This window comes from Solitalea agri (assembly GCF_023914155.1).
In the GTDB taxonomy this organism is placed as follows: Bacteria; Bacteroidota; Bacteroidia; order Sphingobacteriales; family Sphingobacteriaceae; genus Solitalea; species Solitalea agri.
The window spans coordinates 1-57,671 of the sequence record NZ_JAMWYS010000034.1 but is presented as its reverse complement, the minus strand read 5'-3'; the positions used below and the strand labels follow the sequence as shown (position 1 = coordinate 57,671).

Annotated in this window: 42 protein-coding genes (1 of these 42 running past the window's edge); 21 read left to right on the top strand and 21 right to left on the bottom strand. The window is 38.3% G+C overall.

The features are described from left to right. On the top strand, positions 1-191 hold the end of the coding sequence (locus NF867_RS10315) for a TPM domain-containing protein (protein ID WP_252587771.1). The gene continues 601 nt to the left of window position 1, outside the view; the window shows 191 of its 792 coding nt (coding positions 602-792); the start codon falls outside the window, past its left edge; its stop codon occupies positions 189-191. A 351-nt stretch (positions 192-542) separates the two neighbouring features. Here NF867_RS10315 and dnaA read toward each other — a convergent pair whose 3' ends face one another. The 3 genes from dnaA to NF867_RS10300 form a co-directional block, all read right to left on the bottom strand. Continuing rightward, positions 543-1,970 carry a chromosomal replication initiator protein DnaA gene (gene dnaA, locus NF867_RS10310; protein ID WP_252587770.1) on the bottom strand — a complete coding sequence of 476 codons (1,428 nt, stop codon included), beginning with the start codon at positions 1,968-1,970 and terminating at the stop codon, positions 543-545. A 277-nt stretch (positions 1,971-2,247) separates the two neighbouring features. After that, the gene (locus tag NF867_RS10305) at positions 2,248-3,789 is read right to left on the bottom strand and encodes an acyl-CoA mutase large subunit family protein (protein WP_252587769.1); all 1,542 of its coding nucleotides are present in this window, start codon (positions 3,787-3,789) and stop codon (positions 2,248-2,250) included. Between the two features lie 86 nt (positions 3,790-3,875). After that, positions 3,876-4,418: a DUF7935 family protein gene (locus NF867_RS10300; RefSeq protein ID WP_252587767.1), complete on the bottom strand. Its 543-nt coding sequence runs from the start codon at positions 4,416-4,418 to the stop codon at positions 3,876-3,878. A gap of 66 nt (positions 4,419-4,484) precedes the next feature. Here NF867_RS10300 and NF867_RS10295 point away from each other — a divergent pair, with 66 nt between their 5' ends. From NF867_RS10295 to NF867_RS10270, 6 genes are all read left to right on the top strand, one after another. Next, positions 4,485-4,847, top strand: coding sequence for a HesB/IscA family protein (locus NF867_RS10295; RefSeq protein ID WP_252587766.1), 363 nt, complete (start codon positions 4,485-4,487; stop codon positions 4,845-4,847). A 195-nt stretch (positions 4,848-5,042) separates the two neighbouring features. Beyond that, positions 5,043-6,275, top strand: coding sequence for an ABC transporter permease (locus tag NF867_RS10290; protein ID WP_252587765.1), 1,233 nt, complete (start codon positions 5,043-5,045; stop codon positions 6,273-6,275). Between the two features lie 102 nt (positions 6,276-6,377). Then, a complete protein-coding gene (locus tag NF867_RS10285; RefSeq protein WP_252587763.1) occupies positions 6,378-7,793 on the top strand; it encodes a TolC family protein in 1,416 nt (471 codons plus the stop codon). After that, on the top strand, positions 7,790-8,782 hold the full coding sequence (locus NF867_RS10280; protein ID WP_252587762.1) for an HlyD family secretion protein: 993 nt from the start codon (positions 7,790-7,792) through the stop codon (positions 8,780-8,782). The genes NF867_RS10285 and NF867_RS10280 overlap by 4 nt, the downstream gene beginning before the upstream one ends. Next, positions 8,779-9,960, top strand: coding sequence for an ABC transporter permease (locus NF867_RS10275; RefSeq protein ID WP_252587760.1), 1,182 nt, complete (start codon positions 8,779-8,781; stop codon positions 9,958-9,960). Before NF867_RS10280 ends, NF867_RS10275 begins: the two co-directional genes overlap by 4 nt. Next, positions 9,938-11,107 (top strand): ABC transporter permease, encoded by a 1,170-nt coding sequence (locus NF867_RS10270; RefSeq protein ID WP_252587758.1) that lies wholly within the window; start codon positions 9,938-9,940, stop codon positions 11,105-11,107. The genes NF867_RS10275 and NF867_RS10270 overlap by 23 nt, the downstream gene beginning before the upstream one ends. A gap of 42 nt (positions 11,108-11,149) precedes the next feature. Here the strand turns inward: NF867_RS10270 and rfbB are convergent, their stop codons facing one another. From rfbB to NF867_RS10255, 3 genes are read right to left on the bottom strand one after another with little or no spacing between them, the layout of a single operon-like run. Next, positions 11,150-12,211: a dTDP-glucose 4,6-dehydratase gene (gene rfbB / locus NF867_RS10265; RefSeq protein ID WP_252587756.1), complete on the bottom strand. Its 1,062-nt coding sequence runs from the start codon at positions 12,209-12,211 to the stop codon at positions 11,150-11,152. A 29-nt stretch (positions 12,212-12,240) separates the two neighbouring features. Further along, positions 12,241-13,272, bottom strand: coding sequence for a UDP-glucose 4-epimerase GalE (galE, locus tag NF867_RS10260; protein WP_252587754.1), 1,032 nt, complete (start codon positions 13,270-13,272; stop codon positions 12,241-12,243). Between the two features lie 15 nt (positions 13,273-13,287). Further along, entirely contained in the window at positions 13,288-14,613 is a 1,326-nt protein-coding gene (locus NF867_RS10255; protein ID WP_252587752.1) for a UDP-glucose dehydrogenase family protein, read from the bottom strand. Between the two features lie 253 nt (positions 14,614-14,866). Between NF867_RS10255 and NF867_RS10250 the strand changes: the two genes are divergently transcribed. Beyond that, positions 14,867-18,895: an ATP-binding protein gene (locus NF867_RS10250; protein WP_252587750.1), complete on the top strand. Its 4,029-nt coding sequence runs from the start codon at positions 14,867-14,869 to the stop codon at positions 18,893-18,895. 37 nt (positions 18,896-18,932) lie between these two features. Here NF867_RS10250 and hemH read toward each other — a convergent pair whose 3' ends face one another. From hemH to NF867_RS10230, 4 genes are all read right to left on the bottom strand, one after another. Further along, a complete protein-coding gene (hemH, locus tag NF867_RS10245) occupies positions 18,933-19,949 on the bottom strand; it encodes a ferrochelatase (RefSeq protein ID WP_252587749.1) in 1,017 nt (338 codons plus the stop codon). 63 nt (positions 19,950-20,012) lie between these two features. Next, positions 20,013-22,388, bottom strand: coding sequence for a TonB-dependent receptor (locus NF867_RS10240; protein WP_252587746.1), 2,376 nt, complete (start codon positions 22,386-22,388; stop codon positions 20,013-20,015). An 83-nt stretch (positions 22,389-22,471) separates the two neighbouring features. After that, complete coding sequence (locus NF867_RS10235; RefSeq protein WP_252587745.1) at positions 22,472-23,317, bottom strand: 4-hydroxy-3-methylbut-2-enyl diphosphate reductase; 846 nt, start codon at positions 23,315-23,317, stop codon at positions 22,472-22,474. A 46-nt stretch (positions 23,318-23,363) separates the two neighbouring features. Beyond that, on the bottom strand, positions 23,364-24,389 hold the full coding sequence (locus NF867_RS10230; RefSeq protein ID WP_252587744.1) for a glycosyltransferase family 2 protein: 1,026 nt from the start codon (positions 24,387-24,389) through the stop codon (positions 23,364-23,366). 194 nt (positions 24,390-24,583) lie between these two features. Here NF867_RS10230 and NF867_RS10225 point away from each other — a divergent pair, with 194 nt between their 5' ends. Continuing rightward, positions 24,584-25,090 (top strand): DinB family protein, encoded by a 507-nt coding sequence (locus NF867_RS10225; protein WP_252587743.1) that lies wholly within the window; start codon positions 24,584-24,586, stop codon positions 25,088-25,090. A gap of 61 nt (positions 25,091-25,151) precedes the next feature. On the opposite strand, the gene NF867_RS10220 is transcribed toward NF867_RS10225, so the two are convergent. The 3 genes from NF867_RS10220 to NF867_RS10210 form a co-directional block, all read right to left on the bottom strand. After that, positions 25,152-25,685, bottom strand: a complete 534-nt coding sequence (locus NF867_RS10220) for an AAA family ATPase (protein ID WP_252587742.1) — start codon at positions 25,683-25,685, stop codon at positions 25,152-25,154. 6 nt (positions 25,686-25,691) lie between these two features. Further along, positions 25,692-26,318 carry a nicotinamide riboside transporter PnuC gene (pnuC, locus tag NF867_RS10215; protein WP_252587741.1) on the bottom strand — a complete coding sequence of 209 codons (627 nt, stop codon included), beginning with the start codon at positions 26,316-26,318 and terminating at the stop codon, positions 25,692-25,694. Positions 26,319-26,525: 207 nt separating this feature from the next. Then, positions 26,526-27,542, bottom strand: coding sequence for an aspartate-semialdehyde dehydrogenase (locus NF867_RS10210; RefSeq protein ID WP_252587740.1), 1,017 nt, complete (start codon positions 27,540-27,542; stop codon positions 26,526-26,528). Between the two features lie 68 nt (positions 27,543-27,610). On the opposite strand from NF867_RS10210, the gene NF867_RS10205 reads away from it, so the two are divergent. The 5 genes from NF867_RS10205 to NF867_RS10185 all read left to right on the top strand — a co-directional run bounded on the left by NF867_RS10205 (position 27,611) and on the right by NF867_RS10185 (position 33,066). After that, positions 27,611-29,920, top strand: coding sequence for a lamin tail domain-containing protein (locus tag NF867_RS10205; protein WP_252587739.1), 2,310 nt, complete (start codon positions 27,611-27,613; stop codon positions 29,918-29,920). Between the two features lie 444 nt (positions 29,921-30,364). Beyond that, on the top strand, positions 30,365-31,330 hold the full coding sequence (locus NF867_RS10200) for an NAD-dependent epimerase/dehydratase family protein (protein WP_252587738.1): 966 nt from the start codon (positions 30,365-30,367) through the stop codon (positions 31,328-31,330). A gap of 174 nt (positions 31,331-31,504) precedes the next feature. Next, entirely contained in the window at positions 31,505-31,810 is a 306-nt protein-coding gene (locus NF867_RS10195; RefSeq protein ID WP_252587737.1) for a hypothetical protein, read from the top strand. Positions 31,811-31,822: 12 nt separating this feature from the next. Then, on the top strand, positions 31,823-32,269 hold the full coding sequence (locus NF867_RS10190) for an ABA4-like family protein (RefSeq protein ID WP_252587736.1): 447 nt from the start codon (positions 31,823-31,825) through the stop codon (positions 32,267-32,269). Next, the gene (locus NF867_RS10185) at positions 32,266-33,066 is read left to right on the top strand and encodes a hypothetical protein (RefSeq protein WP_252587735.1); all 801 of its coding nucleotides are present in this window, start codon (positions 32,266-32,268) and stop codon (positions 33,064-33,066) included. Before NF867_RS10190 ends, NF867_RS10185 begins: the two co-directional genes overlap by 4 nt. Here the strand turns inward: NF867_RS10185 and NF867_RS10180 are convergent. From NF867_RS10180 to NF867_RS10170, 3 genes are read right to left on the bottom strand one after another with little or no spacing between them, the layout of a single operon-like run. After that, positions 33,053-34,015 carry a YihY/virulence factor BrkB family protein gene (locus tag NF867_RS10180; protein WP_252587734.1) on the bottom strand — a complete coding sequence of 321 codons (963 nt, stop codon included), beginning with the start codon at positions 34,013-34,015 and terminating at the stop codon, positions 33,053-33,055. The genes NF867_RS10185 and NF867_RS10180 overlap by 14 nt on opposite strands. Positions 34,016-34,059: 44 nt before the next feature. Further along, a complete protein-coding gene (locus tag NF867_RS10175; RefSeq protein WP_252587733.1) occupies positions 34,060-34,431 on the bottom strand; it encodes a DMT family protein in 372 nt (123 codons plus the stop codon). Between the two features lie 9 nt (positions 34,432-34,440). Beyond that, positions 34,441-36,903, bottom strand: a complete 2,463-nt coding sequence (locus tag NF867_RS10170) for a DUF5686 and carboxypeptidase regulatory-like domain-containing protein (protein WP_252587732.1) — start codon at positions 36,901-36,903, stop codon at positions 34,441-34,443. 213 nt (positions 36,904-37,116) lie between these two features. On the opposite strand from NF867_RS10170, the gene kbl reads away from it, so the two are divergent. Further along, positions 37,117-38,307, top strand: coding sequence for a glycine C-acetyltransferase (kbl, locus tag NF867_RS10165; protein ID WP_252587731.1), 1,191 nt, complete (start codon positions 37,117-37,119; stop codon positions 38,305-38,307). A gap of 117 nt (positions 38,308-38,424) precedes the next feature. Beyond that, the gene (locus NF867_RS10160) at positions 38,425-39,189 is read left to right on the top strand and encodes an MBL fold metallo-hydrolase (protein ID WP_252587730.1); all 765 of its coding nucleotides are present in this window, start codon (positions 38,425-38,427) and stop codon (positions 39,187-39,189) included. Positions 39,190-39,280: 91 nt separating this feature from the next. Here the strand turns inward: NF867_RS10160 and NF867_RS10155 are convergent, their stop codons facing one another. The 3 genes from NF867_RS10155 to NF867_RS10145 all read right to left on the bottom strand — a co-directional run bounded on the left by NF867_RS10155 (position 39,281) and on the right by NF867_RS10145 (position 41,536). Then, entirely contained in the window at positions 39,281-39,955 is a 675-nt protein-coding gene (locus tag NF867_RS10155; protein WP_252587729.1) for a DUF4412 domain-containing protein, read from the bottom strand. A 137-nt stretch (positions 39,956-40,092) separates the two neighbouring features. Next, a complete protein-coding gene (locus NF867_RS10150; RefSeq protein WP_252587728.1) occupies positions 40,093-40,689 on the bottom strand; it encodes a YceI family protein in 597 nt (198 codons plus the stop codon). 232 nt (positions 40,690-40,921) lie between these two features. Beyond that, positions 40,922-41,536 (bottom strand): YceI family protein, encoded by a 615-nt coding sequence (locus NF867_RS10145; protein WP_252587727.1) that lies wholly within the window; start codon positions 41,534-41,536, stop codon positions 40,922-40,924. 237 nt (positions 41,537-41,773) lie between these two features. Here NF867_RS10145 and NF867_RS10140 point away from each other — a divergent pair, with 237 nt between their 5' ends. From NF867_RS10140 to NF867_RS10125, 4 genes are all read left to right on the top strand, one after another. After that, entirely contained in the window at positions 41,774-42,154 is a 381-nt protein-coding gene (locus NF867_RS10140; RefSeq protein ID WP_252587726.1) for a VOC family protein, read from the top strand. 131 nt (positions 42,155-42,285) lie between these two features. Continuing rightward, on the top strand, positions 42,286-44,178 hold the full coding sequence (locus tag NF867_RS10135) for a sensor histidine kinase (RefSeq protein ID WP_252587725.1): 1,893 nt from the start codon (positions 42,286-42,288) through the stop codon (positions 44,176-44,178). After that, positions 44,175-44,822 carry a response regulator transcription factor gene (locus NF867_RS10130; RefSeq protein WP_252587724.1) on the top strand — a complete coding sequence of 216 codons (648 nt, stop codon included), beginning with the start codon at positions 44,175-44,177 and terminating at the stop codon, positions 44,820-44,822. The genes NF867_RS10135 and NF867_RS10130 overlap by 4 nt, the downstream gene beginning before the upstream one ends. A gap of 285 nt (positions 44,823-45,107) precedes the next feature. After that, positions 45,108-46,073, top strand: coding sequence for a SixA phosphatase family protein (locus NF867_RS10125; RefSeq protein ID WP_252587723.1), 966 nt, complete (start codon positions 45,108-45,110; stop codon positions 46,071-46,073). Positions 46,074-46,156: 83 nt separating this feature from the next. Here NF867_RS10125 and gcvP read toward each other — a convergent pair whose 3' ends face one another. Then, entirely contained in the window at positions 46,157-49,048 is a 2,892-nt protein-coding gene (gcvP, locus tag NF867_RS10120; RefSeq protein ID WP_252587722.1) for an aminomethyl-transferring glycine dehydrogenase, read from the bottom strand. Between the two features lie 255 nt (positions 49,049-49,303). On the opposite strand from gcvP, the gene NF867_RS10115 reads away from it, so the two are divergent. Next, positions 49,304-52,750 carry a T9SS type B sorting domain-containing protein gene (locus NF867_RS10115; RefSeq protein ID WP_252587721.1) on the top strand — a complete coding sequence of 1,149 codons (3,447 nt, stop codon included), beginning with the start codon at positions 49,304-49,306 and terminating at the stop codon, positions 52,748-52,750. Between the two features lie 46 nt (positions 52,751-52,796). Here the strand turns inward: NF867_RS10115 and NF867_RS10110 are convergent. Continuing rightward, positions 52,797-57,671 (bottom strand): tandem-95 repeat protein (locus tag NF867_RS10110; protein ID WP_252587720.1); only part of this gene is annotated, 4,875 nt, incomplete at its 5' end.

Genomic DNA, 57,671 nt, shown 5'->3' with positions numbered 1-57,671 from the left:
GTTATCAGCATATAGCCAACAGGGGCTCGGGATCAAGCTTGCCATTTTGGATGTTAATGAATATGATGGGCAATAGCGGTGGAAGAAATAGCGGAGGTGGCGATTGGGGAGATTTTAGTGGCGGTGGCGGTGACTTTGGCGGCTTCGGTGGTGGTGATTTTGGCGGCGGTGGCGCCGGCGACAGTTGGTAAATCCTTAATAAATTAAAATATAATTGATTCATTTTCAATTATTTATTAACTTTAACCTTCCTGATGAGAATCAGGATACTAACGGTACCACAGAAGTTAATATTCTGGAAGTTTCTGCCAAACCAGGGTACAGGTAAGGTAATTTATCATTAGGAGTACTTAATATTTACTCTTGGTGTATTGAGTCTGTTAGATCAGATTTAATTATAAAGTGATCGTTAAAAAATTAGTGATCAGTTTGAATTAAAGGGATTTAACAGACTTTTTAATTGAATGGACTTATAAAATCAAAGCCTTCCCGATGAATCAGGAAGGCTTTATTTATAAAACTCATTAAGTATATGCTTAGTATTAGCTCATTTTGAGCTTTTTCTGAATGTCTTGCACCCAGTTTTTAAATTTCTTGTCGGTTTCGATAAGGTCTTCAACCGTTTGACAGGCATAAATAACCGTTGAGTGGTCACGTCCTCCATAAAACTGCCCTATAGATTTTAGAGAAGCTTTGGTATGGCTCTTTGCCAAATACATCGAAATTTGACGAGCCTGTACAATTTCGCGTTTACGTGTTTTCGATTTAACCATGTCTAATGGAATCTCAAAATACTCGCAAACCAGTTTCTGAATATACTCCATCGAAATCTCTTTGGTTGAATGCTTAATAAAGTTTTTAAGCATTTGTTTAGCCAAAGGCAGGTCAATTTCCTTACGATTAAGGGTTGAATGCGCTAATAACGAAATTAAAGCGCCTTCCAGCTCACGAATATTATTATCAATATTATGAGCCACATATTCAATTACATCCTGCGGAAGTTGAATGCCGTCCGCTTTCATCTTCATTTGAAGGATAGAAACACGGGTTTCGATATCTGGTACCTGTAAATCAGCTGATAGTCCCCATTTAAAACGCGACAACAAACGCTCTTCTAAACCAACTAAATCTTTCGGAGCTTTATCGCAAGTCATAATGATTTGCTTACCGCTGGTATGTAAGTGATTAAAGATGGTAAAGAAAATATCCTGCATCTTCTCTTTTCCAGAGAAAAACTGGACATCATCGACAACAAGCACATCAATTAACTGGTAAAAATTGACGAAATCGTTGATGGTGTTATTTTTCAATGAGTCAACAAATTGTTGCCCAAATTTTTCAGCCTGAACATATAAAACAAGCTTATCAGGATACATGGTTTTTACCGACGATCCGATAGCCTGAGCAAGGTGAGTTTTCCCTAAACCAGCTCCTCCATAAATAAACAGTGGATTAAATGAAGTACCTCCTGGTTTTTGAGCTACAGCAAAGCCCGCCGATCGCGCCAATCGATTGCATTCTCCTTCTACAAAATTATCAAATGAGTATTTGGCGTTTAACTGCGGATCGATATTCAGCTTTTTCAATCCTGGAATAACGAAAGGATTTTTAATCGATTCATTAATATTAACAGGCATTGGTACCGGCTGATTTTTCAACTCTCCATTATTATTGGTTGGATAATTAACTGTATACGGATTTTTAGAACCCGAAGACTTATCCATTACAATATTGTACTCTAAACGACCATCAGATCCCAACTGATGTTTAATGGTTTTACGAAGCAACGAAACGTAGTGCTCCTCTAACCATTCATAGAAGAAAACGCTAGGCACTTGTATAGTGAGAACGTTGGTATCCAACTTCAAAGCTTTGATTGGCTCGAACCAAGTTTTGAAACTTTGAGATGGCACATTGTCTTTTATGATTTTGAGACAGTTCTCCCATACAGAATGACAAGTTCTATCCATATTCATTAGGTAAAACAGTATAAATTATTGATTTTGAATGAGTGGGAAATGAGAGCAAAGTTTCCCGTTCGTTTTTCAAGTATAGAACAAAAAATGTGGATAAAAAAGTTTTTTTGAAAATAGCAAAAAACCGCGTTTTTGATATCAAAAACGCGGTTTTTTGCTCTCTATTAAGCAATATTCACATAAATGAATGTTGATATTTTTTATTTGTTAATTAATATTTGAAGTTAATGTAAAGTTAAATTTAATGCCCTAAAGTTAACAAAACAGTTGCTTAAAACTCTCCAAAAACGCCTCTTAGCACATCGGCTATTTCGCCTAAAGTACTGTAATTTTCAACCGATTGCAAAATAAAAGGCATCAAATTAGATCCATCTTTTGCAGCTTGTTCCAAAGCTTTTAGCGACTGCTCAACAGCTTCGTTGTTACGTTCGGCTTTTAACTGCTTAAGCTTCTCCATCTGCACCATTCTGATCGAATCATCCACTCTGAACACCTTGCCCATCGGAGGTTCTTCAACCTCAAACTTGTTAACCCCGACAATAATTCGATCTCCAGCCTCAACATCTTTTTGGTACTGGTAAGCCGAGTCGGCTATCTGCTGCTGAATATAACCTTCCTCAATAGCCGTTACAGCTCCGCCCATAGCATCAATTGCTTCCAGATATTTCCATGCAGCAGTTTCAACTTCATTAGTAAGCGTTTCAACAAAGTAGGAACCTGCTAAGGGATCCACTGTTTCAGGCACACCACTTTCAAAAGCAATCAGCTGCTGTGTTCTGAGTGCAATACGAGCCGCTTCTTCCGTAGGCAAAGACAAAGCTTCGTCAAATCCGTTGGTGTGTAAAGACTGGGTTCCTCCCACCACCGCCGCCATTGCTTGAATGGCAACACGTACAATATTGTTTTGTGGTTGCTGCGCTGTTAAGGTTGAACCTCCGGTTTGTGTGTGAAAACGCAATTGCTGTGCTCTTGGGTCTGTCGCCCCGAGATCTTTAGTAATTGCAGCCCACATACGGCGGGCAGCTCTGAACTTTGCTATTTCTTCAAAAAAGTTATTATGACAGTTAAAAAAGAAGGATAAGCGCTTAGCGAAAACATTGATATCTAATCCGGTGTCAAGCGCGGCTTTTAAATAAGCCTTCCCATTTGCCAGTGTAAAGGCAAGCTCCTGAACAGCTGTAGAGCCAGCTTCACGAATATGATATCCGGATATGGAAATGGTATTCCATTTAGGTAACTCTTTGCTACAATATTCAAAAATATCAGTAATAATGCGCATTGAGGGTTTAGGAGGATAGATATAAGTTCCCCTTGCTGCATATTCTTTTAATATATCATTTTGAATAGTACCAGATATTTGCTTTAAATCAGCGCCCTGCTTTTTTGCCAGTGCAATGTACATGGCAAGCAAAATAGAGGCGGTAGCATTAATGGTCATTGAGGTAGTTATCTTTTGCAGCTCAATACCATCGAACAGAATTTCAATATCTTTTAATGAATCAATTGCTACTCCAACCTTTCCAACTTCACCTTCTGCTAACTCATGATCCGAATCATAACCTATTTGGGTAGGTAAATCAAATGCCACTGAAAGACCCATCGTTCCATTCTGCAAAAGGTAGTGATAACGCTTATTGGATTCTTCAGCTGTCGAAAAGCCCGCATACTGCCGCATTGTCCATAATTTCCCTCTGTACATATCAGGTTGAATACCCCGAGTAAATGGAAATTCACCTGGCTTTTCAGTAACAGGTTTAGCCTCGGTGTAAAGTTCTTTGATTTCGATACCCGAAGTAGTTATAAATTTCTTCATACAAATTGATTGAATTTAAAGAGACAGCTTGAAAAATGAATAAATTTCCCCGTTAAGCTCATTTTCCAACTATGCATCCTGTTATTTTAATATAATTTACTCACATCAGCCCTTAGCAATGAGTTGGTTTGAGCATAAGGATCAACATTAGCTTGACTAACGTGTTCCAATACCGCGCGACTCAAATCAAACCCAGATGCATTAACCGGCAGAGCAGTAGCAATGGTATTGATCAATAGTATTGTTTCGTCTTTAGTTTTCTTTACTGCCTGCCAAGCAGTTTCACTCATATACACTTGTTGCGAAAGATTATGCTCAAATTCATTTCTGATCTCATTCAAACAAACGGCCTGCATATCAGCTGCAGTTAAGCCATGAGGAGATATTCTTATAAATAAACTGGCTGGTGTAATTCGTTCTACAAATAGTGTTAATCGTTCGTAAGCAGCCAATCGTAAAGGCAAGGTTTGGCTTTGTGCACTTTTACGCATTTCAAGTACATGATCGCCAATATCTTTACTCTTTTTACCGAAGTACTCTTTAATAGTAAAAATTGAAAGAATTAATAATCCCACTATTGGCACGCCAATAGATAATAGTTGGTTGGTTGTAATCTCTAGTAACATCATCTTAAAATTCGAAAAACAAAAATGACAATTACAATGTATATTTGTAGAAAAAATTAGAGTATTTATATGGAAACTACAGTTCAGTCAACTACAAATACTTTTGCACCTGTTACTTTTACTGAAGGCGCAATTAAGGAATTGAGAAAGTTAATAGAGCAAAAGGAACTTACCGATGAGTTTGGCTTGCGTGTAGGTGTTGAAGGCGGAGGTTGTGCCGGCATGAATTACGTGCTTGGCTTTGACAAGAAAAAAGAAGGTGATGAAATCTTCTTTGTTGATGGGATTCAAATCTATTTAAATAAAGCCCATAATCTTTACCTTGTGGGCATGCAGGTAGATTGGCAAGATGGTTTAAACGCCAGAGGCTTTACCTTTAACAATCCGAACGCTACCAGCACTTGCGGCTGCGGAAGTTCATTCTCGGCGTAAGATATTTTAAAAAGGAGCTCTTATCGAGCTCTTTTTTAATTTCAACCATTTCTACCCACAGTTCCCTGTCTTTTTCTGATTCTCCTGTAAAATTCTCGCGAGAAGCTTCTCCTTATCTTTTACTTGTTTATTTTCGATAGTTTAACATCAACTATATAATTCGCATTTATCATTTCTAATTTAGAAATTTACAAGATGGACCAACGCGAAAATCTGAAAGTAGGCATACAGTCAATTAAGGCTAACAAGCTTCGTACAACATTAACCGCATTAATTATTTCAATAGGCATCATGGCCCTTGTGGGTATCCTAACCGCTATTGATGGTGTAAAAAGCTTTGCCAATAATACCTTTGCCAGCATGGGCTCAAATTCGTTCACCATTCGTAACCGCGGCATGGGCATACGTATTGGTGGAGGCGGTGCTGCTCCTAAACGCTTCCCTGCTATTAAATATGAAGAAGCCCAGGAGTTCAAACAAAACTATAATCACGGTGGCTTAGTGTCGGTTTCATCGGTAAGTTCGTGGAATGCAATTATTAAATATGGAGGAAAGAAAACCAATCCTAATATTAATGTAACAGGCGGTGATGAGAATTACTTATTAACCTCTGGTTATAAACTTGGTGATGGTCGGAACTTCTCAAATGCCGAAATCCAGAACGGATGGAATGTGGTTATCATCGGTGCCGAGATTAAAAAGAACCTGTTTGAAAACGCTGATCCGATTAATAAAATCATCAGTATTGGTAATGATAAATATAAAGTAGTAGGTGTTTTAGCTGAAAAAGGGACTGCCGCAGTGGGTCCTGGAGATCGCTTTTGCCTGATACCTGTTTTACGTGCAAAAATCACCTCTGGTAGCCAGAATAAAAGCTATACCATAACAGTAAGTGTACAAACTCCGCAACAAATGGAGGCTGCTATTGGTGAATCTACAGCTAAAATGCGTAACATTCGACGGTTAAACATTGCCCAGGAAAACAATTTTGAGATCACCAAAAGTGACGCACTGGCAAACACATTCTTAGATATTGTTAGCTACCTCACCATCGCAGCAATTATCATTGGCAGTGTGACCTTGGTTGGTGCATCGGTTGGACTAATGAACATTATGTTGGTTTCAGTAACGGAGCGGACCCGTGAAATTGGCATTCGTAAATCATTAGGAGCAACACCAAAAGTAATTCGCTCTCAGTTTTTATATGAGGCCATTGTTATTTGCTTGATTGGAGGAGCCGGAGGTATTCTGCTGGGAATTCTTGCCGGAAACGGCTTATCCTTATTAATTGGTGGCGGCTTTATAATTCCATGGTTATGGATCTTTGCAGGTATTTCACTCTGTGTGGCGGTAGGCCTTATTTCGGGGATTTACCCTGCAGTTAAGGCATCCCGATTAGACCCTGTTGAAGCATTGCGCTACGAATAAGCATCGAAAGAAACTCTTGCACAAAAATTGTATCTTAATGAGAACAATTCATTAAGAATGGTCTTTCGTCGCGCTCTCCACATTTTACTTGTTTCTATCTGTATGGGCAATAGTACTATTGCCCAACAAAAGAAATTACTTCTTGATGATTACTACCTGCTTGCCCGAAAACACAACATAGTAGTAAAACAGGTTAACAAATCTATTGAGGCCAGAAAATTGAACCTGGAGGCTGAAAAACAAAGCTATTTACCGGGAATTGATCTTTTAGCCGGCTATCAATATTTATCCAAGCCACTAGAAATCAACCTTCAAACGGTTAGAGACGGAGTTGTGGAAGGTTCTTCTCAACAGAATGTAAATACAGCCAATGAAATTTACAAGGAGCTAACCGGCAACAACCTGCCACAAAGTGCTCAAGACAGAATTTACTCCACTTCCAAAACCCTTATCAATGGCATTTACCCTAATTACAATCCTCCATTAAGCCGACAAGATTACTTTACTGCCGCATTGGGTATCCGTCAGCCTATTTATTTAGGTGGAAAATTGTCGACAGCCAGAGACATTGCCCAAAACGAATATGATGCGGGAAATATTAATCTTGAAATTGCTCAGGGAGGAGTTGACTTTGCTCTTTCCGTGAATTATTTACGTATGATGTATCTTAATTCAGTTTTAAAAAAGGAAGACCGAATTATTGCTGTATTTAAGCAAAATCGCGACAGAGCGGATGAACTAGTAAAAAATGAACTTATTCCGCCGTATTTGCGCAACTGGACCAATGTAAGTTTAACCCAGGCTCAAACTAGAAAAAACAATATCAATCTTGAACGAAAAAATGTAGAACTGGAAATCAATAAACTTATTGGAGCTCCCTTAGATTCGGCTTTAAATATTCAGGATACTTTACGGTTTGTTAAGGCTGATTTGACTGATCAATCTGCTGTCAATTCGTTTTGGATGCAAAACCCCGCCTTTAAAGCCATTGAGAATAAAACCAGTTTAGCGCAGAGCACAGTAAAAGCTAGTCGTTCACTTCAGTTACCCAACATTTTTGCCATCGGCAATGTAAACCTTTACCAAAAAGACTTGCCAGTTACCACACCACCTTGGTTAATTGGCATTGAAATGCAGTGGACCTTATTTAGTGGCTTTAGAAATACCAAAAAAGTAAACGCTACCAAAAAATTGGTAGAAGAAGCCCAACTGGCAGAAGAAAATACCAAAAGCTTTCTGCAAACCCAACTCCAGGTTTCAAGAAATAAACTAGAAGCATTAACAAATGATATTTCAGCACTAGATACTGCAAGAGCACAGGCGGCAATTACTACGTCAATGGTCAGAGAGCGTTTAAACAATGATTTCGCAACAGTTAAGGATGTTAACGATGCCATTTTGATGGAAGAAGAAATTGAAAAAGCGTACTACGTCACAGTTTTGGGTTATTACCTGGCATTGGCTGATTACTTTAATTTGTTAGGAACTCCTCAACGCATAACCGCTTATATACAATGAAGAACTCGTTTATTAAAAACTATTGGTCGTTATTGGTGCCGGTAATAGTACTTATTGTTGCTTTGGTTTTCTTTTTCAGAGGAAACAAACAGAATGACGATACCGAAATAGGGATGGTTGATGCTAAATATGTAGATATAGCAGCAGAATTTCCGGGCAGACTTGATAGTTTGTTGGTTGATGAAGGAGACACAGTAAAGAAAGGGCAGCTTCTTGGCATTTTAAGAACTACTGAAATAAATGCAATCAGAGAGCAAGCCAAAGCAGGGATCGATGCAGCCAAATCGCAGTTGCAACTTTTGAAAAATGGCAATAGACCGGAGGTAATCTCATCTACTAATAAACTTTACCAAATTGCTCAAGAGCAATACAACCTGATAAAGAAAACCTATGAAAGAATGGACAATCTTTATCAGAAGGAAGTTATTTCGGGGCAGGAAAAGGATATAATCTTCTTTAAGTTACAGGCCGCAAAAAAAGAAATGGAGATTGCCAAACTCAACCTGGAGCTACTGGAGAAAGGGGCAAACCCTGAATTAATTAATACTTCAACAGCGATATTAAGACAGGCCGAGCAGGCTTATGAACTTACCAATGCACTTTCTGACAATACGCGTATTTATGCACCGGCAGATGGAATTATCGCTACCAAAGTAATAAATGAAGGAGAAATTGTATCGATTGGCTACCCGATGATGACGCTCCAAAAATTAGACAGCTACTTCATTCGATTTAATATAAGACAGAATAAAATAAACCAGCTTAAAGCAGGCGAAGCTGTGAAATTAAAAATACCGGGAAGCGATCCAGAAATAGTAAGTGGAACTGTAGGTTCCATTTCACCTACTTTAACATTTGCCAACTGGGTGCCAACCAAAGAAAGAGGACAATTTGAGCTTCGAACCTTCACAGTTGAAATTAAACTATCAAACCCTGCATCGGTTAAAGGAATTCACCCAGGAATGACTGCTTCACTCCAGCTTCCATGATAAATACTATTTGGAAAATTGTAATAAGAGAGTGGAAGCGCGTATTTAGGCTTCCAGTACATTATTGGGTATTGATATTAATGCCTCCATTGCTGTTTTGCTTTTACAGTTATATTTACATAAACCCCAAGCTCGAAAATTTACCAATTGCAGTTTGGGATGAAGATCAATCTCCGGTTTCACGAGAGCTAACATTTTTGCTCGAACAAACAGCCACCATTCATATTACCCATCAGGTCAATAGCTTACCCGAATTACAATCACTGATCAAACGTGGAGCTGTTCTGGCTGCGGTTCATTTCCCGGCTAATATGTACCATAGTCTTCAAACCCGGCATCCAGCCACTATAACCTTGTACACTAATGGTGCAGCTTTAGTACCTGCCAAATTAATCTATAAAGATGCAGCCCAAGTAATTATTATGGGAGGAGCGGGTGTCACTCTTCAAAAGTTTGTAAAATCAGGAATGAACAGCCCAAAAGCGATGGCCCTAGTGCAACCAATTAAACTAACAGCTTATACTTTGTACAATGCCGATTATAACTATCAAAATTACCTCGCTCCAGGTTTAATAACGGTAGGATTACAGATGCTCATTATTATGGTAAGTGTTTTATTGCTCAATTACGAATTGAAAACCAACACAATGGTTGAGCTTCTTGAGATTTCAAACAACAATGCTTTTGCAGTCATTATCGGAAAAACCCTTGCGCATATTGGAATAGCCTGGTTGAACTTTATTCTGATAGTGGCTGTTGTACTTCCCTTGTTTGAAATTTCAGTCCCTGGCACCACCTTAAAGTTCTTTCTTTTGTACAACCTGCTTTCGCTTGCTTGCATTGGAATAGGCATGTTAGTATCCTCTATTTTTAACGACACGATGCTAGCCACCGATATCGCCTTGTTTTATACTTCTCCTGCCTTCGTTTTCAGCGGATTTACTTTTCCACGTTGGGCAATGCCCTGGTATGATCAGTATTATTCTCAAATAATGCCTTACACCCATTTCCTTGATGGTTTTTTCAAGATATATTACATGAACCTTCCGTTACATTACGCCTTTGCCGAGATCTTCTCATTGCTTCTATTTATTGGTCTTACTTTTCCATTATCTATCATTTTCTTTCGGTTAAAAATCAAAAAGATCATTGCTAATGAAAACCAGTCAATGGCATAAATTTATTCAGCTCATATTGCGAGAAGCCTCTATGATCATAAAAGACCATAGCTTGTTGTTAACGTTGCTTGTTGCACCCATTTTGTATGCATTCTTTTATGGAAGTATTTATATTAATAAAGAAGAAGAAGAAGTTCAACTGGCTATTGTCGATATGGATCACAGTGACCTGTCCAGACAACTGTCTGACCAGGTCAATAATCTACAGATTATTGACCTGGTTTCTGCTGCAAACTTGCAAGATGCGCAGGAAATGATGTACAAAGGAAAAGTTCAGGGATTTTTGTACCTCCAAAGTGGACTTGAAAAAAAGGTTCTGAGCTTACAACCTGCCAACATTGTTTTGGCAGCAAATGCTGCTCGCTTTCTTCCTTCGAGTGACCTCCTAAGCGGAGTTACCCAAGTTGCCTTAACAGTAGGAGGTGGTGTTCGCTTAAAATATTATGAAATGCAGGGACTAAACGAAGCAAGCGCAATGAAAGAAGTAATGCCGCTAAATTTTGATTACCGACCTTTATTTAATGAGCGGGTAAGTTATGGAGCCTTTTTATTGCCTGGAATTCTGGCCCTCATCCTACAACAAACATTACTTTTGGGCTTAACTGGAAGTATTGCAGCAGAAAGAGATAAGAGCAGCGTTAAAACCTGGGTGGAAACCGCAGGCAGAAATCCTTCTGTCGCTTTGTATGGAAAAGGAGCATTTTATTGGATACTATTTTTTTGCTATGCTCTTTTCTTTTTAACCGTGAACTTTAATGCACTAAAACTCCCCATTCGTGGTTCATTCTTCGAAATCTTATTAGTTACAGCATTGTTTCTGTTAACATTAATTCCAATGGGAATTTTGATCGGATCATGGTTTAAGAATCAACTGTTGTGCGTACAGATAATGGCTTTCAGTACATACCCAATTTTCTTAATCACCGGTTACTCATGGCCCTATGAATCTCTGCCTTTACCTTTACAGTGGTTATCAGCGCTGCTACCCACAACCCCTTTCTTATCAATTTATACAGCCTTAGTGCAGGAAGGAGGAACAATTTATCAGCGATTTGGAGATGTTGTTCACTTGATGATTCTTTGGTTGTTTTACACAGGTTTAAGTTTATGGCGAATAAGAGAATTAAGTAAACAGACTTTAATCTGAAATAAAAAAACCACAGAATGTTACTCTGTGGTTTTTTATATTTTAATGAGCGTACTGCTTATTGTAGTAATCCTGATAAGCGCCTGAAGTTACCCGTTCCAGCCATTCTTCATTAGTCAAATACCAATCAACTGTCTTCTCAAGGCCTTCCTCAAATTGCAGTGAAGGTTTCCAGCCTAATTCATTCTGAAGTTTTGTCGAATCGATAGCGTAACGTAAATCATGGCCGGCACGATCTTTAACAAAAGTGATCAACTGTTCAGAAGTCCCATCGGCACGACCCAACTTTTTATCCATGATTTTGCAAAGCAAACGAATTACATCAATGTTCTTCCATTCGTTGTGGCCACCAATGTTATAGGTACTATTATTTGCAGCCGAATGGAAAACAACATCAATTGCACGCGCATGATCTTCAACAAATAACCAATCGCGAACATTTTCACCTTTACCATAAATTGGCAAAGGTTTATTATTCTTGATGTTATTGATACAAAGCGGAATTAACTTTTCCGGGAAATGATAAGGTCCATAATTGTTGGAGCAATTTGAGATAACAACCGGAAGTCCATATGTATCGCCATACGCACGAACAAAATGATCTGAACTGGCTTTTGAGGCTGAATAAGGACTATGCGGGTCATATGCTGTAGTCTCTGTAAACATTCCGGTTTCACCTAACGAACCGTAAACCTCATCAGTTGAAACGTGATAAAAGCGTTTATCAGTCATCGATTTCCCTAATGAAGGCCCCCATATTTTTTTTGCGGCATTTAACAGGTTTACCGTTCCAATAATGTTGGTCATCACAAAATCCAAAGGACTTTCTATAGAACGATCAACATGTGACTCGGCCGCTAAATGAATTACTGCATCAAACTGTTCAGTTTCGAATAATTCATTAATAAATGATGCGTCAATTATATCACCTTTTACAAAATGATAGTTTTCTTTTTGTTCAATATCCGCCAAATTCAATAAGTTACCAGCATAGGTAAGTTTATCCAAGTTATAAATATTGATATCAGGATATTTATTTACAAACAGACGGACAACATGCGAGCCTATAAACCCAGCTCCACCTGTTATTAAAATCTTCTTCATGGTTTTTATTATGTCTATAATAAACTTACTTAAGCGTTTACAATTCCTTCGTGTAACTTAACTTCCCAGGCCCAAGCGGAACTAAGCATTTCATCAAGGCCTAACTCTGCTTTCCATCCCAATTTATTATTGGCCAACTTAGTTTCAGCGTAAAGAGATTCAACATCCCCTACTCTACGCTCACCAATTTTATACTTCAACGTTTGTCCTGTAACCTTTTCAAAAGCATTTACAATTTCCAATACAGTTGTTCCTTTGCCGGTACCCAAATTAAACACTTCATAACTCTCTTCTGCCTTACCTTGTAATAAACGCTCACAGGCTTTCACATGAGCCTTTGCAAGATCTACCACATGAATATAATCGCGTATACAAGTGCCGTCAGGAGTTGAATAATCAGCTCCGAAAATGGTTAATTGTTCACGCTTACCAATTCCGGTTTGTGTTACAAATGGCATTAAATTATTCGGAATACCTACTGGTAACTCCCCAATCAAAGCACTTTTATGCGCCCCTACAGGATTGAAATAACGCAAGGCAATAGATTTAATGGCTGTTGCTGCTGATACTTTTTCAAGCATCTCTTCTCCCATCTGCTTGGTACTTCCATAAGCCGATAATGCCTTTTGGAAAGGAGTAGATTCGGTGGCCGGCAAAACATCAGGCTGCCCGTAAACAGTTGCTGAAGAAGAAAAAACGACGTTATTTACGTTCACTTCACTCATAACCTCAAGCAAATTAATCAGTGATAGATTGTTATTTCTGAAATATTTTAATGGTTCTTTAACCGACTCACCAACTGCCTTAAATGCAGCAAAGTGAATCACTGCATCAATATTACCTTCAGCCTTAAACAACTCTACTACTTTTTCCCGTTCACAAAGATCTATTTGATAAAATTTTGGCTTTACTCCAGTAATTTGTTCAATTCGATCGAGAATGAACAATTCCGAATTGCTCAAATTATCAACAATTACAGTTTCATAACCTGCATTGATTAACTCAACTACAGTATGTGATCCAATATATCCGGTACCACCGGTAACAAGTACTTTGTTCATAGAAATTTACTTTGATTAATTAGAAGTTTTAGGTTGAACAAGCTGTCGGCCAATACTGTTATAATAAAAGCCTAATTCTTGCATACGCTCTAAGTTATATAGATTTCGTCCGTCAAATATTACTTTATCATTAAGCTTTTCTGCAATCTGATCGAAATCAGGGTTACGGAAGTTTTTCCATTCAGTAACAATCACCAATGCATCGGCTTTCTCTAAGCACTCATATTGATTTTTAGCGTACCCAATCTTATCCCCTAATTGTTTTTTAGTATTTTCCATGGCAACCGGATCATACGTTACTATTTCAACACCTTCCTTCAGTAACTCTTCAATAAGGTATAAAGCTGGGGCTTCACGCAAATCATCTGTTTCGGGTTTAAAGGCAAGTCCCCAAAAGGCTAATTTCTTACCTTTTAGATTGGCTCCAAAATAATTAATGATTTTATCCAGAAACTTTTCACGTTGTGCATAGTTAGTTTTCATTACTGCATCAACAATGCGAAAATCACCCCCAATTTCAATTGCAGTTTTGGCCAAGGCCTGAACATCTTTCGGAAAACAGCTTCCTCCATAACCAACACCTGCGTATAAAAACTGCTTACCTATGCGATCGTCCATTCCTATTCCTCTACGAATCTCCTCAACATTTGCGCCCAATATCTCACATAAGCCTGCCATCTCATTCATGAATGAAATTTTAGTTGCCAGAAACGCATTAGCAGCATATTTGGTCAACTCGGCACTACGTTCGTCCATAAAAATCAAACGTTCGCCCTGACGCATATATGGAGCATACAATTCAGAGAATATTTTTTTCACTTTTTCAGAACGGGTTCCAACAATTACCCGGCTTGGTTTCATAAAGTCGTTTACAGCAACGCCTTCGCGTAAAAACTCAGGGTTTGAAACCACATCAAAGTTATGCTTGGTATAATTAGCAACCGTTTCACGAACCTTATCAGCTGTACCAACCGGAACTGTGCTTTTATTAACTATAATCTTATAGCTGGTCATTAACTTCCCGATTGCTTCTGCGGTATTCAATACGTATGAAAGATCAGCAGATCCGTCTTCACTTGGAGGAGTGGGCAGTGCCAGAATAATAATCAATGATTCATTAACCGCCTCCTCAAGATTGGTAGTAAACGATAAAGTGCCATTATGTATATTTCGCTTAAATAAGCTTTCCAGATCAGGCTCATAAAATGGAACAATGCTTTCCTGCATTTTGCCAACCTTATTTGCGTCAATATCAACACAAATTACATTGTTGCCAGTTTCAGCTAAACATGTTCCTGTTACTAAACCTACGTAGCCTGTTCCTATTACTGCTATCTTCATCTAAATTAGGTTTTTGCTTTGCTTTAAATCGGCTGCGAATATACTTAAATATCTTTGCAAGCCCTGTCTACATAACTGTTAAGCTATTTTTTGTTGCTATTTTATTAATCCTGGTTTATAGTTAAGGTCCCAAAACTAAACCAATTGTAACTGGCATTATTTTCAACACCTTATGGCTTTGAATACTTTTATTTTTATATATCTTAGCCATCTTACTATACTTTCTGCTAATTAATTATTGTAAGTGCTGCGGATGGAATCAAACTCAACCAACTCAAAAATACAGTTTATTAACTTTGCACGGTTTGCTGCTATAACTTCAATTATTGTCTCGACATTGGCGATTATAGGCTGGTATGCAAAAATTACAATTCTAAGTTCTGTAATTGCTGATTATGCTCCAATGAAGCCTACAACGGCAATCTCTTTAGCCACATTAGGTGTTATTTTACTCATATTGGCAACAGAACAACCTTATTCCATTTCAAAGAAAACCGTTGTAAGCGGTGGTCTGTTGGTGATCGCCTCTATTGTAATTTACAACGTAATACAATATTATAAGAGCACGCTTTATATCGAAGATTACTTACTTAGCAGTGCCACTCTACAAGGTTCGGAGGTAATACTAATATCACCTGCAGGCTTGACCTGTTTAATGTTATTCGTATGTGCAGTTCCAATGATGCTGGCTCGCAAGTTTACAGGAGCGGTACAAACATTACTTTCAATGGTAATTATTATTGGAAGCACTCGGTTGCTTGGATTTGTGTTCCAATTTAACAGCTTTTTAAAACTCCTTTATTTCGCGCCAATGGCGTTAAACACCTCCATAATGTATACATTTTTAGGCTTTGGTTTTTTATTCGTTCATCCCAATCATGGATTTGTAAGAATATTATCATCCGAGCTTCAGGGAGGCAAAATAGCACGCAGACTCGTTCCTAATGCAGTACTTATTCCAATTTTCTTATTACTACTACGCTTTGCAAGTAACTTTTACAACTTTTTACCCTATGGCATCAGCATCATTATCATCACCATTTCGGTAATCATTTTATCAGTAGCTGCCATTATTATGGCCGCCAACCGGCTAAACCAAATCGACCTGATTAGAAATCAGCAAGAAGCTGGCATGAAAAAAAGCGAAGATTTTTTGCGCATCTCGCAAAGCATTGCTCATTTAGGAAGCTGGGAATATGATCTTGAGCAAAACAAAATTCTTTGGTCAGAAGAAACTTATAAAATATTTGAACTTTCTCCTGACGCCAACATCGACAGCTATTTTCCAATCAAAAGAAATACCGGTAATAGTAATGAACAATTGATCAATGCCTCTATAGAGTCGATAAACACTGGCTTACCCTTTGACATTGAGCTTGAATATTTAACCGCTAAAAACCATAAGATCATCATAAGAATTTCAGGGCAGCCAGAATATAAGAAGGGTAAAGTTTATAAGCTCTCTGGAATTATTCAGGATATAACCGAAAAGAAACGCTTAGAATCAAAACTAAAGCAAAAAGAGGCCGATTTAACTACTTTGCTTGAAAATACTGATGCATTAGTTTGGTCTGTGGACCGTGACTACCGCTTTATCACCTCCAATCACAAATACCTGAAGCATTTTGAAAAAACCCATCAATTTACTCCTTTAAAAGGCTACAATCTTTTAACTCACTTGTCAAACAGCATTTACTATCACAAATGGAAAGACCTTTATGACAAGGCGCTAAACGGAGTATATTTTTCGGAAGAGTTAGCCATGGAATTCAATGGCCAAAAGCAATTCTTTCAATATGCATTTACCCCAATCATTTCTAACAATGAGGTGGAAGGGGTGACAATTTACGGCATTGAAACCACTCAACAAAAAATAAACGAACAGCGAATTGATGAGATGGCTCAACTTCAAAAGGCCATTCTTGACAATACAGGTTATGCTGTAATAGTTACAGACGAGCATCACAATACTAAAATTTTCAATAAATCTGCTGAACGAATTTTAGGCTATCGCGCGGAAGAAATGCTCGACGACCAAACCTGCAACCGGATAACATTACCGCTGGAGCGCATTGAACTTGCGGAGCGTTTTTCAAGAGAACTGGGAATTGAGGTTCCATTATCTGAAGCCTTCACAATAAAGGCCAAACTCAATATGCCTTGTGAGTTTGAATGTCATTTTATTCACAAAAACGGCCATCAATTACCTGTTACACTCAATATCAGTGCTATTCACGATAATTTCGGCGAATTAATTGGCTACATATGCTTTGCTAATGATATAACCGAGCAACGGAAAATAGCGCAAACCATCAAACAAAACGAATCGAATTTGATGGCCTTGATTGAAAATATTGATGAGCCTATCTGGTCGATTAACACAACTCATAAACTGATAACAGCCAATAACGCATTCAGGAAACGATTGAAAGAGATTTATGGCGTTGACATGAATCAGGAAAAAGCATATCGATCCGACTTTAGTGTACAGGATTATGAACTTTGGGGCACTTTGTATCAGCGAGCCTTTACTGGAGAACGATTCACTCAACAGAACGAATTTAATGTTGAAGGGAAGAAAGTGTATTACGAAACTTCTTTCAACCCCATTTACAGTGAAAACCATGAAGTAATTGGTGCTGCAATGTTCGGAAAGAATATTACACACATCAAAAAGTTTGAACAGGAACTTATTGAAGCTAAAGTAAAAGCTGAGAATGCCGCCGCTATAAAGTCCCAGTTTCTTTCAACTATGAGCCACGAAATAAGGACACCTTTAAATGCCGTAATCGGAATGACTCATTTGCTATTGGACGAGAACACTCAGGATGCTCAACTTGAAAAACTCGAAACCCTTCGATTCTCCTCTGAAAACCTTTTGACCTTAATTAACGATATACTCGATTACAACAAAATAGAATCGACCGTTATTGACTTTGAAAACATTCCATATAACCTTGAGGACCTTTTAGACCACATTTACAACTCGTTCTTATACCAATCGGATTTAAAAGGTATCAGACTTGAAATGGAAATTGTTGATGCTTTCCACAAGTTAGTAATTGGCGACCCAGCACGTTTATCACAAATTTTAAGCAATCTTATTGGCAATGCCATTAAGTTTACAGAAAGTGGTGCTGTAACAATTAAAGTAAAACAGTTGCAATGTGATGGAGATTTCGCCGACCTTTATTTCGAAATTTCGGACACAGGCATAGGCATTCCTCCTGATAAGCTCGATATTATTTTTGAGCACTTTACTCAAGCCAGCTCCGAAACTACCCGGAAATTTGGAGGTACCGGTTTAGGCCTTGCAATTACCAAACGCTTATTGGAGTTGATGAACAGTTCCATTCAGGTAAAAAGCGAAAAAGATAAGGGTTCGACATTCAACTTTACCCTACGCCAAAAGAAATACAAGGGAAAATCGATTTCAACTATTGGCAACTCTGATTCGGTGGGAAAGCCTTCATTGCAAGACGTTAAAATTCTGGTAGTAGAGGACAACTCCACTAATAGGATAGTGATCGAGAAGTTTTTATTAAAATGGAATGCAGAAGTTTACTTTGCCAACAACGGACGACAGGCAATAGAAATGGTACAATTGCATGATTTTGACATTGTGCTAATGGATTTGCTAATGCCAGAAATGGATGGATATCAGGCTACTCAAAACATACGCTCATTTGAAGGTGAGAAATATAGCACACTGCCAATAATTGCGCTTTCAGCCGCAGCTCTTGTTGAAGTGCGCGACAGAGTTTACAATGTTGGTATGAATGCTTATCTTACCAAACCATTTGACCCGCATGATTTATATTTAACAATTGTAAAATGTTTAAATAAAAATCAGACGTTTTCAGACATTCAAATTCAGCAAGAAACAATGAATAAAGAGGTGGTTGATTTTTCAAAGATCTTAGAAATAACAGAAGACAATCCTGATTTTCTACGCGAGTTTCTTGAAATTGCAATTGATTCGGTAAATGAGCTTACCGGTAATTACGAGACCTTTTTACGTAGAAATGATTTGAATGGCATTCGGGAAACGAATCACAAGCATACCCCGCTGATGGAAATGATGAATATGGGGCCATTTAAAAAGGGATTTGAAGATGCCAAAACGATGCTGATTAGCGAAATACGTGATTCACAGCAAATGGAATCATTCATCAAAAAAATGAAAGAATACGGTGTATTGGTGATAAATGAAATGAAAAAGCGCTTGGTTGAGCTAAACAAACAAATAAACGCCAATACCGAAGATACAGCAGATGTGTAAGCTCAATAATTGGGCTTACACCTTATTCCTCTCAGATTTAGTTTCGGGCGATATCTTCCAAGGCATCTATCCATCGATGATGGTCATTCAGTCCTTCTACCAGCTGAACTTTCTCACCTCCTAAATGCTTAAATTCTTCATCATATTCCACTCCTATTTCATAAGTAGTTTCTAAACAATCGGCAACAAATGCCGGGCAAAACACCAATAACCGTTTTTTCCCTTCCCTAGCTAAATGAGCTATCACATCGCTGGTATAGGGCTCTACCCAAGGATCTTTCCCAAGTCGGGATTGAAAACAGATAGAATATTTATCTTGAGGAATGTTTAATTTTTGTGCAATTGAGCGAGCTGTTAAATGCGATTGCGCACTATAACAATATTGATTGTTTACGTTTATTTTGGCGCAACAGTTTTCGACCTGCTGACAGTGACAAGCGCTTGGATCTGCTTTTACCAATTGACGTTTCGGCAATCCATGAAAACTGAATAGCACATGATCATAAGCTGAGATATCGTATTTACTGCCTAATTGGGCAAACGCATCGATCATTACCGGATGATCAGGAAAACTGTTTACAAATTCAATTTGAGGTATTATTTGCCAGTTTTTAACCAAGGCCATTACCATATCATGTACCGATCCTGTGGTAGCTGAGGCATATTGCGGAAACAGGGGAATAACTTTAATATCAAAAATTTTAGCTTTTCGAAAACGCTCTAATACTTTCTCAATGCCAGGACTTTGATAACGCATGGCGTATTCAACCATATAATCATCACCCAACCGTTCGGCTAAAAGCTCTTTCTGCCTAATAGTATAATGCATTAATGGAGAACCATTCTCTGTCCAGATTTTCTGATAAGTAGCTGCCGATTTAGGAGATCGCATTGGTAAGATAATACCTTTCACTAAAAAGAATCTTCCAATTGGATTCAGATCAATTACCCTTGGATCCGATAAAAACTCATCCAAATATTTACGCACATCAGCCGTAGAAGGGCTATCAGGAGTTCCCAAATTTATCAGCAGTATTCCTTTTTTACTTTTCATCAACTATTCAAAAAAAAATGGCCCTTGAAATTACGGGGCCAAAAGTACTTAATATTTCAGGTTCTAGAGTTCTAAAATAACACCTAATGTAGGAACAATGTTTCCGGATTCATTATTCACCGATTTCATTTGCCACCTGGTTGGGTCAGTAGGATCAGTAACCGGTGCCCCATTAACATCTTTAACAACATCTAGATATGGCACACCATTATAAACATTATTGGTAATATTCTGAATATCAACATAGAAGTTTAGGTTCCATTTTTTAAACGGATACTTCTTGTCCAATCTTAGATCAAACTGGTAGAAATTACCTAGACGAAGCGTGTTTAATTGATCGTAGTCAAATGTTCCCTGAGGGTAAATCAACCAATTTGTTTTCTCAGCCGAAAAGGGAACATCATACGGAGTATAAGGGGCTCCTCCTGAAAACCTGAGTTTTGCTCCTAGTTCCCAATTACGCTTAAAGACTTTTCCTGCTGTAAGAGATAATATATATCGGCTATCCCATGCTGAAGGAACATAATTATCATGTTTATCTTTAAATTCACTTCGTACAAGGGTTATCGCTACAATTCCATAAAAACCTTTATTTAAACGTTGCTGGGCTAAAAATTCCAAACCATATGAGCGTCCACCCTTCAGTCCAATTACTTGCTCATTACCCACCACACCAAAATCACCTCCCAAATTAGCCAGATTTACTGTATCACCCTGAAACGCTATAACAGGATAGTTGTAATACTGCTTATAAAACCCTTCTATGGTAAACCTGAGGTTGGCATTTGTATTATACTCAAGACCTAAAACTGTGTGATAGCTAGAAATGTATTTTACACTCTTGTTAGACAAATTTCCATCTGGATTTCGATATCCCAATACCGTATAGGCTGGTAATTGATAATATAAACCGGTATTAAAATTAATGCTTAAGGATGATGTCAGGTTATAAGCAGCCGAAAAACGTGGGGAAAGTTGCTTAAATGGATTGCTTGTTAATGCTGAAAAGTCGCTTCCATCGCCCCTCACGCCGACTGAAAGAGTCAGATTCTCATTAAAAAAGCCCCTACTAACTTGCCCATAGAAACCATATTTTAAAATATTAAGCTTAGATGTGTAATTAACGGTTTCACTATATGGAGTGAGATTGTAAGTATCAGTGGTGTAACGGGCTGTTTCAAAATTAGCTCCATAAGAAATTTTCCACTCTTCATACTTGTCCGCGTTCTCTACCCTCAGCTTATTTTCAGCTTCTGTTGAGCCATAATCAATCTTTTTAGGCAGGTCTTCATTATTATCAAAATACTTAACGGTCGTATTATTCAAATAATTTCGGCTTAAGGCAACTGTGGTAAATCCTTTCGCTCTGAAATGTTTATAAGCTACTCCTAAAGTATAATTATCCTGCTTGTTAGTCGCAAGATTAGCCAATATGTACTGTTTGGCTTCAGTATCATTTGCCTGCGTATTTAGTTTAAAACGATCAATAGCTCCTAAGCCCAAAAACGAGATTTCATTTTTGGAATCGATCTTTGTTTTAATTTTAAACTGAAGATCATTATAGGTTGGCAAAAATGGCAGATCGAGAGCTTTGAACAGAAATTGCAAATACGAGCGACGAATGGAAGCGAAATAAGTTGTTTTCTTTGAAATTGGGCCTTCTGCTGAAACAGCAAGGTCGGTGGCACCAATTGTAAATGATGCGGCTTGCCTGTCAGAACGCCCATCTTTTTGTTTAAACTGGAATACTGAGCTTAAGGCATTGCCCCTGTTAGCAGGAAAAGCCCCAGAGTAAAAATCAACCTGATTAATAAAATCAACATTAATCATTCCTACTGGCCCACCTGATGAGCCTTGAGTAGTAAAATGATTGAGATTTGGAATTTCAATATCATCAAGGTAAAATCGATTTTCATTTGGCGCTCCTCCTCTGATAATAATATCGTTTCTAAAGCTCACCGGTTGACCCACACCAGGCAAAGATTGCACAACTTTAGAAATATCGCGGTTACCACCAGGATTTCTTTTAATCTCAGCAACACCAATAGTTCGTAATGAAAGTGGTGTTTCATCCGGTTTGTATGAGCTGGCTCTGACTTCTACTTCTCCCAAGCTTTTAGCATCAGCTTCCAATACGATGTTTACTAAAGCCGCGCGAGAGTTTGTCACTTGCACTTCCGATACGGATTTAGGTTTATATCCTAAGAAATAAACAGAAAGATTATATAACCCTGGAGGAAGGTTTGAAATTGAATAATGTCCAGCACTATCCGTAACCGCTGTTTGATTTATTCGTTGAATAGTAATGGTTACCCCTGCTAAAGGCTCGTTAGTGTATACATCATTAACAATACCTTTAATAGTCCCATTTTGAGCAAAGGCTTTAATTGAAAATACAAGAAATAATAAAAAGATAAAATAGTGTTTAAGTTGAATCATAAGTGCTGCAAAACTTCAAACAACAAAACACATTACAAAATAATTTGTTTGAAGTTTTGAAAAAAACAATCGACTAAATATAACTAAAGCGCTTCGAGTGCCCTCTTAACATCTTCCATTAGCCACATTGGGGTAGAAGTGGCCCCAGCTATACCAATCGAATCACCCGATTGAAATAAAGCAGTATCAATTTCATTAACAGAGGAAATAAAAAAGGTATTAGGATTAGTTTTGCGACAAACCTCAAACAAGACTTTACCGTTTGAAGATTTTTTACCAGAAACGAATATTATCTTGTCATACTTTGAAGCAAAAGCAGGCAAATCCTTATCGCGGTTAGAAACCTGACGGCAAATTGTATCATTCGCTTTTACATCATAGCCTCTTGCAAGCAATTCATTTTTAATTTTATAAAAATTCTCGGTACTCTTTGTGGTTTGGCTATATAATGAGAATTTCTTTGGGAGTTCAACATTGTCTAATTCAGATATATCCTGGAACACCAATGCTTTCCCATCTGTTTGCCCATGTAAACCAATTACCTCCGCATGGCCGTGCTTACCATAAATCAAAATCGATTCATCGGCATCGTGGGTGTTTTTAATACGGTTTTGAAGTTTCAATACTACCGGGCAAGAAGCGTCAATCAGCTGTATATTATTTTCAACGGCCAGTCGATATGTTTCGGGAGCTTCGCCATGAGCCCGGATCAGCACTTTTTCGTTATAAAGATCTTTCATATCATCATGATTAATGATACGTAGTCCCTTATTTTTTAAACGAGTAACCTCCTCATCATTATGCACAATGTCACCCAGGCAATACAAATACCCTTGGTCATCAAGTATTTCTTCGGCCATATCAATGGCATAAACAACTCCAAAGCAAAAACCCGATTCTCTATCTATATCAACCTTTAAATTGAGCATATTTAATATTCTGTTGCTGCAAAGTTAAAAACTATTCACAATTCCATTAACGTAAAATATTCCGCCCTTTCCATATCAAGGTTTTAGTTAGATATTTATGGATAGATAAAATGCTTATAATAACCAAAGTGATAATTTGAAGCGGATGCAGAATAAAATTAAGCAGCACATTTTGGTTACTAAGCAATGAAACCATGTAACGCATGCCAACTATCAAAAAAATAACAACGCCCAACAGCTCATACTTAGGAATCAGCAGTAAAATGCTATATCCAAAGAACACCAGGAACAAAAAGATAAGCAGGCTTATCACGCTATAATTAAATCCGGCCAACAACTTATTACTCAAGCCCGAAATACCTTGAGGATACGATGTATAAGCGCGGGCATCCGCAAAACCATTCGCCAATAAAGCCTCTCCTCTATAACCCGACTGCTTAAGAAGTTTCATGATCTCAACCTCGCTTACCGGAACACGCCTAACCTGTTCATGCCATAAACTCTTTCGGTAATTTTTTGCATCGAAAAACATAAACTGCCCACTTGCAGCAGAAAAAACCGCCCATTTGCTTAACGATATCAGTCGTAGAGGCAAAAGGGTTAGTAAAACATAATTCATGAGCGGAACCACTAGTCGCTCGCCCAGTGTATGCATTTTTTGATTGACAAAAAGAGAAATAAGGGATAGTTTAAACACCTTGATGCGATGCAGCGCATTATCGATTAAACGATCGTGCAAAATAACGTCGGCATCGATAAACAGCAAAAACTCACCTTTTGCTTCGAGCCCCAAACGGTGGCAAGCATAGTTTTTTCCTAACCATCCCTTAGGCGGCTCTTCACCTTTAAACACTTTAAATCGGCTGTCGTTTTTTGCAAAGGTTTCGGCTAAGGCAGCTGTATTATCGGTTGAGTTATCATCATAAATTAGCACCTCATAGTTTTTATAATCCTGATTCTTTATAGATGAAAGTACATTCAGGATATTATCGCCTTCATTACGAGCTGGAATTAGGATGGAAACAAATTCATTGTAATTACGTGCGTACTTAGACAAAACAGGCTTCGACATAAAGTTAAAAAGCGTAACACAAAACCTTAGCACCAAAAAAACTGTAACCGCTGTAATGATAGAGATCATTGCTTTAGAACCTTTTTAATCCAATTATCTGCAAAATAGATAATAATATTGATTGAAATCTTATCAAAATCTATTCTTCTTTAGGGGCTCAAATTCTATCTTTGAGCAAAGAACGATAAACCATTATGAGACCGGCAGCAGGAACATACCCGCAGTATTTCGACCATTACATTTCTTTGGTTGAAGAGAATGAAGTAAAATTAGCATTGCAAAAAAGCACAGAAGAGTTTTTAAACTTTATTGATACCCTACCAGATGAAAAGGCTGAATTTGCTTATGCAAAAGATAAATGGACATTGAAAGAGTTACTTCAACACTTGTCTGATGCGGAACGTATTTTCTCGTACAGAGCTTTACGATTTTCCAGAAATGATACTACTCCTTTGCCAAGCTTTGACGAGAACGAATTTGTGGAATTTGGCAATGCAAACCAACGTAGTTTGCATAGTATTGTTGATGAATTTAAAACGGTAAGAAACGCCACCCTAAGCTTATTTAATTCGCTTAGTAATGATGAATTAAACCGTAAAGGAATTGGCAGTAGTCAAACTTGTACGGCATTAGCTATGGGATTCATTATTGCGGGTCATACTAAGCATCACGAAAATATTATTAAAGAAAGGTATTTATAGTTTAGGTCAGCAATTGGCTTTTAGGCAGAAGAATAGTACCTAAAAGCTAATTGCTGATTCTTTATCCAAAAAGTTCGCGCAGTTTATTCACCACAAACAGCTGACGTTCTCTGAAATCACGTCCCACCACCAAATAATAGGTTATATTTCGTTTTTCAAGTTCCTTCTTAAACTTCTCAAACATTTCCTCCCTATTATACCATAAGTCTCTTAAACCATCGGGCACCCATGGCACGTCGATACTTGTTAGAAAGTAAGCATCATACACAACCTGTTTCTCTAGCTGGTATAACTCTTCCGGAATTACGCCCAAGTAATGATCAGAATAAATTTGAGTGGTAATTAAATCAGTATCGCAAAACAAGAATCGATTAGCCTGCGATGTTTTCTCTAATACAGCTGCTGTTTGAGCTCTGCCTATTTTAAGAATATCATCGAGGTTAAAGTCATTCGAGCTGATCATGTCGCGGGCTATTTCAGGAACATATACAGTTTGAAACTTATAAGCCAGATAAGCTGCCAAGGTGCTTTTCCCGGTGCTTTCAGGTCCATAAATACATATTCTTTTTACAGTTGCAATTTGTTCAGATTCCAATATCAGCTAGTTTGTAACGGCTTCGGGTTGATTACTATACGATCGATATTCTTTGACCCAGTACCAGTAACCAAAAGCGGCTATAATGCAAAAAACAAAATACTCAACAGCAATTAACTTTACACCTTTAATATAATAGATATAGGTACATAAAACATCAACTCCAAGCCATAACAGCCAACATTCTATCTTCTTCTCAATCATCATAAAAGTACCGATCACACTAAAAGCCAGCACAAAAGAGTCGAGGTAAGGGAATGCACTTGGCTGACTAAATATACCAGGCAACCAGGTATGAAGGTTTTGCGCCATTTGCCCCAATACAAAAGTGCCGGCCATACCTGTCGCTGATAATATTAGCAACCATTTAGCAGATGTAAAACTAACCTTCAATTCATTCTTTTTATCGGCTTGTTCAGGTTTTGGGTGAGTCCAATGCCACCAACCTATAACGTTGGTCACAAAGAAAAACACTTGCAGCAGCATATCGGGGTACAGTTGTACCTGGTAAAAAACAAAAAAGAAAAGGATCACATTGATTAAACCCAGAGGCCAGCTCCACACATTAGCCTTGGATGAGAGAGCAACTGCAATGGCACCCGCAATAGTTCCCCAAAATTCGATGTGGCTCATGGGATAACCCCATACTGTAAACCAAATATTTTTTATGCTGAAGAAGTCGATCATTATGTTTTACATCTGCGGGTATACTAATTAACCGCCATTTGTATCCTTAAAGCAAAAATAGAATTTGTACCAAGTATTTCTTTAATTACTTCGGAAAATAAAAAAGCGCTAAAGTTTTCACTTCAGCGCTTTAAAAATATTTACAATAACTGATTAAGCAACAACCGCCGAACCAGCTGAAACTAATTCACTTTTCAATAAGTATTCAGCGATTTGAACTGCATTGGTAGCAGCCCCTTTACGCAAGTTATCTGAAACGATCCACATGTTTAAGGTATTCGGCTGTGACTCGTCACGACGTAAACGACCTACAAACACCTCATCTTTATCGTGTGCATCTTTAGGCATAGGATATTGCAGGTTAGCAATGTCATCAACCAAAACAATACCCGGAGCCTTAGCTAAAAGTTGCTTTACCTCATCCAAATCAAAATCAGTAGCAAACTCAACGTTAGCAGACTCTGAGTGGCCACCCATTACCGGAATACGAACAGTGGTTGCAGTCACTTTAATGCTATCATCGCACATGATCTTGTTAGTTTCCTTGATCATTTTCATTTCCTCTTTGGTATAACCGTTTTCAAGGAAAACATCGATTTGAGGAATTACATTCAAGTCGATCTCGTATGGATACGCTTTAGTACCATCTTTAATACCTTGACGTTCTTCCATCAACTGCGTTACAGCTTTAACACCAGTACCAGTAACCGACTGATAGGTTGATACCACAACACGCTTAATTTTATATTTATCATGCAAAGGTTTTAATGCTACTACCATTTGAATGGTTGAACAGTTAGGGTTTGCGATGATTTTGTCTTCTTTGGTCAATACATTGGCGTTAACTTCTGGAACCACTAGTTTTTTTGTAGGATCCATACGCCAAGCTGATGAGTTATCAATTACAGTTGTACCTGCTTCAGCAAACTTAGGAGCAAACTCTGTTGAAGTGCTTCCGCCAGCAGAGAAAATAGCAATCTCAGGTTTCATCGCAATAGCGGTTTCCATTGAAACAACCTTAAACTTCTTACCCTTGAACTCGATTTCCTTACCTACACTCTTCTCCGAAGCTACCGGGATCAATTCAGAAACAGGAAAATTTCTTTCCGCCAATACTTGTAACATTTTTGTACCTACCAAACCGGTGGCACCTACTACTGCGACTTTCATTTAACTATTGTTTAAATTTTTTTAATTCGATATTTTCATTAAACATCTTTCCCGCAATATTACCAATTATGAAAAACATTTTATGCATTTTATTGTCATTTTTATACCTGAACTCCTATTCACAATTAAAAGATTCTTTCGCCGATGGCAATTTATCATCAAATCCGCAATGGAATGGCAACATTGATGCGTGGTTCATAAACACCGGTCAACAACTGCAAACAAAAAGCAATTCTGCAACTGCGCAGGTTTATCTAAGTACCGAAAGCAATAGTTCTCTTAATACTAAATGGAAGTTCTCGGTTAAACTAAGTTTCAATCCTTCCAGTTCCAACCAGGCAAGGGTTTATCTTATGGCAGACCAAGCTGATCTTAACAAACCCCTCAACGGCTATTTTGTTCAAATTGGCGAAAATGGCTCGACCGATTCTTATGATCTATTCAAACAAACAGGCAGTTCCATTTCAAAAATCATTGACGGACCATCCAAAACAAGAAAAGACTTAAACCTTTTAGAAGCTGAAATAGAAGTAACCCGTACCGAAGCAGGATTATTTGAGTTGAAAACAAGAATGCCCGAACAACAGGATTTTGTAAGTGAGGGAACCGCAACCGACCTTACTCATATAATAAGTACCCATTTTGGCGTGGAAGCAAAATATACTGCCACTCGTAGTAACCAATTCTATTTTGATGATTTCGAGATAAGTGAATTGGTAAAACCGAAACCTATTTATCCTGGAAAACCTGGAGATATAATATTCACTGAGCTGTTTCCGGATCCGTCACCACAGATCGACCTTCCAACAGCTGAATTCGTTGAAATTTACAATACTAGCGATAGTTTAATTGAATTAAAAAACTGGACTTACAGTGATGCCACAACGACATTTACCTTTAAATCAGGGGTAATTCAACCCAAAACCTATTTGATATTATGCCCTATTGCTGATACGGCCGATTATGCAGCTTGGGGTTCAACAAAAGGTTTGTCACCTTGGCCATCGCTTAATAACTCAGGGGATGCATTGGGATTAAAAAACGCTGAAGGAACAGTCATTGATCAAATAAGCTATACTGATGACTGGTACAGAAATACTGAAAAGAAGGCTGGTGGATTTACCTTAGAACGGAATGAATCCATGGCATTTTGTACTGCGGCCCAGCAATGGAAAGCCAGCAGTGCCAAACAAGGAGGAACTCCTGGGATGCCAAATTCTATATCTTCCGAAGGCAATAATGGGGTTAAATTAAGTGTCATAACTGCTCAGATTTCCGATAGCGTAACAATTACAACAAAGCTTTCTGCCTTTGTTGATAGCATTTCTTTAAAAAATGCAACCATCAAGTTTGAGCCCAGTATGCCCATTAAAAGCATTGAACTAACGGGCCCCTATTTTGACCAGCTAATTATCAATTTTAGTCAGCCCTTACTGCAAGGAGAAAACTACCGATTAAGTATTTCCAATTTATCCGATTGTTATGGGAACCAACTAGAACCTTCAACACTAAACCTTTTGCGTCCGTCTACCATTGCTCCCGGAGATATTTTAATCAACGAAATTCTATTTAACCCAAAACCTGGTGGAGTAGATTTTGTGGAAGTCATTAACCATTCCGATAAAGTCCTTGATCTAAAAGAACTCAAAATCGGGACGCTTACTTCAAAAGATTCGATCATTTACTACACCATTTCAGACACTACTTCTTTATTCCATCCTAAAGAAATCAGGGCATTAACAGCCGATGTTGACATTCTAAAACAGCAGTACCTCTGTAAGAACGAAAAAGCCTTAATACAATTAAAGACGATGCCTGCTTATAATAATGACAAAGGGGCGGTTATTTTAAAAAGTGAAAACAGAATCATAGACCGTTTCGACTATAATGAGAAAATGCACTTTGCGCTTATCAATAATCCTGAGGGTGTTTCACTCGAACGTATCAATCTTGAATTTCCGACAAATCAGACCGGAAACTTTCATTCAACAGCCTCAACCTCAGGCTTTGCCACACCCGGTTATGAGAATTCGCAAACTGTTTCTACAGATAATAATGCAGATGAAGTAACGCTTTCTTCCAATGTTATATCGCCCGATAATGACGGCGTTGAGGATGTACTCGCCATAAATTATCATTTTAACCAAGTAGGTTTAATGGCCAATATTTCGATTTTTAACAGGAATGGCAAACTGGTGAAAAAACTTAGAAACAATGAATTACTGGGCACTGATGGCTCTATTATTTGGGATGGTCTTGACCAGCAATCTCAGCCAGTTTTAATTGGACCTCACCTTATTGTTATTGAAACGTTCTCCACTTCAGGAAAAATAAATGTTTATAAAAAGTCAGTAGTAGTAGCACAGAAATTTAATTAAACAACTAATAAGATCATTCATTTACCAAACTCCTGAACCCAATAACCATTATAGGAATAGGCGCCCATTTGGGTATAAAGTGAATCCATTAGCAGCTTACAATGGCTTTCGCTTTGTCTCCATGCCAGCATTACAGTCCACCACACAGCATAACTTCCTTTAAAAGAACAAATTGACCAGCAAAAAAGTAGAAAGAATTCAAAAAACAATCATGGGGATTAGAAATTAGAAGAAAAAGAGAGTTTTCGGTATCAAGAGGCCCCAAAGTGAACAGTCATTCATTTTTATTAAAGATAGTAAACACAGAATTTACCATACAAAATATTCGTCATAACGACCTGAAACCTTAATAAATTTCGCCACAAAGCCCCTTTACAAAATCATTTTCATTTACTTTTCACGTATTACCTGAAAAGCTACATTTGCAATTACCAATCCCGATTTATGAGTAGAGAAACAATTGTAGTTATAGGATCTAACGGCCAAATCGGCACCGAGTTAGTTACAAACCTTCGCAACATACATGGATCTTCTAATGTTGTTGCTACCGATATCAAAGAGCCTGATTACGACTTCAAGAATGCCGGACCTTTTGAAATTTCGAATGTACTCGACAAGGACAATCTTCAAAGCATTTTAACAAAATATAAGCCTACCCAAGTTTACCTTTTAGCCGCTTTACTTTCGGCAACAGGAGAACAGCGCCCAAAACGCGCCTGGGAACTTAACATGGATGGACTGATTAATATTCTAGATTATGCGCTAGAATATAAAATCAGCAAAGTATACTGGCCAAGCTCTATTGCTGTATTTGGCCCGAATTCACCAAAAACAAATACCCCTCAATACTGCACCATGGATCCTAACACGGTTTATGGAATTAGCAAACTAGCTGGTGAGCGCTGGTGCGAATACTACCACCAAAAATTCGGATTGGATGTTCGCAGTTTACGTTACCCAGGATTAATTAGCTGGAAATCGCAACCTGGAGGCGGAACTACTGATTATGCCGTTCATATCTTCCACGAAGCATTAAAGCACGGATCTTATGAATGTTTCCTTTCAGAAAACACTGAACTGCCAATGATGTATATGGACGATGCCATTAGAGCAACCATCTCATTGATGGAAGCTGAAAGTGATAAAGTGGCCATTAGATCAAGTTATAACGTAGCCGCAACAAGCTTTACCCCAACGCAATTGGCTGAAGAGATCAAAAAGCATATTCCTGATTTCAAGATCAGCTACAGCGAAAATGACCCTCGTCAGGCAATCGCTGACTCGTGGCCTAAGAGTATCGACGATTCTTATGCTCGTAAAGACTGGGGCTGGAATCATCAATTTGATTTATCGGCTATGACTGCTGACATGATCTCCAACTTAAAGAAACATTCAGAACTAGTTAAATAATAAATCATTAGATTAATTTCTGTTTTAAATTAGCTTATCAATAACCTTTATAACAGGCCGGTTTTCGAGAGAACCGGCCTTTCCTTTTATTTAAAACTTGACATCGATACCATATTCATAATTCAATTATGTTTTTGTTATTTTGGCTACAACATTTTATCCTTTCTTCTGATAATGACTTTTGAAGAGTTTTTTACAAAAAAGAAAATAGATCTGGATGCTTTAAAAGCAGTCAAACCAAGTCTTTATAATGAGTTCAAAAATCATTATGAACAGATGAGCGAAAAAAGCTTCGATCATTCTAAAAAGTTTTGGTTCAACAACCTTAGGGCCGAATTTCCGTTAAAAGAACAGCCGAAAGCATCTATAGTTAAGTCTGCCGATATTGAGGAAGCCCCTTCAACCACAACAAATGATACTGCTAAAAGCAGCAGTGGTTATAAACCTCTTTTCAGAAAAAAAATCGATCCATCAACTTAAAAAGCATATTTAATGAGCTTATCATCAGCATTTCAGATTGCCAATACCTTAGCCTTAGTTGGATGGTGTTTTTTGATCATTGTTCCCAGATGGAAGCAAACCTCATTACTGGTTTTCAACTTCATCGTTATACTATTTGCAGTAGCTTACTTCGGAATTATCGCCACCAATATTAACAATTGGAACCCCGACTCCTATTCAACACTCGAAAACGTTTCAGCTCTTTTTGGAAATAAAAATATGTTACTGGCCGGATGGATTCATTATTTAGCTTTTGACCTGATTATTGGCTTAATGCTTACGGAGCACTCATTAAAGCACAAGGGCAACTCTTTACTCTTAATCATTTGTCAATTGCTTACATTTATGTTTGGCCCGATTGGTTTCTTAGTTTACTACATCAACAATATGATTAAACAAAAAACCGCAGCCCCTCAACTTTTGGAAATTAAAGAATGATTTTAGTAAAGCTTTTCGGCGAATTGAAACACCGCAATAAAACGTTCTTTTATTGGGGATTATTCTGTTTACTGCTCTTCATCCTGGCGTTAGTTTTTACATTTTTCGACCACCGTCAGTTAATGGGGATAAACGTCTGGGTAAAACCCAGCAAGTTTGCCCTTTCCATTGCCATTTTCTTATTCTCAATGGCATGGTATAATCATTATTTACCACACGACAATAAAACGGTTAAGTTATACACAAAGGTTGCTGTCATAGTTTTTATCATTGAGCTACTAGCTGTTTTTGGCCAGGCGGCCAGAGGAGTAAAGTCACACTACAACATCTCAACGCCATTCGATGCCATGATTTTTCAAACCATGGGATTGGCCATTACTATAAACACCCTATTTGTTTTAATTATTTGCTTCCTCTTTTTTATAAAAAAGACAACGCTCCCAAAACCATACTTATGGGGAATTCGGCTGGGCATGCTTGTATTCGTGGTGTTTTCTTTTGAAGGATTTACAATGGCAGCTCAACTAGCTCATACTGTTGGTGCACCTGACGGCAGTCCGGGTTTAGCCTATTTAAACTGGAGCAAGCAATATGGTGATTTAAGAGCCGCCCATTTCATTGGCCTCCATTCGCTGCAATTTGTTCCTGTTTTTGGATGGTTGATAAGCCAGTCGAACTCCGCTTTCGTTAATCGGTTTGGCTCATTGTTAACTATTCTATTTGCAATTGGCTATTTCTTATTTGTGAGTTTTTTATTTGTTCAGGCAATAAATGGCAAACCCTTTATTCATTTTTAGTGCTGTTTATGACTTGGGCTGCTTTCTGAGCATCTGATAAAACCACTTCGCGCTTCTCAATCCACATGGCATAATCGTTAGGATGCAAATCCTTACCAAACATTTGTGCATACACCTGTGTAAACTCGGCCCCGAAATATAAGATCACCGCCGAATAGTACACCCATAACAATGTTAAAATAAGGGAACCCGCGGCACCGTAAGCATTCGAAATAGTACTATTGGTTAAATAAATGCCAATTAAAAACTTACCAACCATGAATAAAAAGGCTGTTACCACAGCGCCTATCCATATATCCTTCCAGTGAATGCGAGCGTCGGGCAGCACTTTAAAAATAATAGCAAATAAACTTGTGGTGATTATAAATGTTATAAACAGATTGGTCCAATAAATCATATACACCTCACCCTCAGGCAACAATTGCATTAAACGATGGATAAATGCTTCTATCAACCCGTTTAGCATCAATGAAACGAGCAGAATAAAACCTAAACTAATAACCATCGAAAACGATAGCAGGCGATTAGTAAGAAATTTGAGCCAGCCACGCTTACCCTTATTAGGCTTGAGGCGAAGCCCCCAGATTTGATTGATAGAATCCTGTATCTCATGAAACACACCTGTTGCTCCAAAAAACAGAGTAACTAAACCAATGATAGTAGCAATTGATGCATTTTTAGTAATACTCACATTTTGCAAGGTCGATTCAATAAGCATGGCTGGCTTATCTCCTACTACGCCTCTAATTTGACTAAAAACCGCCCCTTCCACGGCTTGCTTTCCATAAAACAAATCGCAAAGCGATATGATGACCAGCAACATTGGCGGAAGCGAAAAAATGGTATAATAAGCAAGTGAGGCACTTAGTTTCATGACTTTATCCTCTTGAAACTCGCGTATCACCTGATTCATTAAACGAACTATATTCTTTAAGCCTTTACTGAACATCTTTCTCCTCTTTGTACTTCTGAATTTTCAAATTTAACTCACCTTTACCATTTTTTAAATGCAAAAAAGACTGCCAAAATGATAAGAGAGAACGCAACTAAATGATTCCAGGCAATTTTCTCAGTTTTAAACAACAAGGTGGTGAACAACAAAAAAACGATTATTGATACAGCCTCCTGAATAACTTTTAACTGTAACAGATTAAAGGGCCCTCCATTTTCTTTAAATCCAGTTTTATTTGCCGGCACCTGAAACATGTATTCAAAAAGGGCAATTCCCCAACTAATGAGAATAATGGCCACCAAACCGAGGTTTTTACTCCACTCCATCTCCTTAAATTTTAAATGTCCGTACCAAGCAAAAGTCATAAAAATATTCGATACGGTTAATAAACCAATGGTTTGTAATTCTTTCATTAAATAATTCTAAAATGATGTCGATAGACGAAATGCAGATTGATAGGTATTTCCACCCATCCATGACAAGCCAAATTCGGCTCTTAACATGAGTCGCTGTAATCCAAAGTACAATTCGCTATAGTTGTTTAATTGTTCGGTTTGAAGATAATTAGCACCCACAATCTCTTCCAGTCGGAGTTTTCTTAACAACGGAATTTTATTCATAAAAAATCCAGAGAAATTATGTTCTACGTGACCTTCGAGATAATAATCATTGGTAGAAAACTGGTAATAATCTAGAAAACGGAACACATTGCTGCTGCTGCCCTCATAAAATGTTACCCGGTTACCTTTAAATTGTTTATAGTCCATAAACCAAGTCGACCGGTTACTTAAAAACTTACCGGCTCCAATACTATAGGCTATATTTCCCAGCAAACCCAAACGAATTCCCGAATCATATAAACGTCCATTTACCGAATGATAGTCAACATCTGAACCCATTACAGGCAAGCCGGCTTTATAATTCAAGGCAAGTTTCGGCCATTTGCTACCCACATAAAATTTGCCATCAGGACGGGTGATGTATTCTGACCCAAACGAAATAATGGTTCCTACATTTAAGGATAGGGCCTGATTCTTAACAAAAGCAGGATCGTTGTTTAAACCATAATAGGGGTTATTTGCGGTAAACTCACGCTCAGCCTCCGGTTTAAAAGAATAAAAATTAGCATTAACCAACGGAAGGCGGTTGGCATAATCAACAGTTGCATTAAACTGAATACCATTGGCTAATTCACGACTAAAAGTGGCCGTTACAAACTGGCGTTCATATAACTTCAGGTAATTTGAAGCATAAACCAATGTATTGTAAGTGTTGAACAAAGGCGTCATAGAACCCTGGTTGTTAAAGTCCACTACCTCTGTACCTATTTTAAGCGAAATGGAGCCTGACTTCATCGGATCAAAGCGGTAATAAACCTGTACATTCCCATTCAAATGCTGGTTGGAAAAACCATAGCGTACTTCTGGAATAATACTATAAGTCTGTCGGCTTTCATAGTTTTTTCTAAACGAGCCTCTTAAGGTAAGATTCACCCCTTCAACGGTATTAAACTGAAGGTTATCAAACAGAACTGGAGAGATTTGCCAATTTTGCTTTTTATAACGTTGCTGATAAGTATAACCACCCAACACGAATGACAACGGCTTAAACTTGTTGCTCTTACGATCGATTGAATCAAGATAAACTGGTGATTTTCTTAATGTTTCTATACTGTCTTTTCGTATATAATCTATTTTTTCTTCGGATGTTAAAGGAACCGGACGTGCTTGAGCCCAATAAGATGAATCCTTTTTGTTTGATTCTTTGGTTACATTCAGCACTTCTCCGTTAAAGAAATTCTTTGGAAACTTTGGGTCGATGTCATAATTCTTATAAACACCTATATAATCGCCGGCAAACTTAAATCCCAGTACATTTCCATTAAAACTGAACTTTTGCGAAGCCAGCATCCAAACCTTGCTATCTGCCGGATAATACTGCTGGCTAACAGTTAAACTGTCCAATATTCGAATCTGAGCATCTTGTGTCAGCAAAACATCAGCGCTGTACAATCGCCATGAATCTTCAATGATATAAACAAAGCCCCGGAAAACAGGATCATTCTTTCTACGCGGAATCAACTCAATCTTATTAATGAGTAAATCGCCAACATTGGCGGTTCCGGCCAGTCGATAGCGATAATAAAAAAGAGCGTTATCGGCGATTGGCGACACAATTCCACGAGGACTTAACTGATTGAACTGCACCAGGTTTTCATACAGATTGATCATTAAATCTGAAGATTGATTAAAGCTAAACCCATTACTTCGCCCGCTAACTTTCGATGAGATCATTTCTTCGCGAACATTATCAGGTCGCTGAAAATTAAACTTTGATTCTGATTCCGAAAGGTAAATGATTCCCCTACGGTTCGAATCCAAACCTATCTCTTTGCCAATTTGTTCAACATCAACACCTAAAAACTTTTTTGGAGCACCCCGCAAGCGTTGCAGTCCTTTAATATAAACATCACATGAATACCCCTTAACTTCGTTCAAATGATGTTTGCGCTTTTTGATCGCATTTCGAATTACTTCATAGGCAGGATCTTCTTGTTTGGCACTTACATTAATCTCATTTAATGTATAAACTTCTTGCTCAAGCACTACATTCAACTCCAAAGGATCATTGGTAATTGAAATCGATTTAATCAATTGTTTATATCCAACGGTTTTAAAAATCAATTTATAAACCCCAGGATTTACTTTCAATGAGTAAAATCCTTCAGCATTTGCGGTAGTTCCAATAGTGGTATTTTCCAGATATACATTAGCAAATGGAATAGGAGCCCCATTTGAGGTAGTAATTTTACCAGAAATGGTGCCCGCGACAGCCGATACAGTTGAAACAATAAAGATTAGGCAGATGAAAATGTAAAAACGCATGAATAAAATTTTGGTCGAAATTAATGATTTACTGTTGATTAGCCGCCATGAACCAAATTTCATCTATGCTTTTATCAATTAGACAGCAGAAAATAAGTTCCTTTCGAAAATTCACAAATAAAAAGTTTGAAATTCAAATACTAAACGCTGATAGTAACGGATTTAACTGGCAATTATTACCTTTGAATTACCCTAAATAACCCCTTGTAAGTTATGTACGAAACACTTAAACCAGTTTTAGAGGCTGAATTAAAAGGAATTGAAGCAGCCGGATTATATAAGAAAGAACGCATTATTACTACTCCTCAGGGTGCTGACATTGCCGTAGCCGGAGGAAAAGAAGTAATCAACTTTTGTGCTAACAATTACCTCGGATTATCATCACACCCTAAAGTTATTGAGGCAGCCAAAGCGGCAATCGACACTCATGGTTATGGAATGTCGAGTGTGCGTTTCATCTGTGGTACACAGGATATTCATAAAGAACTTGAAAAAAAGATCTCTGAGTTTTTAGGCACCGAAGATACCATTTTGTATGCTGCAGCTTTTGATGCAAACGGTGGAGTGTTTGAGCCTTTATTTAACGAACAGGATGCTATTATTTCTGATGAATTAAACCATGCATCGATTATTGATGGCGTTCGTTTATGTAAAGCGGCTCGTTTCCGTTATAAGCATAATGACATGGCTGACCTTGAAGAGCAGTTAAAAGCTTCACAAGATAAGCGCCACCGCATCATTGTGACCGATGGTTCTTTCTCTATGGATGGCACCATTGCTCAATTAGATAAAATAGCCGACCTAGCCGATAAATACAAAGCATTAATTATGGTTGACGAATGTCATTCATCAGGCTTTTTAGGCAAAACTGGTCGTGGAACACATGAACATTGCGGTGTAATGGGACGTATTGATATTATTACCGGCACTTTGGGCAAAGCGTTAGGCGGAGCTTCCGGAGGATTTACCTCAGGCCGTAAAGAAATCATTGATATGCTTCGTCAGCGTTCTCGCCCTTATTTATTCTCAAACACACTTGCGCCAAGTATTGTAGGTGCATCGATTGCTGTTTTAGATATGTTGAGTGAGACCACTGAGCTACGTGATAAATTAGAATTCAACACTAAGTATTTCCGCGAAAAAATGACAGCAGCAGGTTTTGACATTAAACCTGGGGTGCATCCAATTGTTCCGGTAATGCTTTACGACGCTCCTTTAGCCCAAAAGTTTGCTGAGAAAATGCTTGAAGAAGGCATCTACGTAATTGGCTTCTACTATCCGGTAGTACCACAAGGAAAAGCCCGTATACGTGTTCAAATTTCGGCAGGACATGATGTGAAACATTTAGACAAAGCCATTGCCGCGTTTACTAAGGTTGGCAAAGAGCTTGAAGTAATTAAATAGTTTGTCCCGATAACTATCGGTATGAAGATGTGGAAATTTGAAAATTGACTTCAGTTCCACATCTTCTTCTTAACTTGGCTCGCTGGTTCATTTTCAAATTCACAAATTTTCAAATTAATGAAAATATTCCCCCTTTACGAAGGTTCCTTCTCTGTTGATTCAAGTAAAAAATTTATTCCATTTAACCCTGAAGTTGACAACCCAAAAGACCGACCGGGATCGCTTTTCATTTATGTTCAGCCTTTTTTAGTCCAAACAAAGAACGAGTTGTTACTGATGGATGCCGGATTAGGTGTTCGTGAAGCCAATGGAGAACTTCAGCTTTATAATAATATCCGTAAAGCGGGTTTTGAACCTGATGACATTACCAAAGTATTAATGAGTCACCTTCATTACGATCACTCTGGAGGAATGATGTACGAAGAGAATGGAAATTGGAAATTAAGCTTTCCACACGCGGATTATTTTGTGCAGCGAGGAGAGATGGAAACCGGATTGGTAAAACAATCAAAATCATATACAGCTCCTGTATTAGAGCATTTATGGCGTACGCCGAACCTGCATCTAATTGAGGGCAATGGAAAGATAAGTGATGAAATTAGTTTCGAACTTACAGGTGGGCATTGCGAGTTTCACCAGGTTTATCTGATCGAATCGGAAGGAGAAAAGGTTTTCTTTGGTGGTGATATTTTACCAGAGCCAGAGCAATTGCTACGCAAATTTATTGCTAAATATGACTATGATGGTCGTAAAGCAATGGAACTACGTGAACATTATGGCAAACTAGCCGCCGAAAACGATTGGACTTGTTTATTCTATCACGCTAAAAGCAAAGCCACAGGTAAAGTAAAATACAACGAAGGATCGTTTACTGTGATATAGATAGATTTAGACCATAGTCAATAGACCATAGTACCTAAAAATCTCCTAGCGGATTATTTCTATGGACTATGGTCTATGCTATTAACTCCAATTACTCTTTACCCATTCCTCCCATGGGGCTATCCATTATTTGATATCCCTCAGTGCTGAAAATACCTTCAGGTATATCCCCTTTTTTTATTTCCTTAATGAGCATGGTAGTTTTCGTTCCTTTCTTTTTATCGGTTACTAAAGTCTCTAAGGAAGGGCCTTTAAAATATTTTGCGTATTGAGCCATATTACGGGATGAACCGCCGCCCTTAGAGCTTTTCATATTAGCAAATATTGATTGCAAGTTAAAATTCATATCCTGAGCAACCCACATATCAATTAATGAATCGTCTGTTTCGGTAATTACTTTCTTGCATGGATGCCCATCAATGGTTTTGGTTTCATTGGTTTGGGTTATTTTAGGCTCAGCTTTATCTTTGATCATATCCTCAATATCTTTTGCCTTACCTTTAAACCCCATTTTATTACCATTCATGTCCATCAGTGTATAAGTATCCTTTGTCTTGGCATCGTACACAATCCTAACTTTCCCACCTTTCATTTGTTCTGGAGACATTTGCATTGCCCATGCCTGGTCCTTATAATAACAAGTCATCTCAACGGGCTGTTTAACTTCGTCGCCGCTGATAAGCATTTTAAAACTGCCAGCAAAATCCTGAGCAATTGCTATATGGGTAGCCAGTAAAGCAATTACGATTGAGAATATTTTTTTCATAAATAAAATATTTGGTTAGCGTTAAGTTACAAAGAAATCTTAGTGAACATCAATAGAAAAACTATCATTCGACTAAACAAAAAAAAGCACCTCCAATTGGAGGTGCTTCATTGCTTAGCTTAATTATTTAAAATAACTTATTTAGCAGCTACTAAAGAGATTTTCAAAGTAAAATCATCATTGATCGCTTTATCACCTAAGTTAAAGAAACTTGCCGAACCGTATTTAATGTCGAACTGAGTACGGTTAATGGTTACATCTGCAGCACCAACTAAAGCATTTTTCACTTGCTTAACTGTTGCAGGGAAGGTAATTGGCTTGGTAATACCTTTGATAGTTAAATTACCTGTGATTTCATATTTATCGCCACCTAAAGACTTAGAACCTGTAATGTCAATTTTAGCAGTAGCGAATTTATCTGTTCCGAAGAAATCATCAGCTTTTAAGTGACCAACCAATTTAGCGTTATAATCAGGGTTGGTGATGTCAGTACAAGTGATAGAGTTCATATCAACAATTAAAGAACCTCCGGTAATTGATTTACCATTAAACTGAATACTGCCAGTTGCAAATTTGATATTACCTGTGTGCTCACCAGTTACTTTTTTACCATTCCAGGCAATTGTACTTTTAGCTGCATCAACATTGTAAGTATCGGCTTTTTTCTCAGGAGCTGTAAATGCAAAAAACACGGTTGCTGCAACCAATGTTAAAACTGTAGTTAACTTTTTCATATCGGGTTATTTTACTTTTTTCTAATTTGACAATACAAATATATGTTTAAACATTATTTGTTGCAACAACTTTATTGTATCATTTGTGTTACGACTAACCACTAATAAAGCAATCAGAGAATACATTACAGAATAAATAAGGCAAATGTTTTATGACAGGGAAAATATATTGAAATAATAACGAGAAAGGCAGTAATAAGCTGCCTTTCTCGTTTTCTTCCATTTTCCAAAATTATTGACGGCGGGCAACCATTTGAGTTATTTCGAGTTCAAAGTCATCATCAATGGCTTTATCTCCTAAACTTTCAAAGAAACTGGCAGAACGATATTTAATATCAAACTGCGTTCTGTTTACTTTAAACTTATTACTGATAATAGCCAAAGCACCGCCGTTATCAGAAACTGAAACAAATGCAGGAAATTGAATTTCTTTAGTAATTCCTTTAACAGTTAGATTTCCTGTCACGGCATATTGATTTTTACCTAAGCTTTTTGCTTTCGTAATTTCAAACTTGGCCGTAGGGAATTTTTCAACATTAAAAAAATTATCAGATTTCAAGTCATTCACCAGTTTAGCATTGTAATTAGGGTCTTTAAGGTCGATATCCGTTATTGACTTCATATCAAATTCAAAGGTTCCACCTGCCAACTTATCATTTTTCATCCTAACGTACCCTTCTGATAACTGTATTGAACCCGAATGCATTCCGGTTACTTTTTTGCCAAACCAAACAACATTGGTTTGAGAAACATCAACTTTATAAGTTACTTCATCACTTTTTGCCGATATAAAGGCAAAAGAAACGAATGCGATGATTGAGAGTGTTAAAAGCAGAATTTTTTTCATTTATTTAAGATTTTTAAGAATGTGCAAGTTAATAAACGTTCCTAATAAGGGAAATAGTTTGCTGTATTGAAAAAAAATAGAATTACAAGCCTCACCAAACAAGCGACAACCATAATAATTCCTTAAATTACATTTATTAGGCAAAGCCATTTATAATACCAACTCACTTCCAAGTTCTGCGCGGATATACTCATAAATGTGCTTCTCAACACATAAAATCAAGATCAATAATTAATCATGGAAAATACCAATTTATTTGAACGGCATCAACGCATTATGCCTTACCTGATATTGGATGAGGCCACCAAGTTTTTACCTTTTATGCAGTTAGTTTTTGATGCTTCTGAAACTTACAGATCCATGAGAGATGACAGAACGATTATGCATGCAGAATTAATGATAGGCGAATGCACCATTATGTACAGTAATAGTTCAAAGGAATGGGATTCCAGACAATCAGCTCTTTTCATTTATGTAGACAATGCTGATGTAACTTACAAAAGAGCCATTGAAGCCGGTTGTTATTCTATTGTAGAGCCAGAGACCAAAGATTACGGTCGTACCGGAGGGATTATAGACCCATTTGGAAACATATGGTGGATTACATCGGTTCTCTAAACAGTAAAAAAATGATCAATTCCTCTATCGGCCTATTCTTACTGTTGATAATGATTTTCAACTTTGATTTTGCCTCTTCCCTTCCGTTCAATTGATTTTCAAACAATAAATAGGTCTATATTTGCATTCATATGAGCTATCGTTTGTTTTTTGTTTGCTTGGCATTTCTACTCCATGGCAGTAAAATCTTTGCCCAACTCCCACTGGACACCTTAGACATAGCTACAAAAAGAAACTTCCACCTTACTCATTATTATAAATACCTCGAAGACTGCAATAATTTTAAAGAAGAAGAAGTCCTTAAAAACCTGCAAACCGATAAGTTTAATAATCCTACACCCAAGCAACCTTTTAACATGGGCGTAAGCAAATGCAATTATTGGTTGGCAATAGCCCTTAAAAACAGCTCTGCAGATGAAAAGTCGATAACCTACTCATTCTATAATAATGGATTAGCATTCCAACTATTTGAACTTCAAAATGGAACTTTAGCTTTAATTGACAGTAGTTCAATGCATATCCCTTTAGTTGAAAGAAGCTTTCCGGTTAGGGGGATTACATTCAATGTTAAGTTCAAATCACAGCAAACAAAAGTTTTACTGGTTAAAATTAAACGTACAACCGCCAGTAATATTTACACACCTATCGATATATCAAACACAAACGAGCTGATGTTTTTTGAAATTGGCTATAGCTACCTGATCGGAAAGTACATCGGTTATTTTTTATTGGCATTAATTGCCAATATCATTCTTTGGATTGTTCTTAAAAACAAGCTTCATTTTTTCCTTGCTTGCTACATTCTTATAATATTAGGCTTCATTCTAGACGAATTTCATTTTGATTCGATGGAGTTTGGGGGGGATTTCTTTAGGTATTGGAGTTACATTCATGAAGCTTTCTTTACAGGAATGGCGCTTTATTTCTGCAGCAGGGTATTCATCTTGTTTACTGATCTGCATAATTCGAACCCACGGTTATTTACTTATTTAACCTGGTATAACCATATTTCACTTGGCTTTTCTACAGCATTATTGATTATTTCGCTATCATTCAACTACCAATCAACTATCTATAAAACAGGAGGAACAATTGTTTATTATTATACCATAGCTGGTTTCTTTTTATTAATCTCTACATTATTATACGGAGTAGTCAGAAAACAATATTATGCAATTCTATACTTCCTCTCCTCTGCCCTTTTATTAGCCGGATTTGTAAGTTATATCGCGGCTTCATTTAAACTTGGTCGCTTATTTCTTCTTCGCCCTGGAAACATTGTAAATGGTTTGGCCTTTGAAATTACCGTTTTAACCTTCTTTTTTATTTATAAGTATAAAAAAGAGAAAGATGAATTACAGAGAAAAATAATAGAAAGTATTAAATTAAAGCAAGAACTATCAACCTCGCTATTAGAAATACAGGAAAACGAACGAACACGCATCGCACATGACTTACATGACGAAGTTGGAAACACGTTGAATGGACTCCGCCTCATGACGCAAAGCTATTTTGCAAAAACACCTATAATAAGCATAGAGGAGGAGCAGTTTCGAGAACAACTTTTAGCAGGCATGAAGAAGATAAATACAGACGTCCGAGAAATCACCAGCGACTTAATGCCTAAAGGCTTAGAATCCGACGGATTAATTCCCAGGATAAACATTCAGCTAACACTGCTCCGAACTACTAATACAGGCGTTGATATTCAATTTATTCACAAAGGAGATATCGAAACTATTGAGCCAAAGATTAAGGTAATGTCGTATCGAATTATGAGTGAACTGCTACAAAATACCATTAAACATTCGGGAGCATCAAAAGCTACCCTGCAATGCTTGTTATTTGACGAAACGCTTCAGATCATTATGGAGGATAACGGAAAAGGTTTTAATAGTGACCAATCATTAAATAATGGCATCGGGATGAGGAGTATAAAGGCAAGAGTAAGTTATTTAAATGGCGAATATAAAATTGATAGTGGCATTAATGGAACTACGTTTATCATAGAAATTCCGGTATGACAGCTGCAGAAAACTATAAGATAATAATTGCCGATGACCATAAGCTGATCAGTGACAGTATTGAGCTTATTATCAGGGAGAATATATTAGGAGAAGTGGTTGCAAAAGTTCCCAACGGTCGAGAACTACTAACAACTCTTGAGACTGCAAATGTTGACCTTATTATTTTGGACATAAATATGCCAGAACTAGATGGTTATAAGACTTTGCAACAACTAAATACCAAAAAAACTGCTGTTAAAGTCTTGATGATAAGTCAGTATGATAACATTGATTATGTACGAAAATTTCAGGCAATGGGCGTTGATGGTTATCTTCCAAAATCATTTGACTTAAATGAATTTATTTATGCTATTAAAAAAATAAAAGCCGGAGAGCAGTTTTTCCCACTTCTTGAAAGTGATAACCAAGTAATGGGCAGCAATCCGTTTACGCCATTTGATAATGAGCAATTCAAACTATCTGAACGGGAAATTGAAATTATATTAGGCATTTCTCAGGGCCTTACATCCAAACAAATTGCCCAAAAGCTGTTTATCAGCGAATTTACAGTTACCACACACCGACGCAATATTTTCAGAAAACTTGACATAAAAAACGCGGCAGAGCTAACACTTTTTGCCAAGACAAATAATCTAATCTAACCCATAACTTTCAAACAGAACCATCCAAAATTCTGAGGCCAAATACCTTCATTAGCCAATTAAAAAAATTTGGCCCAATGAGAAAAATCAGTCAATATTTTTCCATAATTTGCTGATAGTAAGCGCAAAACTAAAAACTTTCATCCAACTTTATTTTAAGAATTCATCAAACTAGAATTTTCAAGGGCATATTCACTTCATTTCAGACGATTTTTCATTCACGTGCTCTTACTGAATCGGTATAAAAAATCTGTTTTAGATCATATAATTAAATCTAAATTTAAAATGAAGAACCATTTCAAAATTATTCTGCTGGTACTGCTCATTGCCTTCGGATGTAAGAAAAATGACAGCAATGAGAATCGACCCAAAATAACTTCACTTGAATACAAAAACGATCTTTTATTTGTCAACAAAGCCAATTTCAAGATAGAAACGAACGAACCCGCAGAGTTTTCATCAAGTGACCCCAAGATTCAGTTAACTAGTGATGGATTAATTCAAAGAATTACATCCTCTGAAGTAGTGGCCATAGATGTTATCTGGAAGGATCAAGCAAAAGCCCCAACAAGAATATATGCACTGGGAGCTACTGATGATTCATTCGACCAACCTTATGCGGCTTTTCATGGAACACACGCAACCGACCCTTATAATGCTTACCTGCAGGGCTGGGCAACACTAAGAAAACTCCCTGTAAGCAACGCCACTTATGCCATTATTCTACGACATGCCGATGCCGACAATGGCGTGGATTTCAGCAAAACAACAGGTCCGGCTAATTGGTGGACTTCTTGCGACTCCACCAAGGCACGTCAACTAAATCAACAAGGAAAAAATAGGTCAATAGCACTAGGCACCGCCTTTAAAGATCTGCATCTAAATATAAAAAGGGTTTTCAGCAGTGAGTTTTGCCGGGCCAAAATGACAGCAGAACTCATCAATGCAGGTCCTACTATCAAAATCGACAACCGACTTAACCATGCCAGTTATAATGTTTCGGGCGGAAGTATTTTTGGAGGAATAAGAAACGTGATTAGCGAACAATCAGTAGACAATAATATCACCCTAATAGTCACTCACCATGCCGGCAATGAGATGGACTACCCTAGCTTCCCTGCCGTTTCCCCATTTACGTGGACAGGCGCATATTTCATAAAAATCAATAAAGACAATTCAATTACCTACGCAGGTGCTGCCTCATGGGGAATGTTTATGTATTGGCGAGATCTAAAAACAAAATCTAATTAATCAGCAATAGTTATAGCAAAAAACAAAGCCCAACCGTTTTAAAGGTTGGGCTTATCTATTAAAAGAATTCTTAATTGCAAAACTTAATTGGCGGCCACCGTTTCCTCCATGTAGCTTTCAATTGGAGGACATGAACAAACCAATGTACGATCGCCATATGTATCGTTTACACGAGCAACTGAAGGCCAGAATTTATTAGCCGCTACCCAATGTAATGGGAATGCTGCTTTCTGACGGCTATACGAATGTTCCCACTCATTAGCAGTAATTACAGCAGCAGTATGAGGAGCATTTTTCAATACGTTGTCATCCTTATCTGCTTTACCTTCTTCAACTTCGTTGATCTCATTTTTAATAGCGATCATCGCCTCACAGAAACGATCTAATTCAACTTTTGGCTCTGATTCGGTAGGCTCAATCATCACCGTTCCAGGAACCGGGAATGATACTGTTGGAGCATGGAAACCATAGTCCATCAAACGTTTAGCGATATCAGTTACCTCAATACCGAAATTTTTGAATGAACGGCAATCCAAGATCATCTCGTGAGCACAACGACCGTTAGCACCTGAATAAAGAACTTTATAATCGTTTTCTAAACGAGATTTGATATAGTTGGCATTTAAGATGGCGTATTTAGTAGCATTGGTTAAGCCTTCACCACCCATCATTGCAATGTATGCGTGAGAAATAACCAGGATGCTTGCACTACCCCATGGAGCTGAAGAAACCGCATGTATTGCATTGTCACCACCGGTTTGTACCACTGCATGACCAGGTAAGAATGGAGCCAAATGTTTAGCAACACAGATTGGACCCATACCAGGACCTCCTCCACCATGAGGAATACAGAAGGTTTTATGAAGGTTCAAGTGACAAACGTCGGCACCAATGTTAGCAGGGCTGGTTAAACCAACCTGAGCGTTCATATTTGCGCCGTCCATGTAAACTTGACCGCCATTATCATGGATGATCTGACAAATTTCAATGATCGCTTCTTCAAACACACCGTGAGTTGAAGGATAAGTAACCATTAAGCCAGCCAGATTATCTTTATTTTCAATTGCTTTAGCACGTAAGTCTTCAACATCGATATTACCATTTTCATCACATTTGGTAATTACAATTTTGAAGCCTGCGATAGCAGCAGAAGCAGGATTGGTTCCATGTGCTGATGAAGGAATCAAGATCACGTTACGGTGACTATGCCCACGGCTTTCGTGATAAGCACGAATCACCATTAATCCAGCGTATTCACCTTGTGCACCTGAGTTAGGCTGTAAGCTAGCACCGGCAAAACCAGTGATCTCACATAACCATTGCTCTAATTCTGAAATCATTTGTGCATATCCGCCAACCTGATCCATTGGAGCAAATGGGTGAAGCTTACCAAACTCAGCCCAGGTAACCGGGATCATTTCGGCAGTAGCATTCAATTTCATTGTACAAGAACCTAAAGAGATCATTGAATGATTCAATGAAAGATCTTTATTTTCAAGGCTCTTGATATAACGCAACATCTCATGCTCAGAGTGATGTGTATTGAACACAGGGTGAGTGAAGAATGCTGATTTACGTTGCAAATTATCGGCAATAGGTGAATTCAGATTAGCAGCCAATCCGTCAACATCCACATCATTCAGGTTTTTACCAACTACTTTGGCAAATACTTTAACGATGGTTTTGATATCTTCTACCGAAGTGGTTTCGTCAACGGCTATACCAACTTTAGAACCTTTATAATGGAAGTTAGCTTCAGCATCAACAGCTTCTTTATGAATAGAACCTACATTGCTTCCGGCATCTACCGTAATGGTATCAAAAAATGATTTGTTTAATACCGAATAACCTAAAGAAGTAAGCGCCTCTTTTAATAATACCGCCATACCGTGTGTACGGTTAGCGATTTTCTTAACCCCTTCTTGTCCGTGGTAAACCGCATACATAGAAGCCATGATAGCTAACAATGCCTGCGCTGTACAAATGTTTGAAGTAGCTTTATCTCTGCGGATGTGTTGCTCACGCGTTTGAAGAGCCATACGCAATGCTTGATTGCCTTGTGCATCGATAGTTACACCGATGATACGGCCTGGCATTGAGCGTTTGTATTCTTCTTTAGTTGCGAAATAAGCAGCGTGAGGACCACCGTAACCCATCGGTACACCGAAACGTTGAGCAGAACCAACAACGATATCGGCACCAAATTCCGAAGGAGGAGTTAACAAGGCCAAACTTAAAATATCTGCAGCAACCGTGATTTTGATATTTTTCGCATGACATTTATTAGCAAACTCGGTGTAGTCATAAACCTCACCGTTAGCTGCAGGATACTGAACGATCGCACCAAACATGTTTTCTGACAATTCAACAGTTTGATGATCGCCGATTAATAACTCGATACCCAAAGGTTTTGAGCGAGTCATTAAAATGTCGATAGTTTGAGGTAATACTTCCTGAGAAACGAAGAATACATTAGCACCATTGTTTTTACGCAATGAGTATTGCATAAACATTGCTTCGGCCGCTGCTGTACCCTCGTCTAATAATGAAGCATTAGCGATCTCCATACCGGTAAGATCGATGATCATTGTTTGATAATTCAACAATGCCTGCAAGCGACCCTGAGCAATTTCAGCCTGGTAAGGAGTGTATTGGGTGTACCATCCCGGATTTTCAAGGATGTTACGCAAAATTACATTTGGAGTGAAGTTATCGTAATAACCACGACCGATATACGATTTGAAAACTTTGTTTTTAGAAGCGGTTTGCTTTAAGCTGGCAAGGTATTCAAACTCGGTTTTGGCAGGAGGTAAATTAAGAGGTTTTTTCAGGCGGATCTTTTCAGGAACGGTTTCGTTGATCAACTGATCAATCGAATCAACACCGATCACTTTTAACATCTTCTGGGTATCTTCCGAACCCGGAGCAATATGGCGGCCTTCAAAAGCCTCTTTGTAATTGATATCTAACTTCATGAGGTTAAATTTGGAGCCGCAAAATTAATTAATTAACAAGCCATTAACAACGGTTTTACGTCTATGCAAGTATCATAAAAAGAGCCATAATTATTAAATTCCACAATCTTTCAACTTAGCAAAATCAACTCAACAAGCCACACTTAGTCGCATAATTTAATTCTGGCAAACCCATTGATTGCAGATTATAATTTTATAGAATTAAATAAGCATTCTGATTGCTATTTTTACACCCTGTTGATTTTACCTTTTACGTTGAAAAAATTTTACTTAGCTGCCATTCTTACGCTCCTTTCTTGTTTATCAGTGTACGCTGACCAATTTATCGTAACCTCCAACGCCGATGCCGGCCCGGGCACCTTGCGGGAAGCCCTCGATAAAGCTGCCGCCAACGGAACTACCGATATGGATTTCATTTATTTTAGAATGCTGGATGTGAGTGAAGCAGGAAGAACGATAAGCTTATTAACAGAACTACCTCCATTAAGTTCTCACCTATCAATTGACGGCGTTTCACAACCCGGAGCACCATTTGGAATAAGCAACGCGAAGGTAAAAATTCGCCCTGCCAACAATAACTCAGGTATTACAAACGGATTACGAATAATCAATATGCATACTATAGAAATATTCGGACTCTACATTACAGGATTTAACAAGAATAATAACAATGGAACAGGTTGCGGAATATATATTAAGGGTAGTACTAATATTTATATAGGTTACCCAACAAGTGGCAATATTATAAACAATTGTACCAACCTAATTTATCAAGAACTCGACCATTCTATTTTTCCAACAAATCTCATATCCATTAAAAGTAATCTATTGGGATTTTATGAAGACGGTAAAACCATTTTTAGTTATAGCCCTACAGAATATTGGATCTCCGGCATTTCACTTTATGGCGATCAAATTACAATTGGCGGTGAAAGCCAAAAGGAAGGAAATCTAATTGGCGCTTCAACATATTTAGGTTATAATGTCCTTGGCGACAACTTAAAAAATGAAGATATAAAGATTATCAATAACATAGTTGGAACAGATTTTACCGAGTCGATCAAATTTCCCTATATGAGAAGTGGGCTACAAATTCATAGTAGATCGAACATAGAAATAAAACGCAACACTATAGCTAATTATGACAGATGGGGTATTTACCTAAATGATTCTAAGGATTTTAAAATAACTGGAAACAGAATTGGAACTAACTCTTCTGAAAACAAAAATTTAGGCGGAGGTGAAAATACAGTGGGAAACAATATTGTGGTTTATATTGAAGATTCTCAAAACGGTATCATTGGAGGAGAAAACCCAGGAGAAGGAAATACCATTGCATATAATAATAGAGCTAACCCTAATTTTTATTCACAAACAATAGAATGCATTCGTTCTGCAAAAATAACACTATCCAGAAATAAAATTTTCTGTAACAGTACAGGAAACACCTACCCTTACTACAACCCTTATACAGTTCTTCCAGAAGTTTATATAGAAACAATATCAGGCAACTCGGTTACAGGCAGGGCTACTCCAAATTCAAAAGTTGAGCTGTTTTATACAGACAGATGTGGAATGTGTGAACCAGAAACCTATTTTGCAACAGTTCAGGCGAATGTTGCAGGAAAATGGTCCTATTTAGGACCACTCAATGGCTCAGTTGTAGCTTCTGCTACTATAAATGGCAGTACTTCTGAATTTACTAAAGTAGAAATCAATTCAGCAAATGTTATAGTTAATCCAGATAACTGCAACCAAGGAATTGGAAGCATAAAGGGAATTAAGATTAAAAATACATCCGCCGTTAAATGGTTGGATGCAAGTGGCAACGTTGTGGGCACAGGCCCCGACCTCGAAAATGTTAAAGCCGGAAAATACACTATTGTAACAGAAGACGGCTGTGCAAAGTCGCAGACATTTGAAGTACTGCCCTCTACTTCTATTAAACTTCACCCTGAAAGCACCCGTATACAGCATCCTTGTGGCATTTATAAAGGAAGTATTGGATTAGGAATAATTCATTCGGGTTCTTTTCATTTCACTTGGCGAGATAAGGCTGGAAACATAATTCTTGAAAGCGACAATACAACCGAAATTTGGGACCTGGGCCCTGGAGAGTACACTGCCACAATTAGCGATAGACTTAATTGCTCCATTACAGCAGGACCATTCATTCTCACCCAACAACCGGGCCCGAGCATTGATGAAACCAATATCAAAATAACTTATACCGACTGCGAAGAAGGACTTGCTACTATCTCAAATCTTAAAGTTTCAGGAACAGTAGGGAATACCACCTATGCCTGGAAAAATGAAAACGGGCTTAAAGTGAGCTCGATAATTGATTTTCCTCCTAACATACCTGGCAAATACCAACTTTTCGTTAAAGACGAAAGCAGTTGTGGACAAATTAGCTCAAGTGTTTTTACTATTGAGCCGCCTATAACCTTTGATTATTCAACGATGGAGGTATGGTCAAATAGTTCGTGCGAAGATCGCAATGGAAAAATACTTGGACTTAAGGTTACCGGCGCCGACCGTTATGAATGGAAAGATGATTTGGGAAAAGTTATTTCTGATCAGTTAGATGTATCCAATTTACCTAATGGATTTTATACACTTACTGCCTACAACAGCAAAACCGGCTGTCAGAAACAAAGCAGAACATCAATTATTTACAAAAACGACCAATTCAAGATACTAGAGTATAATACCACCCAAAGTAGTTGTTCTAAACCAACGGGGGCTATTAATATATTGAAATATGCAGGAGAAACACCACGAGAATTTAAATGGCATGATGCAAATGGCAAGCTAGTTTCAAAAGAACTCAATCCAACTAATCTGCCAGCCGGAACTTATCGTTTGTCTGTTATTAATTGGAGCAACTGTCCTTACGAGGTAGGTGACTACACTGTTGATCGAAAACCATTAATAAACATTGGCACCAACTCCTTACTTATAGTAGATGACCAGTGCCAATTAACTACCGGAGCAATTAAGAACCTAACAATATCGGGAGGAACCCCTCCATTTAACTACAACTGGAAAAATGATAAGGGCGAAACAATTTCTACCAACCTCGATTTAACGAATGTCCCTGCAGGAGATTATCAATTAACCATTTCGGATCAAGCTGCTTGTGATGCTACAATTGTCATGACAATTCCTAATGGATATGAATCATTAAATGCTCCTATTGTCAACAACGTTACCCTTTGCAGCCCTGGCACTGCAATTATTATGGTTAGAAATACAGAAAACGGTGGTACTTACAAAGTTTATGAATCACCTATTTCTTCAGCGCCAATTGCTCAAAGTGCTAACGGTATTCTTACAATAGGCAAAGTTGAGCATGACCAGACTTACTTCGTTTCCTTTAGCAAAGGTTCGTGTGAAAGTGACCGAACAGCTGTAAAAGTGAGTTTAACATCTGATGCTGTTCAGGTTTCTAATGTATTTACCCCTAATGGTGATGGCAAAAACGAGGTATGGGAGATTGGCAATATGGAACAAAATCCGACGGCTGAAATAAACGTTTTTAACCGCTACGGACAAATCGTTTTTCATTCCATCGGCTATCACACACCTTTTGATGGAACTTATAAGGGCCAAAAGTTACCTGTAGGTACTTATTATTATTCAATCCATCTGAAAGCTGATTGCCCGGCTGTTGTTGGGCCATTGACGATTATCAGATAGTTTTATAGTCGATAGTCCATAGACCATGGACTATCGACCATCGACTTTACCGCAGGATAGTTATATACCCCGTATACACTTTGGTATTACCCTGCTTGTTTTTAATACGCAGGCTGTAGAAGTAGGTTCCTTCCGGCAAATCAGAGCCATCCCAATCGTTTTTATACGGCCTTCTCTTAAATACTTCTCCCCCCCAGCGATTGAATACCTGCAATTCAGCATCAAAATCTTCAACGCCATTAATAGTGAATGTATCATTAATTCCATCCCCATTCGGAGTAAACACATTGGCAACCTTAAACCCGAACACTTCAACACTCACACTCGACTTATTATTCGATGGATCTGCATCTGATTCAGTCGACGTTGCTATTGCCGTATTAATAAAATCTCCGCCTTGAATGGCTGTAACATTAATGGTTAGTTGCGCCGATTGCTGCGCAGCAAGGCTACTAATCACCCATGTAACAATATTTGATCCTGAGAGAGTGACATCTCCTACACTTGCATTGGCAGATACGTATACAAAACCTTCAGGCAGTGTATCGATTACCGTTACCTGATTCGCTGCATTTTTATTATCGTTATTCTGCACTAACAGATTAAACGATAAGGACTGATTCAAATCGACCTTTGTATTACTGGCCGTTTTAACAATCTGCACATCTACCAAGCCTTTTTTAACGGTTAATTCAACTGTTGATGTAGAACATCCGGCTGGGTTAAAACTATCGCAAACAGTGTATGCAAATGAGTCGGGACCAATGTAGTTGAGATTTGGTGTATAAACCGGATTACCGGTCTCCATCTGAGTGATAGTTCCATGCTGCGGAGCTGAAGAAACACTATAAACCAATGGCAGAGGCCCATCAATATCGCTTACATTTTCAGCTATATTGAGCGTTTTGGGCTCATTAATGACCACATCATATGATAAGTTTGATGTTACCGGAGCATCATTTACAGGAATAATGGTAATATTCACAGCTATTGTGCTTAATCCTCCTTTATCATCTAATACCCGTGCGGTAAATGAATCTGAACCTAAATAATCTTTAGCAGGGGTGTACAAATAGCTGCCATCCGAATTTACAGTCACAGTACCATGTTCAGGCAATACTGCACCTATCACAAATGTTATTGGATCTCCTTCCGGATCAATAGCCACAAATTTGTCTGTATATGGAGTATCTTCATTAATAGTTAAGTTGATTGGAGTTGCTGTTTCAGGCGGACTATTAATCGGATTAATCAAAATACTTACGATAAATTCAACACTGCCGCCTTTATCGTCCATTACTTTTGCTTTAAATGAATCAGAACCATTAAAGTTTAAATTAGGCTTATAGGTAAAGGTTCCGTCTTCATTTACCTCAACAAATCCATTTTGAGGAGGCTGAGCCAAACCAAAAGTCAATGGATTATTATCAACTGAAACAGCTTCAAGTTTATTCGTTAGTATTTCATTCTCATTAATCACAAACGACATTTCAAATGCTCTTGGTTGATCATAAACAAGCCTTATTTCAATATAAACCTTAAATGAAGCCAATCCTCCGTTTCCATCATTTACCTGAACTGTTATTGAGTCTTGTCCGTTAAAATCATTATACGGAACATAATTGTAATCACCATTCTGATTTAACTTAAACAAGCCATTTGCTGCTTCTGAAATAACTGAATAGGCGAGCACATCATTATCAACATCTGTTGCGCTTAACGTACCGTCTAATGGAACATCTTCATCTGTTGTTAAATTAGTATTTTCAGCAACCGGGGCATCGTTAACCGGAGTTATTTCGAGCTGCACTGTTATTTGAGTTGTTCCTCCATTGCCATCATCAGCAGTAACACTAAAACTATCTGTTCCGTTGTAATCTGCAAATGGAGTATAAGTATATGTTCCATTTGCATTAAGCAATATGCTTCCGTGCATTGGCGCAGTATTTATTGAATAAGTAAGCTGATCTCCATCAACGTCTGTTGCTTGCACCTGTGAGCTAAGAGAATTGTCCTCACCTAATGTTTCTGAAACAGGAGTAATAGCTACTGGAAAATCATTCACAGGAATAATAACAATGTTTACTACCACCCTGATATGCTCACCATTACCATCGCTTATATCAACACTAAATTCGTCAGTACCATTAAAGTTACTATTAGGGGTATATACAAAGGATCCTGTTTGCTGATCTAATTGTATTGTTCCATTTAAAACGGACGTCAAAAGTTCGAAACTCAAAGCATCTCCATCAGGATCTTGTGCTTCCACTTTTGCAGACAATACTTCATCTTCATTCATTTGAAATTGTTGAATAGCATTAGCTATAGGAGGATTATTAAATGGCAATACAGTAATATTTACCTGAATCATAGCCGAACCACCATTACCATCATCAACAAGACCACTGAACTGATCAGCACCAGTAAAGCCTGCAGTAGGTGTATAAATAAACGAGCCATCGGCATTTAATGTTAAGCTGCCATGTAGCGGATTTTTTTCCAAAGAATAAGAAAGAGCATCTCCGTCAAGATCTGTTGCAGAAAGATTTGAGTTTAACGCTAGACTCTCGTTTGTTTGCAATTCCAATGGAGTAACCGGCACGGGTGCATCGTTTATCGGATTTACCTGTACATAGACATTAACAGAAGCAGTTCCTCCATTACCATCATTTATGGTCACCACCAAACTATCCTTTCCAAAGAAGTCCATACGAGGGGTATAAGTAAACGATCCATCTATGTCTAATTGCAATGAACCATTAAGCGAATTACTGCCTACATAACTCAACGCGTCTCCATCCACATCTGTGGCAGAGACTTGTCCCTTTACAGGCTTATCTTCGTCGGTAGTTAATAAAACAGGTGATATTGCAACTGGATTATCATTGGCTGGATTAATCAGGACATTAACAACTATCTCTGAGCTACCTCCTTTTCCATCATCTACAACTATTATAAAACTATCTAAACCATTGTAATTTGAGCTTGGAGTGTAACTAAAAGTTCCATTTGCGCTCACTGATACACTTCCATGCAGCGGTTCTGCCCCTGATTTCAACGAATACATTAGCTCATCTCCATCAATATCAGTGGCGGTAACCTTATCGGCAACCGGCGTGTCTTCATTGGAAACATAGTTTACCGGAGAGCTTGCTACAGGTGCATCATTCACCGGATTGACGGTGATGGTGACGGTTTGTTCCTGGCTGCATAATTGAGGCAAACCATTATCACAGGCCTGGTAGCTAAAGCTAACCGTACCTCTAAAGTTCGTTGTCGGGGTAAAGCTAAAGCTACCATTCGCATTGAATACCAATGTTCCTACTTCCGCAGGTACATCATTTATTAAAACAGCGGTAAGTGCATCTCCATCTATATCGGTAGCTGCTGGGGCATCACTGAGCACATTGCCATTTATGCTACCGCCATCTTCATCCATGATATAGGTATGATCTTGCGCCACCGGGGCATCGTTTACAGGGCTAATGGTAAGGCTGACGATCTGCGAAACTGTGCCCCCATGGCCATCAGACACCTGAATTTCAAAACTGTCAGTGCCGTTATAATTTGCTGCAGGCTGGTAGCTGAAAGATCCATCGGCTTGCAGGGTCAGGGTTCCGTTTGCCGGTGGAGTAATCAGGCTGAAAGTTAACGGATCTCCATCGGCATCCGTGGCCTTAAACACGCCAGTCAGATTGGTATCTTCATCGATCGTAAACGGACCGGCTGCCTGAATTACCGGCGCATCGTTCACCGGATTTACCAGAACATGCACATGGATCAGGGTAGTTGCCCCGGCGGCATCCTGAATCAGCACCTGGAAATGATCATCCTGATTATAACCACCTGCCGGCGTGTAGGTATAGTTAATCGTACTGGTGGTGCCGCTAAGTGTTGGAGTATTGTCCAGCACTACCGTACCGTGGGCAGACTGGGTTTCCAGAGTAAAACTCAACAATTCACCATCGGCATCATCGGCTGTTAACTGCCCGTTGAAGACCACGTTCTCATCCGTAGTAATGGATATCGGGCTCACAGCCGTTGGGGCATCATTGACCGGATTTATACTAATATTCACTGAAATGAGGGCGGTGCCGCCATTGCCATCGCTCACTGTAGCCATAAAGGAATCAGTACCGTTATAATTCGCATTTGGCAGATACTTAAATGAACCATCGGCATTTACAGTAACGGCTCCATTGGCCGAAGGAGTGGTTAGGCTGAACGTGAGCACATCGCCGTCAGCATCGGTGGCGAATAACTGATCCTCAATGGGCGTGTCTTCATTGGATTCATATTGAACGGGTGAGCTTGCTACAGGTGTGTCATTCACCGGATTGACGGTAATGGTGACGGTTTGTTCCGCGCTGCACAACTGAGGCAAACCATTATCACAGGCCTGATAACTAAAGGTAGCCGTGCCGTTAAAGTTTGCTGCCGGCGTAAAGCTGAAGCTGCCGTCGGCATTGAATACCAATGTTCCTATCTCGGCAGGCAAATCGTTTATTAAAACAGCGGTAAGCGCATCTCCATCTACATCACTGGCCACAGGGGCATCCGTAAGTACATTACCTGTTTGTGAACCGCCATCTTCATCCATGATATAGGTATGATCCTGGGCCACCGGTGCATCGTTTACAGGGCTAATGGTAAGGCTGACGATCTGCGAAACTGTGCCCCCATGGCCATCAGACACCTGAATTTCAAAACTGTCAGTGCCGTTATAATTTGCAGCAGGCTGGTAGCTGAAAGATCCATCGGCTTGCAGGGTCAGGGTTCCGTTTGCCGGTGGAGTAATCAGGCTGAAAGTTAACGGATCTCCATCGGCATCTGTGGCCTTAAACACGCCTGTCAATGGGATGTCTTCATCGATGGTAAACGGACCGGCTGCCTGAATTACCGGCGCATCGTTCACCGG

Bases quoted from the DNA above. Each gene is read 5' to 3' on its own strand.
- dnaA (WP_252587770.1), bottom strand. From the start codon at position 1,970: ATGGATAGAACTTGTCATTCTGTATGGGAGAACTGTCTCAAAATCATA.
- NF867_RS10305 (WP_252587769.1), bottom strand. From the start codon at position 3,789: ATGAAGAAATTTATAACTACTTCGGGTATCGAAATCAAAGAACTTTAC.
- NF867_RS10300 (WP_252587767.1), bottom strand. From the start codon at position 4,418: ATGATGTTACTAGAGATTACAACCAACCAACTATTATCTATTGGCGTG.
- NF867_RS10295 (WP_252587766.1), top strand. From the start codon at position 4,485: ATGGAAACTACAGTTCAGTCAACTACAAATACTTTTGCACCTGTTACT.
- NF867_RS10290 (WP_252587765.1), top strand. From the start codon at position 5,043: ATGGACCAACGCGAAAATCTGAAAGTAGGCATACAGTCAATTAAGGCT.
- NF867_RS10285 (WP_252587763.1), top strand. From the start codon at position 6,378: ATGGGCAATAGTACTATTGCCCAACAAAAGAAATTACTTCTTGATGAT.
- NF867_RS10280 (WP_252587762.1), top strand. From the start codon at position 7,790: ATGAAGAACTCGTTTATTAAAAACTATTGGTCGTTATTGGTGCCGGTA.
- NF867_RS10275 (WP_252587760.1), top strand. From the start codon at position 8,779: ATGATAAATACTATTTGGAAAATTGTAATAAGAGAGTGGAAGCGCGTA.
- NF867_RS10270 (WP_252587758.1), top strand. From the start codon at position 9,938: ATGAAAACCAGTCAATGGCATAAATTTATTCAGCTCATATTGCGAGAA.
- rfbB (WP_252587756.1), bottom strand. From the start codon at position 12,211: ATGAAGAAGATTTTAATAACAGGTGGAGCTGGGTTTATAGGCTCGCAT.
- galE (WP_252587754.1), bottom strand. From the start codon at position 13,272: ATGAACAAAGTACTTGTTACCGGTGGTACCGGATATATTGGATCACAT.
- NF867_RS10255 (WP_252587752.1), bottom strand. From the start codon at position 14,613: ATGAAGATAGCAGTAATAGGAACAGGCTACGTAGGTTTAGTAACAGGA.
- NF867_RS10250 (WP_252587750.1), top strand. From the start codon at position 14,867: ATGGAATCAAACTCAACCAACTCAAAAATACAGTTTATTAACTTTGCA.
- hemH (WP_252587749.1), bottom strand. From the start codon at position 19,949: ATGAAAAGTAAAAAAGGAATACTGCTGATAAATTTGGGAACTCCTGAT.
- NF867_RS10240 (WP_252587746.1), bottom strand. From the start codon at position 22,388: ATGATTCAACTTAAACACTATTTTATCTTTTTATTATTTCTTGTATTT.
- NF867_RS10235 (WP_252587745.1), bottom strand. From the start codon at position 23,317: ATGCTCAATTTAAAGGTTGATATAGATAGAGAATCGGGTTTTTGCTTT.
- NF867_RS10230 (WP_252587744.1), bottom strand. From the start codon at position 24,389: ATGTCGAAGCCTGTTTTGTCTAAGTACGCACGTAATTACAATGAATTT.
- NF867_RS10225 (WP_252587743.1), top strand. From the start codon at position 24,584: ATGAGACCGGCAGCAGGAACATACCCGCAGTATTTCGACCATTACATT.
- pnuC (WP_252587741.1), bottom strand. From the start codon at position 26,318: ATGAGCCACATCGAATTTTGGGGAACTATTGCGGGTGCCATTGCAGTT.
- NF867_RS10210 (WP_252587740.1), bottom strand. From the start codon at position 27,542: ATGAAAGTCGCAGTAGTAGGTGCCACCGGTTTGGTAGGTACAAAAATG.
- NF867_RS10205 (WP_252587739.1), top strand. From the start codon at position 27,611: ATGAAAAACATTTTATGCATTTTATTGTCATTTTTATACCTGAACTCC.
- NF867_RS10200 (WP_252587738.1), top strand. From the start codon at position 30,365: ATGAGTAGAGAAACAATTGTAGTTATAGGATCTAACGGCCAAATCGGC.
- NF867_RS10195 (WP_252587737.1), top strand. From the start codon at position 31,505: ATGACTTTTGAAGAGTTTTTTACAAAAAAGAAAATAGATCTGGATGCT.
- NF867_RS10190 (WP_252587736.1), top strand. From the start codon at position 31,823: ATGAGCTTATCATCAGCATTTCAGATTGCCAATACCTTAGCCTTAGTT.
- NF867_RS10185 (WP_252587735.1), top strand. From the start codon at position 32,266: ATGATTTTAGTAAAGCTTTTCGGCGAATTGAAACACCGCAATAAAACG.
- NF867_RS10180 (WP_252587734.1), bottom strand. From the start codon at position 34,015: ATGTTCAGTAAAGGCTTAAAGAATATAGTTCGTTTAATGAATCAGGTG.
- NF867_RS10175 (WP_252587733.1), bottom strand. From the start codon at position 34,431: ATGAAAGAATTACAAACCATTGGTTTATTAACCGTATCGAATATTTTT.
- NF867_RS10170 (WP_252587732.1), bottom strand. From the start codon at position 36,903: ATGCGTTTTTACATTTTCATCTGCCTAATCTTTATTGTTTCAACTGTA.
- kbl (WP_252587731.1), top strand. From the start codon at position 37,117: ATGTACGAAACACTTAAACCAGTTTTAGAGGCTGAATTAAAAGGAATT.
- NF867_RS10160 (WP_252587730.1), top strand. From the start codon at position 38,425: ATGAAAATATTCCCCCTTTACGAAGGTTCCTTCTCTGTTGATTCAAGT.
- NF867_RS10155 (WP_252587729.1), bottom strand. From the start codon at position 39,955: ATGAAAAAAATATTCTCAATCGTAATTGCTTTACTGGCTACCCATATA.
- NF867_RS10150 (WP_252587728.1), bottom strand. From the start codon at position 40,689: ATGAAAAAGTTAACTACAGTTTTAACATTGGTTGCAGCAACCGTGTTT.
- NF867_RS10145 (WP_252587727.1), bottom strand. From the start codon at position 41,536: ATGAAAAAAATTCTGCTTTTAACACTCTCAATCATCGCATTCGTTTCT.
- NF867_RS10140 (WP_252587726.1), top strand. From the start codon at position 41,774: ATGGAAAATACCAATTTATTTGAACGGCATCAACGCATTATGCCTTAC.
- NF867_RS10135 (WP_252587725.1), top strand. From the start codon at position 42,286: ATGAGCTATCGTTTGTTTTTTGTTTGCTTGGCATTTCTACTCCATGGC.
- NF867_RS10130 (WP_252587724.1), top strand. From the start codon at position 44,175: ATGACAGCTGCAGAAAACTATAAGATAATAATTGCCGATGACCATAAG.
- NF867_RS10125 (WP_252587723.1), top strand. From the start codon at position 45,108: ATGAAGAACCATTTCAAAATTATTCTGCTGGTACTGCTCATTGCCTTC.
- gcvP (WP_252587722.1), bottom strand. From the start codon at position 49,048: ATGAAGTTAGATATCAATTACAAAGAGGCTTTTGAAGGCCGCCATATT.